We start from the raw sequence: 57,435 nt of genomic DNA, 5'->3' as shown, positions 1-57,435 counted from the left end.
CGCGGCTCGAGTGGCGCGATCTTTGGAGTCTGGTGGGCTATGCGGTGGTGACCGGGATGCTGTATCTCACCGTGCCGCTGGCGGCGGATGCCCTGGTGAGCAACATCAGTTTCGGCGGACAGCAGCGGGTGTACGTCCAGGCGCTGGTGGTCCTGACCATCGTTCTCGCCGTGTTTCTCGCGTTGCACGCCTTCGTGCGGGCCCTCGCGTTCACCCTGATTGAGCGCCTCCAGCGCCGGATCTTCGTCCGCTTCACCGCTGATTTCGCCATGCGGCTGCCCCGGGTCCGGCAGTCCGAATTTGACCGGCATCACGGTCCGGAACTGACGAACCGCTTCTTTGACATCATGACCCTGCAGAAGGCCGCCGCCCAACTGCTGCTCGATGGACTGGACGTGGCGCTGACCTTCCTCGTCGGATCCATCCTGCTGGCGTTCTACTCCTGGTCGCTGTTCTGGTTTGACGCGGGGCTGCTGGTCCTGGTCATCGCCGTGATCTGGGGGCTGGGCCGCCGGGGCGTGTGGACGAGCATCGAGGAGTCCCGCATCAAGTATGCGACCGCGGGCTGGCTGCAGCAGGTCGCCATGTTCTCGACCGTGTTCAAGGCCCCGGGGGGGACCCAGCTGGCCTGCGACCGCACCGATGAGCTGGCCCGATTGTACCTTCAGGCACGGCAGGCCCATTTTCGGGTGCTGTTCCGTCAGGTGATCGGTCTGCTCGGACTGGAGGTCACCGCGGCCGTGGTGTTGCTGGGCTGGGGTGGGTTGCTGGTGCTCAACGGGCAGCTGTCCCTGGGTCAGCTGGTCGCCAGCCAGTTGATCCTCACGGCGACCCTCCGGGCCGTTTCCAAGTTCTGGAAGCAGTTGGAGACGGCCTATGACTGCCTGACCGCCGTGGACAAGGTCGGGCACCTGGTGGACCTGAAGGTGGAATCCAATGCCGGAACCTCGGCCCCTCCACGCTCTCCACGGGGCGCCGAGCTGGTGGTCCGCGACCTGCATTTCGAGTACCTCCCGCACCGCCCGGTGCTGCGGGGAGTCCATCTGCACCTCACCCCGGGCGCCCGGGTCGCCATCGTGGCCCCGTCGTCCAGTGGCAGCACCACGCTCATTGACCTGATCTATGGCCTCCGGGAACCCGCCTCGGGGCATCTGGACCTCGATGGACTCGATCTGCGGCACTGGAACCGCAGGGAGTTGCGGCGCCAGGTGGCCCGGGTGCATGGGGACGACGAGATCTTCGATGGCACGCTCTACGAGAACATCCGGCTTGGGAACGATGAGGTCGGTCTGGCGGAGGTTCGCGAGGCGCTGGAGGCCGTGGATCTGCTCCGGAAGGTTCAGCGCCTGCCCCAGGGAATTCACGAGCCGATTTCCCTCCTGGGCCACTCGATGTCCGGTACCGAGCGACGCCAGGTGCTGCTGGCCCGCGCCATCGTGGCGCGCCCCAGGTTGCTGATGCTCGACACCACCCTCGACGGGTTCGAACTGGAGGAAATTGACTTGATCCTGGACTACCTGTGCGACCCGCGGCGTCCGTGGACCCTGCTGGTCGTGACCCGCGATCCGGATGTCATCCGCCGGTTCGACAACCGCATCACCTTGGAGCCGCCTGCGGGAAATGAGGGGAAAACTCCGCGTGGATCCCATGACCACTAAACTCCAACCCGAAGCCGTCGCGGTCCGGGCGCCGGAAGCGGTCCGGGACCGCATCCACTCGGCGCTTCCGTTGCACGAGTCGGTCGAGCGCGTGCCGGCAATGCTGCTGGTGGACCCGACGCGCAATCTGGACTGGATCCACCGGACCCTTCCGCTGGCCATTGTGACGGCGCTTGTGCTGGTGGCGTTCATGCCGTGGCAGCAGTCGGTCACGGGGACCGGGAAAGTGATCGCCTACGATCCGCTGGAGCGACGCATCAATGTCGAGGCGCGGGTGCCGGGGGTGGTGCGCAAGTCGCACATCGTGGAAGGCCAGCGGGTGAAGGCCGGGGACGTCCTGATCGAGCTGGAGGACAACGATCCCAACCTGGTGGCCAACCTGGAGCGGCAGCTGGCGGACGCCGAGCGCCGGCGGCGTTCCCTGGCCAGCCGCACGAACGAATTGTCCGCGCAGATCCTTCAACAGGAGGCTTCGCTTCAAGCCGCGGTGGCGGCAGCCAACGAGCGGATCAACGCGGCTGCCATCGCCGCCGAGACGGCCGAGCTGAGGTTCCAGCGGATCCGGGAGCTGTTTCGCGACAAGCGGGGCCTGGCATCGGAGCAGGACTACGAGCTGGCCGTGCTGTCTCAAAAGAGCACCGCGGCCGACCTGGCGGCAGCACGGGCCAACCTGACGCTGCAGGAGGCCTCCATCGGCGGCACGATCGCCAACACCAAATCGCTCCGCGACAGCGCCGAGGCGGAGCTGGCGGCCGCCGACCTGCAGGTTGGACAGTTGCAGATCCAGCTCGCCCAGGCGCGGCGACAGGTGGTCGAGGCGCCGCGCGACGGCATCGTGCTCGCGCTTCAGGCCACTCCGGGCACCTACCTGCGTCCCGGGTCGCCCATTTGTGTCATCATCCCCGAAACGGAAAGCCGGATGATCGAAATCTGGCTGGATGGAAATGACATGCCCCTGGCCCACGCCCGGGACGTGCTTCCCGACGGTACGGTGATGCCCGGAAGCGACGTCCGCGTGCAGTTTGAGGGCTGGCCGGCCGTGGCGGTGCTTGGGCCGTTCCGGGCCCCGCGCGGCACCTTCGGCGGTGAAGTGGTCTTTGTGGACCCGACGGACGACGGCAAGGGCAAGTTCCGCGTCGTGGTCGCCCCGAATCCCGACAAGGTGGTGGTGGACGGCGTCGAGCAACTGGAGTCGTGGCCGGACGGCCGTGTGCTTCGACAGGGGGTCCGGGCGCAGGGGTGGGTGCTCGCGGCCCGCGTGCCGTTCTGGTATGAAGTCTGGCGGCGTCTGAACGGCTTTCCCGCCAGTCCGGCGCAGGAGAGTCCGAACGCGGGCACCCTGCGACTGCGGTGAGATCGTTCCCCGTCATGGTTGCCGCCGCCGATTCCAAATTCCCGTGCGTCCCTTGCGTCCCGTCCGTCCCGCAGCGACGGGCGGGTGCGGCCCGCGGGCCCCGGGGTGTGCTGGCGCTGCTGGGGTTGCTGGTGGGCTTGCTTCAGGCCGGGGTGGCGCCGGTGGAGCCCCTGCAGGCGGTGGGTCCCTGTCCGTTGCACCTCGAGCATGTGCTGGCCTCGGTCACGAACCAGTATCCGCCGCTGCTCGGGGCGCTCATTGAGCGGGACATTGCGGCCGGGCGGCTGAAGAGCGCCAGCGGGCCCTTTGACTTCAACGCGTTCGCGAAGCTCTTCGGGACGCCAATCGGCTACTATGAAACAGGGACGGGCGACGTGGGGTTCGAGCAGTTCACCGGCATCTGGGGCAGCACGATCTTCGGGGGCTATCGCTACACCTGGGGCGACCGGCTGCCCGATTACTACTACACCCGCACCGAGGGCGCGGGCGAAATGCGCCTGGGCCTGGAGGTGCCGCTGTTGCGCGACGGATCCATTGACCGGCGGCGCGCGGCCGTACTGAAGGCCCGCCTGGACCAGAAACTGGCCGACCCGCTGATCGCCCGCCAGCAGCTCGATTTCGTCCGGGCGGGTTCCGTCGCCTACTTCAACTGGGTGGCCAACGGCCAGCGCTACCTGATCGCCTCGAACCTGCTTTCCGTCGCCCGCGCCCGCGCCTTCGCCCTTACCAACCAGTTCGACGCCGGCCTCATCCCCCGCATCGTGCTGACCGACAACGAGCGCCTGATCGTCGCCCGCGAGCTGACCCTGCTGCAGTCCCGGCGCCGGTTTGAGGCGGCGGCCCTGACCCTGTCCCTGTTTTACCGGGATCCCAACGACAGCCCGATCGTGGCACCGCTCGACTGCCTGCCCCCCGGGTTTCCCGAGATGCCGGAATTGTCGGCCACCCAGGTGGGGCCGGCCGTCGCCGCCGCCTTCCAGGTCCGCCCCGAACTGCGACGCTTCCAGCTCAACCGTGAAAAACTGGAGGTGGACCGCCGCCTGGCCCGCAATCAGCTCCAGCCCAACCTCAACGCCGGAGTGAGCGTGATCCAGAACTTTGGGGAGGAGCTCTACAAGGACCTCAGCGTGCCCCAGTTGCGCGCCGGGCTTGAATTCCGGGTGCCGCTCCAACGCAGTGAGGCGCGCGGAAGGATCGTCGAGGTGGACGGATTGCTGGAGCAGTTGTCCAACGAGGAGCGGTTCGCCCGGGACCGGATCCAGACCGAGATCCAGGACGCCTTCTCCGCGTATCTGGCCGCCCATGACCAGACCCGCCAGACCCGGCTGAATGTGGACCTTGCGCAGGAATTGCTGGCGGCCGAGGAGGACCGTTTCCGCCTGGGAGCGACCGATCTTCTGGCCCTCCAGTTGCGTGAGCAGGCGGCCATGGACGCCAGGAATCTGGATGTGGATGCCTCCGCCGAGGTGTTTCGGGCCCTGGCGGACTACCGGGCGGCGACGGCGCAGGATCTCACGGCTCCCTGACCCGGAGGTGCTTCTTCGGGAAGCGAACGTCCGCCGGGCCACGTTCCACCCTGTCAGCGCGGACGCTGGGTGCCGTTGGTCCAGTTCTTGTGCCAGGTCAGGTCCCAGAGGCGCTCATTGAGCGAAGGGGCTGCGTGGCCGTCGGCAAACACCAGATTGATGGATCCGGGCAGGCGCGCGCCGCGGGGCAGGGTGCGCGGCACGCCCGACGGCCCGGAACCGTGCCGGGCGAGCACGAGGCGCGACATCCCGGCATTCAGGCCGGAGTCCCCTTCCAGCAGGTTGGGGGCGGGACGGTCCTGCTCCTGCGGCCAGGCATCCACCCACATCGCGTCGCAGAAGACGGGAGTCGTGGAGGGCGACACGATGTCGGCCTCCGCTCGGAAGGCGTTCCGCACCCTCGGAAAGAGCCCCGCGCCGTCCGGCCAGTCCCCCGAATACATCCACCCGTTGAGCGCGTAGCTGCCCGTCCACCGGGGCTCGCGCGTCCCCGGGCGGAGCTCGCTGCCCCAGACCCACGCGGTGGTCGCGGAACCGGTCGGCCGTCTGGGATTGAACGGGGCGGTCGGGCAGATGCGGACGGCATCCACAGAGGAATACAATCCGACGAGCGCCCGCATCCAGAGGTCGCCGCTGAGCGTGTACGGCAGGACCCTTCCGGAGTCGTTGACGTACATGAAATTCGCGAGCCCGATCTGCTTCAGGTTGCTCACGCACTTCATCGCGGCGGCCTTGGTTTTTGCCCGGGCGAGAGCCGGCAGCAGCATGCCGGCGAGGATCGCGATGATCGCAATGACCACCAGGAGTTCGATGAGTGTGAAGCCGCGACGCGCGGGGCGGGGGACCGTGGGGGAGCGCATGCCTCCCTTGGGTTAGTTCCCCGGTCGGGAGACGACAAGGCCGGAGTGGGTGCCTCTCAGAGTTTCGGTGGGGTGAGGCTCCCGCCGAACCGTACGTGTCGCCGCGAGCCGGGCCTTTGGCGACCCCACACGCGGACGGCTCCGCGGAGCGTCCCCACCGGGTTGGGGAACTGATGTGCGGTCTGATGGGGTGCCGAGCCACCAATGACCTGTCCCCCTACGTTGAGGTTCCGGGGGGCGATCGGTGACCCGTGGGGACCGCATATGCGGACGGCTCGCGAGGACTCCCCACCGGGTTGGGAACTGATGTGCGGTCTGATGGGCTGCCGAGCCACCAATGAGCTGTCCCCCTACGTTCATGATGGGGTGAGGCCGTTACCCGGTGGGGTGAGGCTCCCGCCGAACCGTACGGGTGACCTGGTGCCTGACCCGTGGGGACTTCATACGCGGACGGCTCGCGAGGACTCCCGTATTGCCCCGCCAAGTCTGGGTCGTGGCTGTCTTGAAACGGGAGTTGCTGGACCGGGAGACTTTTCCGCCTCATCCAAGGAATTGCGGGACCATTGACCTCTCCCTCTGTTTGCGAGCCACCAATGACCTGTCCCCCTACGTTCAGGTTCCGGGGGGGCGATGGGTGAGCTGGCGGGGTGAGGCTCCCGCCGAACCGTACGTGTCGCCGCGAGCCGGACCTTTGGCGACCCCACACGCGGACGGCTCTGCGGAGCGTCCCCCCCGGGTTGGGGAACTGATGTGCGGTCTGATGGGCTGCGGGTCTAGCCTGATGGGGTGAGGCCGTTACCCGGTGGGGTGAGGCTCCCGCCGAACCGTACGGGTGACCTGGTGCCTGACCCGTGGGGACTGCATACGCGGACGGCTCGCGAGGACTCCCGTGTTGCCCCGCCAAGTCTGGGTCGTGGCTGTCTTGAAACGGGAGTTGCTGGACCGGGAGACTTTTCCGCCTCATCCAAGGAATTGAGATGCGCCCGGGCGGCAGGCGTCGTCCCGCCGGAACATCCGGTCGTGCCCGCGGACGGTTCCCGTGGCTTGATCGTCGCAGTGACGCTTTACGATCAGCTGGTGCGGTTGTCCTCGACCGGGGCGGATGCCCTCCTCGGGGCCTTCCTGGAACACGTCGCCGCGCGTGACCTCGAGCTGTATCCGGCCCAGGAGGAGGCGATCCTGGAGTTGTTCGAGGATCGCAATGTCATCCTCAACACCCCGACCGGTTCCGGGAAATCCCTGGTGGCCGCGGCGCTGCACTTCCAGTCGCTCGCGAGGGGGCGCCGGTCGGTCTATACCTGCCCCATCAAGGCATTGGTGAACGAGAAGTGGATGGCCCTCTGCCGCGAGTTTGGGGCGGACAACGTGGGGTTGTCCACGGGCGACGCCACGGTGAATCCCGGGGCGCCGGTGCTGTGCTGCACCGCCGAGATCCTGGCAAACATCGCCCTGCGGGACGGTCCGGAGGCGCGGGTCCAGGATGTGGTGATGGACGAATTTCACTACTACTCCGACCGGGAGCGCGGGGTCGCCTGGCAGGTGCCGCTGCTCACGTTGCCCCAGGCCCGGTTTCTCCTGATGTCGGCCACCCTGGGGGACACCGCATCCTTCGCCGGTGCGTTGACGCGGTTGAACGGGCATCCCACGGCGACCGTGGCGTCGGCGGTCCGGCCGGTGCCCCTGGAATTCTCGTACGCGGAGACGCCCCTGGCCCAGACACTGGAGGGCCTGGTCGCCGCGGGGCGTGCCCCGGTGTACGTGGTGCACTTCACCCAGGCCGAGGCGGCCGAGAACGTGCAGAACTTCACCAGCCTCAACGTGGCGGGCCGTGAGGAGAAGGCCGCCGTGACCGCCGCCATCGAGGGGTTCCGGTTCAACAGCCCTCATGGTCCCGACCTGCGCAAATGGCTGCGCCACGGACTCGGCCTGCACCATGCCGGTCTCCTGCCCAAGTACCGGGTGCTGGTCGAGCAGCTGGCCCAGAAGGGACTGCTCAAGGTCATCTGCGGCACCGACACCCTCGGCGTCGGCATCAACGTGCCGATCCGCACCGTGCTCTTCACGCGGCTCAGCAAGTACGACGGGGAGAAGGTGGCGATTCTCACCGCACGAGATTTCCACCAGATTGCCGGGCGCGCCGGACGGAAGGGTTTCGACGCCGTGGGCTGGGTGGTCGCCCAGGCGCCCGAACACGTGATCGAGAACCTGAGGCTGGAGGAGAAGGCGCGATCCTCCGGACGCAAGATCAGCCGGCGGGCGCCACCGGAAGGCTTTGTGGCCTGGGACCGCAAGACGTTCGAGCGCCTCCAGGCCGCGCCGCCCGAGCGGCTCTCGTCCCGCTTCCAGGTGACCCACGCCATGCTGCTCCAGGTGCTGGGGCGTCCGGGCAACGGCTGCCGGGCGATGCGGGACCTCCTGCGGGACTGTCACGAATCGGACCGGCAGAAGAAGGTCCACCGCCGACGGGCCTGGCAGTTGTTCCGATCGCTGGTGGACCGGCAGATCATCGAGTTCGTGCCCGCAGGCGATGCGTCACCGGGTCGCGCCCGTCGTGCCGCGCTTCGCGTGAACGTCGCCCTGCCCGAGGACTTCTCGCTTAACCATGAACTGTCCCTCTACCTGCTCGACTCCCTGCCGCTCCTCAATCGCGAGGCCCCCGGGTACGCCCTCGACGTGCTGACGCTGGTGGAGGCGATCCTCGAGGACCCCGAGGTGATCCTGCGCGCCCAGTTGTACCGGCTCCGGGGACAAAAGATGGCCGAGTGGAAGGCGCAGGGGATGGACTACGATCAGCGCCTTGAGGAACTCGAAAAGCTCGAACATCCGAAACCCCTGCGCGAATTCGTTTACGACACGTTCAATGCCTGGGCCGGGAGACATCCATGGGTGGGGCAGGAGAACATCCGGCCCAAGTCCATCGTCCGGGAAATGTTTGAGGAGTACCGGTCCTTCGCCGATTACATCCGGCGCTATGATCTGCAGCGGGCCGAAGGGGTCCTGCTGCGCCACGTCCACGGCGTGTACAAGGTGCTGGCGCAGACCGTGCCGGACGCGGCCAAGGACGACACCGTGCGGGAAATGGAGGCGTACCTTGCCACCATGCTGCGGCAGGTGGACTCCAGCCTCCTGGACGAGTGGGAAAAGATGCGGAATCCAGACCACGTGCCGGCCGCAGCCCCGGAAGTCCGGCCGCCGGGCGCCGAGGCGGCGGCGCAGGATGTCACCCGGGACGCTGAGGCATTCACCGCTGCGGTGCGCGTCCGGCTGTTCGCCTTCCTGAGGGCCGTCGCCGACGGGGAACCGGGTGCGGCGATTGCAGCCCTGGAGCCGCTGCCCGGCGACAAGGCGGCGTTCGGGCCGGTGCCTCCGTCCGAAGCCGGGCCGGCCCCCGATCCGGCGATGACGCTGTCCGCCGCGTGCGCCGCCTACCTGCAGGGGCACGAGCGGATGCTGCTCGATCCCGAGGCGCGCAACCGGCGGCACACCCATGTCATGCCGGTGCGGGACCGGCGTCTCTGGCAGGTGGACCAGGTGCTGGTGGACCCGCAGGGGCTGAATGACTGGGTGGCGCGGTTCGAGGTGGACCTCGACGCCTCACGGGACCGCGGGGAGCCGGTGGTGCGCTGGTGTTCGCTGGGGCCGGTCGGGGCATTCTCCGCGGAAGCCTGACTCCGGGGAGCGACGTCCGGATTGCACGGCGACGGCGATGCCGGGCGGGTTACTCCACAATTTTGGGCACGATGAAGAGGCCGCCGGAAGCGGCCGGTGCGTTGCGCAGGGCGTCCTCCCGGGACAGGGGATCGCAGGGCACGTCGGGGCGGGTCACGTTTTCGAGGGGAAACGCGTGCGCGGTCGGCTCGATGCCGTTCACATCCACCTCCCGGAGCTTGGCCACATAGTCGAGGATGTGGCCCAGTTGCGCCCCCAGGTGGCGCTCCTCCTCCGGGGTCAGTTCGATGCGCGCGAGGCGCGCCACGTAGTGGATGTTAAAATCGGACACCGGATCCCCTTCGGTTAAAGCTCGCCAAACTTGCCTTCGACCAGATCCACCAGCTCGCGCAGGGCCTCCTCGCACCCCGGACCGCTGCAGATGATGCGCAGGACGGAGCCGGGCCCCGCCGCCAGCATGAGCAATCCCATGATGCTTTTGCCGTTGATCGTCTCGTCATCCTTTTCAATCCACACATCGCAAACGTGCCGGCTGGCCAGCTTGACGAATTGCGCGGACGGACGCGCGTGAATGCCCAGCTGGTTGGACACGGTTACTTCCCGGGAGACGGACGGAGATTTGTGGACGATGGAGGGGCTCACTCGCGCCGCCAAGGCTGGGGTGGGAATGTCCAATTGCCAATCCTGGAACGATGGCGGTGAATGAAAAATTGGTGTGATGCCCGAGGGCCGGCCGGGCAGGCTGACCCCATGATTTCCCGCCGACACTTTCTTGCCGGCGCAGCGGGGGTGGGCGGGATCCTCGCCGCTGCCGAACCCGGCGCGCCGCGAATTCGCCTCGCGTTTCTTGGAGCCGGACATTCCCACTTCCAGGGCAAGCTCGAGGCGGCCTTGGAGTCCGGTGCGTTTGAAGTGATCGGGGTTCATGAAGGGGAGGCCGCTGTGCGGGCGCGGCATCGTCCGGCGGTGCCCTGGATCCCGTTTGAGGAACTCGTGGCCCGGGCGGAGGTGGTGGTCGTGGAGTCTGAAGTGGCCCGGCATGCCGAGGACGCCCGGCGTGCCCTGGAGGCCGGGAAGCATGTGCACGTGGAGAAACCCCCGGCGGACACCCTGGCGGCCCTCGACACGCTGGTGGCGCTCGCGGCCGAGCGCCGGAGGGTGTTCCAGGTGGGCTACATGTGGCGGCATCATCCCGGGTTGGCCGCGATGGAGGAGGCGGTACGGGACGGGCGCCTGGGCGAGGTCTTCCTGGTCCGGGCCACCATGAACACGCTGGCCGGCGCGGAGTCCCGACGCGAGTGGGCGGCCTTCGCGGGCGGGGCGATGTTCGAACAGGGATGTCATCTCGTGGATTTTGTGGTGCGCCTGCTGGGGCGTCCGGATCGCGTGACGCCGTTCCTGCAGCGCCTTGGAATGCCGGGGGACGACCTCGCCGACAATACGCTGGCCGTGCTGGAGTACCCGCGGGCGCTGGCGCTCATCACGAGTGCGCCGCGTCAGCCGGGGGCGGGAGCCCACCGGTGCGTCGAGGTGACGGGCACCCGCGGCCTCGCGCGATTACAACCGGTCGAGCCCCCCGTTCTTGGGTTCGATCTGGCCCCCGGGGACCGGATCCCTCCGGTCGGGATGGTGGGCGTGGACCTGCCCCCGTACCGCCGCTATGTGGGCGAACTGCAGGCCCTGGCCGCGGCCGTTCGCGGCGAAGCGCCGCTGCCGGTGACCGCCGGGGTCGAGCGCATCGTCCAGGAAACCGTGCTGCGCGCCTCCGGCATGGCGTGAATGCCGGCCCGGCCCCCGGCAGAACCTCCATTTGCCGCGGACCGCCCCGACGGGCTAGGCTCCCGGGGTTGCGAACTCCGAATCTGAATCACCATGAATGACTCCAAAGTGTCCACGATCACCGCCGACAAGGTGGTGGATGATCTTCGAATCCTTGCCCGCGATGCCGAGGCGCTGCTGGCGGCCACCGCCGGCCAGGCCGATACCCGCATTGAGGAACTGAGGACCCGGCTCAACGCCGCCCTGCGGTCCGCACGCGGCACCTGCGAGGAACTGCAGGGCCGGACCCTCGATCAGGTGCGTCGCGGATTGCGGGAGACTGACGAGGCGGTGCGGTCGCATCCCTGGGAATCGGTGGGGGTCGCCTTCGGATTTGGGTTGGTGCTCGGGGTGCTGTTGAGCCGTCGTTGAGCCGGCCGCTCCATGAGCGACACCGCACCATCGCCGGGACTGCTGGCCTCCTTGCGCCGCGCCGCCGGCACGCTGGGCGCGCTGGCGGCCAACCGCCTCGAACTGTTCCTCCTGGAACTCCAGGAGGAGCGCGACCGCGTGCTCGAGGTGGTCGTGCTGTGTCTCCTGGCGGTGCTGGGCGCCGGGTTTGCGCTCGCGTTGCTCACCGGGACGGTGCTGTACCTGTTCTGGGACACCCATCCGCTGGCCGCCCTGCTCGGGCTGACCCTGTTCTACGGCGGTGGCGCCGCGGCGGCGGTCTGGCGGGTGTGGCAACGGCTGCAGGAATCCCGTCCGTTCGCCTCCAGTCTCGCCGAATTCAAGAAGGACCAGGCATGTTTTCAGGCCGCTCCCGCGACACCCTCCGCCTCCGCAAGCAGCTCCTCCTCCTCGAAGGCGAACTGAACCGGGCGGCGCTGCGCGACGACCTGCGGCGGTTGCGCGAGGTCGCGACCTGGGCGTCCCCGGTTTCCGCGTGGTTCCGGTCGGGCAGTGCGCCGGGCGGTGGTTCGTGGGTGGCCCGGGTGGCGCCCGTGGCCGGGCTGCTGGCCTCCGCGGCGCTGCGCCCGGGTCCGGTGTGGGTGCGCCGCGGCCTGAGGCTGGTCCAGTTGGCCGTGGCCGCCTACCCGCTGTGGAAGGCGCTGACCTCCCGCCCGGCGGCGGACACCGCCGCGTCCCCGGCCGGGCGTCCTCAAAGGCGGTAGGTCGCCTGCGGGCCGAGGGCGATCCCCAGTCCCCACCAGGCCAGCAGCAGCACGGTCCACAGCACCAGGAAGCACGCGCAATACGGCAGCATGCTCGCGATCAGGGTTCCCATGCCCGCGGTCCGCGAGTACCGCTGGCAGTACGCGACGATCAACGGGAAGTACGGGAACAGCGGGGTGATCACGTTGGTGCTCGAATCCCCGATCCGGAATGCCGCCTGGGTGAGCTCCGGGGACAGCTTCAATTGCATGAGCATCGGCACCAGCACCGGGGCCAGGAGGGCCCATTTCGCCGAGGCGGACCCGATCAGCAGGTTCACCGCCGCCGCCAGCAGGATGATGCCCACCACCGTCACCCCGCCCGGCAGCGACCAGCGCTGGAGCAGGTCGGCGCCGCGGATCGCCAGCAGGGCACCGAGGTTGGATTCGCGGAAGGCATACGTGAACTGCGCGGCGCAGAACGCCATCACCAGGTAGTAACCCATGGTGTTCATGGACCGGGCCATGCCCTGCACCACGTCGCGGTGGCTGCGGACCGTCCCCGCCCCGTAGCCGTAGGCCACTGCGGGAATGAAGAATCCGAGGGCGATCAACGGGACGATGGAGTCCATGAGCGGGGCGCCGTGGCTGGTGAGTCCGCCGTCGGGCGCACGAAACGGGGACGCCGCCGGAAGACACGCCAGTGTCACCAGTCCCGCCACCGCCACCGCGCTGCCGCCACCCCAAAGCAACCCCTTGCGCTCCGGGTCGGTGAGTTTCCCGAGTCCTTCGGTGACCGCGGGTTCCGTGGTGTCCACGGGCAGACCGGCGCGCAGCCGGGGCTCGATCAGCCGGTCGGTAAGCCACCAGCCGACGCCCAGGATGAGCAGGCTCGATCCGCTCATGAAATACCAGTTGCAGAGCGGGTTCACCTGACGCCCGGGATCGAGGATCCGGGCTGCGGACTGGGTGAAACCCTGCAGCAGCGGATCGAGCGTGGACGGCAGAAACGAGGCGCTGAACCCGGCGGCCACACCGGCAAAGGCGCAGGCGATGCCGGCCACCGGATGCCTCCCGACCGCCGCAAACAGCAGGCCACCCAGCGGCACCACCAGCACGTAACCGGTGTCTCCGGCCGAATGGCTCAACAGCGCCACCAGCAGGAGCATCGGGGACAGCAGGGCCCGTGGGGTGATCCGCAGCAGGGACTTGATGGCCGCGTGCACGAATCCGGTCTGCTCGGCGACCCCCACGCCGAGCATTGCCACCAGCACCACTCCCAGGGGCGGGAATTCGGTGAAGGTGCGCACCATGCGCGACAGAAAGGTCGTGAGGGCCGCGGGGGCCAGCAGGTTGCGGATGGTGATCGGCGAGGAGGCCACGACCTGGCCGGCGGCATCGCGGACAAACGTCCGGGGATCGGGATCGGTGAACGCCACCTGCGACAGGACCGTAGAGGCGATCCAGGCGGCCGCCAGCGCCCAGACGAAGATCAGCACCGGGTCGGGCAGGCGGTTGCCGGCACGTTCCAGACGGTTGAGGACGCGGGCCAGCCGCGACGGGGTGCGGACGGCAGGGGAGGCGTCCGCCGGGTTCATGGCGGGTTGCCGGAGGTGCCGGGCGCCGCGTCGGGCCGGGACAGCGTGTCGGTGTCCCCCGGCAGCGGCGTGGGCAGCAGGATCAGGAAGATGGCGCCGCGTCCGGGTTCGCTGCGGACCGTGATGCGGCCGCCGTGGTCCTGCACGATGCGTTCGCAGATTGCGAGTCCGAGTCCGGTGCCATGGTCCTTGCCGTGGGTGAAGAACGGCTCGAAGACGTGCGGGAGGTGCCGGGGGTCAATGCCGGGTCCGTTGTCGGTGAATTCGGTGACGACATGGGTGGGGGTCACCTCGAAGCGGAGCGTGAGCAGCGGCTCCGCCCCGCCGGCCATCGCCTCGAAGGCATTCTGCGCCAGGTTGTGAAACACGCGGGAGAACCGGGCGCCATCGAGCCGCACGCGCACGGGCGGCAGCCCTCCGACCACGCGGATGCGGATCCCGCGCTGCGCCGCCTGCGCCTCGAGCTCGAGCAGGGTGTCCCGAAGGAAGTCCGCATAGGAGATCTTGGGCATCACCGTCGGTCCCTGTGAGCCGCGGGTGTAGTCCACAAGTTCCTGCATCATCCGGTTGAGGATGCCGATCTGCTTGAGGATGCGGTCCTGGGCCTGGCGGCGTGCGACCGGGGAGGCGCTTTCGGCGGCGGCCATCTCGGCGGCGATGCCGATCACGTTGAGCGGGTTCCGGAAGTCGTGGACGATGCTGCGGACGAGACGTTCGACGAGCGACAGCCGTTCGCTGCGGAGGGATTCCTGGAGGAAGCGATGGTTGAAGTCCCGGAGGCGCAGGCTCGCGTCGCGGACCAGCATGGCGCCGGCCAGCGGTGTGCGCTCGACGATCCGTTGCACCAGGTCCAGGGAGACGAAGACCGCCTCCATCGGTTCGTCCACCTGCGCCGTGGCCGAGCGGGGTTCGCCGTCAAACACCGCCATTTCCCCGAAATAATCGCCGGTCTCCATGCGCGACAACTGGCAGGCGTGGCCGGTGGGCAGCCGGGTGACGATGGACACCGATCCTTCGAGAATGATGTACAGGCCATCCCCCGGATCCCCCTCATGGAACACCTCGGTGCCCGCCTCGAAGCGGCGTCGGGCGCCCTGGGACCGGATGAGCGCGACATCCTCCGGCGACAGGCTGCGACAGAACCGGGTTTCGGGGAGCTCGATGCGCATCGGGACCGTTGGGGGGTGGAGAGAGAGGGGTGCGAAACGGGGTGGGCAGGCGATGTTACGGCCGACCGCGGCGGGATGTCATCGGCGCGATGAGTCTGGGGCAACCGCTGGCCTCGCGCGAGCCCTCTTTCACCCGGTCACCGCCGCTCCAGCGCGTATGCATGAAGCTCTCAGCGCAGTTTTGGGCTGTGGGAGGTGACGAAGGTGATGGCTTTGGCAAGATTGTCCTCGCCCATGACGGACTGGAAGTCAGTGAGCGACTTTTGGTGGGGCTTGGGCTGTTGGAGGCGCCAGTGCATGAAGAGGCTGATGACCAGGCGCCGGAACATGCCCAAGACCAGCAGGCCATTGCCGCTGCGGACGCGGCACCGGTCATCGTTGAGCGTCACGTCGAGCCGTTGGTGGCTGCCGTTTTCGATCCCCCAGCCCTGACGGTTGGCCGCCAGCCATTGCGATGCCGACAGCTCGTCGGACCCCAGGTCGGTGATCAGCCCGACCTCCTCGTTCTTTCTGCCCGCATGTTGGCGGATCACCCGGGCGACTTGGGCTGCGAACGGAAAGCCGATGTCCTCGGCCGATACGGCACAACTTCTCAGGGTGCGGATTTCACGGGCTCCGCGGTTGTTCTCGATCGTCCGAGCCTGGGTGCGGCTCGGGGGCAGAGGGGGAAAAACCCGCCGAGGGGGCGGGGACGGTGGTGTCGATGGACTTTCGCAGCGTGGGCTGGTTGTTCTTCACGGTCATCAGGTAGTGAGCGCCGTGCTCCAGAACCAGCTCCCGGGCGGTCTGGTCCTGGGTATGCAGGGCATCCATCGACACCGTCCGCCCGCTCAGATCCATCGTGCCGAAGAGTTGGCGCGCCACGGGCACCTCGTTGGTCTTGGTATCGACCCGGGCGCAGCCCAGATAGAACTGCCCCGGCACGCTGACCGCCCCCAGGATCGCCTCTCCGGGTCCATGCCGGGGTTCCTTGCCATCCACCACGATCAACTCCTCGGCCGGAGGTTGGCCCCGCACCTTGGCCTGGATCTGCAGCAGGCGCTGATGGAGGGCTTGGGCATCGATCTGGCCCAGGAAGCGGGAGAAGGTTGACTGACTAGGGGCCGGAAAGGAACCGTCCGGACTGGGGCGGATTCCCAAGGCACGACGCTGGTTCTGGGTCAGGCGCCGCGCCAACTTGGCGAGGTCCTTCTGGCCGCGTGGGGCGTCACAGAGCATCGCCACCAGCAGCAGGGTGGCCAGGGACTTTGCCGGGTAGGATTCCGTACGCGTCCGGTAGTCGGGCAGGTCGCGAAAATGCTCGGTCAGGGCGCGCAGTTCGGCCTCCTTGGCGTAGCAGCGGGCTCCGGCCTTCTTCTCGACCCCAGCCAACGCCGGCTTCAGGTGCTGGGACTGCAGGCTTCGGCGAGCGTTTCGGACCAGTTCCCGGGCGAAGAGCCGCTTGGGCTTGTGGTGCGCCACGTAGAAGTCCCGGCGATGGCGTCCGAAGCCATCGGTGAAGCCCAGTTCCTGCCATCCTTGGACCGTATAGACAGTGCCCTGGAACTGCTCGGGATCCACAAAGGTCTCAACCAACAGGATGGGATGGCCATAGCGGGCCTGCCAGTCCGAGCCGAGGCGATCAAGCGTCAGCCGCAGGACACGCGAGCCGAGATTGGGCTGATGGATCCCGGGCAGGATGAGAAAGCGGCTGTTGTTGGCGACCAGGCTCAGACGACGATCACGTTGGGAGCGGGTCCAACCGATCCATTGGTCGCGGGCCTTGAGGTGCTTGGCTGCCGCGCTGAAGACCAGCACCGCCAGCCAGCGCCCGGAGGTGTCGAGCGCCGCGTAGAACATCCGCTCGCCGACGGGTTTGATCCGGCCCAGGTAGTGGTGCTCCTGGAGCAGAAGCTGGAGCCGCTTCTGGTCCGAAGGATCGGTCAGGGGGAGGATCCGGATGTCATCCAACGAGATCGGCTCGTGAACTCGGGGCTCTTTGCGGGGCGAGGTGCAGCGCGTCACGCAGGGGACCCTAAAAAGTTGGAAGGGCGGTGTCCCGCACAATCAACCCAACCCCCGTCATTCCTCACTCATTCCGCCTTCATGCATGCGCGCTGCCGCCGCTCCGCGTGGCGCAGTTTCATTCCAACGCTCCTGCCCCCCGACCCTTTCCGGCGGCTTCAGACCGTCCGCGGACACGCGCCGGCGCGCCAACCGGCGGGGTTGGACGGGCGGGTTGCTGCTGAAGCCGAACGCGTGTGAACTAACCGGGCGCAGCGCGGGACAATAACCTCCGCGCGAGGAGTCCTGCGGCAATCAGCGCCAGGCCGGCGCCCCAGATCAGCGGCTCGACCCAGAAGGCAAGGCCCAGGCAGGACGCGAGGCCGAGCGCCGGGATCCAGGCCGGATAGAGGCGATCCCCGGGAGGGAGGCGCAGTGCGGCCAGGTTGGTGATCGCGTAGTAGACCAGCACGGTGAAGGCGCTGAAGGACCAGGTCGTCCCCACACTGCCGAGGGTCGTCAGCAAGGCGATGATGGCCCCCACCAGCAGCACCGCAGCCCTGGGGGAACCGTGGGCATCCACGGCGGAAAACCGGGATGGCGCGTCACCGCGGCGTGCCATGGCGAGGACCACCCGCGACAGTCCCAACAACAGGTTGAGGAGCACGCCGAGCATGGCGGTGATCGCGCCGACGGCCACCAGGCGTGCCACGAAGGGCACGCTGAAGCTGGAGGCAACGGTGACGAGAGGCGCCGCGGCCTTCTGGGTCGCCGCCGCCAGCGCGTCGGCCCCGATCGCGGCGACGGCCACGCCGCCAACCGCCCCGTAGATGAGTGCGGTGAGGGCCAGGGTGAGCACAATGGCGCGCGGAATGAGCCGGCGTGGTTCCCGAATCTCCTCGCCCAAGGTCGCGATGCGGCCATAGCCCGTGTAGGCGACAAACATGAGGGCTGTGGCCTGCAGAAATCCCCGGGCGCCCTGGCTCCGGCCGCTGCCGGAGACCAGCGACGAGAAGTCGGCACCGCTCCCGTTCCAGGCGGATGGAAGGCCGAAGAGGACGAAGGCGGCAAGTGCGAGCAGCGTGATGCTGACAATGATTGCGTTGGCCTGGTTCGAACGGCGGATCCCTCCGGCCACCACCAGCGTCAGGACGACCACGGCGGCAAGAGCGAGCGGCACGCGATGCGCACCCGGCACGTCGAGCGAGGCCTGGACGTAGCCTGCAAAGCCGAGGGCTGCGGTCGCGGCGGAGGCCGACTTGGCGCAAAGAAACATCCAGCCCGCGGTGAACCCCAACGCCGGGTTCAGGTAGCGGTAGCCGTACTCGTAGGTGCCGCCGCTGACCGGATGGCTTGCCGCGAGCGCTGCGCTCGAGAGCCCATTGAAGGTGGCCACCACTGCGGCGAGCCCGATCGCCAGGAGCACCGAGGGGCCTGTGACCCCCGCGGCGACGCCCAGGCCGACGAAGATTCCCGTGCCGAGGATCGAACCGAGACCCATGAGCACGGCGCCGGGAACGCCGACCGCGCGCACGAGGGCGGGCCCCTGGCGGCTTGCTCCGGATTCTGTGCTCATCGGTGTTCCTGAATGGCGAGGACGCGGACCGGGGGCCTGGCCCCTGCCCCTGCGACTACCTGACAATAACGCGCCCGTCGAGACGCCATCCCGCCGGGCGTCGTCGCGCCCGGTTCCACCGTGCATGCCGTCGGCGCGGAGAGCGATCCCATGGTAGGGACGCGCTCCTGCGTGTCCGATACTTCCCCCGTCGGGTGAGTAGAGTGGCATCGGGGATCGAGGGAAGGCCTTGGCGTCGAGTGCTTCCGCGCCGTTGGCCCACGAGCGCAGCGGAGCTGTTCGGGGTCGCGGTGGAACACGCCCCCGATTGGTAGGGACGCGCTCCTGCGTGTCCGATTCTTCCCCCGTCGGGTGAGTGGAGTGGCATCGGGGATCGAGGGAAGGCCATGGCTTCGGGTGCTTCCCTGCGTTCCCCGCCGTTGGCCCACGGGCGCAGCGGAATTGATCAGGGTCGCGGTGGAACACGCCCCTACCAATTGGTAGGGACGCGCTCGTGCGTGTCCGATACTTCCCCCGTCGGGTGAGTAGAGTGGCATCGGGGATCGAGGGAAGGCCTTGGCGTCGAGTGCTTCCGTGCGTTCTCCGCCGTTGGCCCACGAGCGCAGCGGAGCTGTTCAGGGTCGCGGTGGAACACGCCTCTACCGATTGGAGGGTGGGCCGCGCCCAATCGGGCGCGGAGAGTTCCATGGTTCCGTCCAAGGACACGGTTCCAAACAAGGACGCTTCAACGGGGCCGCGCCCAATCGGGCGCGGAGAGGTCACTGGGGGAAGGTATCCTGGTTAACGGCGGCGCTGCTTCAACGGGGCCGCGCCCAATCGGGCGCGGAGAGCAGACGTGCCAGTCGAAGCGGTTGTGCCGCCAGCATCAAGCTTCAACGGGGCCGCGCCCAATCGGGCGCGGAGAGTCACTCTGGACAACGTGGACGGTCAGATTGACGCCGGCGCTTCAACGGGGCCGCGCCCAATCGGGCGCGGAGAGCCAGTTCCCGACCGTCGAGGCGGCCATTGCTGCGATGGGCTTCAACGGGGCCGCGCCCAATCGGGCGCGGAGAGATGATCTTCGCAATGCAGTCGGCTATCGGCCACGAAACGCTTCAACGGGGCCGCGCCCAATCGGGCGCGGAGAGCGGACGATCCTTCGTGGATTGTGGGACAAGTGGATTGCTTCAACGGGGCCGCGCCCAATCGGGCGCGGAGAGAGCACGGCGCTATCAACCGTGAGGCCATGAGCTTGCTCCGCTTCAACGGGGCCGCGCCCAATCGGGCGCGGAGAGAATGCCAGATAGAAGCCGCGAATTAAACGCAGCCGCCAGAGCTTCAACGGGGCCGCGCCCAATCGGGCGCGGAGAGAATACCGTCAACGAATCCCTCGCATCCTGCGCGAAGGGCTTCAACGGGGCCGCGCCCAATCGGGCGCGGAGAGCACGTCCAGTTGTCACAACTCTACAAGCAGTCCTAGACGCTTCAACGGGGCCGCGCCCAATCGGGCGCGGAGAGGAGGGGAACATTCGCATTGTGAATTCGCGAATGGGCAGCTTCAACGGGGCCGCGCCCAATCGGGCGCGGAGAGCAGGGCCCCTACCTCAAAGATTGGGCCGGCAGGTGAGCTTCAACGGGGCCGCGCCCAATCGGGCGCGGAGAGAGCGAACGCGGAAGATCCTACGTCCCAAGGGATGCAGAACTCAACTGCGAGAGGTGGCCAGACTCAGATTGCTGTCGCGGGCCCTTGGTGGACTTCGGATCGTCGGACGCGCTGCGTTTCAACAGGTTGTGGCGTGCGAGCCGCCTCGGGGCTTTCCGCAGCACCCAGCCGCTCGCAAGGATGGCGTCTGTCAAGGAACACGACCCGGCGTCCTGCACCGGTGCGCCAGCCCGGATCGTTCCCACCCTTTCTGCTGCGGCTGGCTTCAAGCCTGTCTGGCGGCGTTGGCCTCGCGTTCCTCACCGGGCAGTATGTTCCCATACAGTCCGGCTCGGAACCGCTTCGGCCGCCTTGCCAGCCAAGCTTTCGCTCCGCCTCGCGACGAAAGGGTGCGCACGACCCGGGCTAGAATACATAGCAGGGGGCGTCCATCGTCACGTACGGAATGCCCAATGCGGTGATCACCCGGTCCCCGCGACCCTCGGACGGCCCGAGCCGGACGAACAATACCTGATCCCCGCCCGGCTCGATGACCTCCTTGAGCGCCGACTCAAACCGGGTCTTCTCGACGGCGTTGAGGTCGCACTCGAATACGGAGAACTGGAGGTGGTCGCCGTGATTCTTGCAGATCCGGAACACGCGCCTCAGACGCTTGTCGTCGGCAATGTCGTAGCAGACCAGGTAGGTGGTGCGCATGACCGGAGTTATCGCGTCAGCAGCGGCACGTACTCGGGAATCTCGCCGGTCAACGTTCTGGCGAGGATGCGGGCCTGAAGTTCCAGGGCGCGCCGGTAGCTGACCCTGTAGTCGAAGAGCGGATGCGTCAGCAGCCCCGTCATGCGCTGCTCATAGGCCAGGAAGAACTTCTTCCGTCCGGCGGGCGTGAGGTTCACCGCCCGTCCGGCGGACACAAAATCCTCCGCCGTCACCATGCGGTTGTTGATCGCGGTGAGCACCGCGCTTTCCGCGACCAGGGGACGGAACTCCTCCATCAGATCCAGTGCGAGCGCGGGGCGCCAGAAACGGGGTTGGTGGTAGAAGCCCACGTAGGGATCGAACCCGACCGCCGCCGCGGCGATGGCGCAGTCCTTCGACAGGACGCTGTATTCCGTGAACCAGGCAACGGGCGATGCGCAGGGCGAACCCGGGGTCGCGCGCGAGGCGGAACTGTTCGATGCGCAGGAAGACGTTCTTGAGACCGTGCCCGTGGGTGATGCCATAAAACCAGCCGCCGCCGGAGAAGTAGGTCACCGGAATCTCGGCGTCGCACAGACCCTGCAGGGCCTGCGTGGTCAACTGGATGTTGCCAAACAGGGCGACGTGCGAGACGTCCGCCAGTCGCACCTCCTCGATCAGCGAATCCTCCAGCCTGACCGTCAGCGTCTCGTCCTTGCGTCCGACCCGCAGCCCGGGCGTGTTGAGGTAGAGGGCGCGTTGGTCATCGCGGGCGGCGATCAGCCGGCGGGGGCGCTCCGGGGGAGGGGAGGCGATCGGGGTTCCGTCGTTGCCCGGAGCCGCCGGTGCCGCCGCGGATGCCGTTGAGGAAAGAAGCCGCGTCTCGTCGGGCAGACAGACCGGTGCGAGCGAGCAGCGCCGGCATTTGGGGGAGGCGACCAGCGGGGGCGGGATCGGGCCGGTCATGGTCCGGCGCGCCGCGTCCATTTGGGCGCGCACCCACGCTTCGCGCTCCGCGGTCAACTCGAACCGCACCCGCTGTTTCGTGGCCCGGTAGTAGATGACGCCTTCGTTGCAGACGTAACCGTTGTCCCGAAGCAACAGGATCTGCAGTCCGAGCTGCATCTGGTCTGTTGGCCAGAGTTCGTTGGCCTCGGCGCCCTCGCGGGGCGCCCCGGCTTTGTAATCCACAGGGATGACCTCGCGCGCGACAAAGAGATCGCCCTGACCGCCCGGGGACAAACAGCCGCGGACCTCCACCAGGTCGAGTTTGGCGACGACACCGAGGCGGTCGGATCCCAGGCTGACGCTACGGGAGTGGATGACGTCGGTTTCACCCTCCGCCGCCGGTGCCGGTTCACCGGCTTCCGCGCCTCGGCTTTTTCGTGCGGTTTGGGAGCCGGGCGCGGGTGGCATGCTGCCCCTGCCGGCATCCACACGTTTGTGAATGGCGGCACCGCGGACCGTGTCCGCATTCTCCACAAACACGCCCTCGACGTGCTCATAGTAAAAAAGGCGCGGGCAATAAACGAACTCATTGAGCATCCGGGCCGGGATGGGCTCGGGCGATGTTGGCGAAGGGGAGGGAAGGTCCGAATCCGGGGCGCGGCAATCCGACATGAAGTCTGGGGCCGGGATCCGGGATCTGCGGGGCGACGTTCGTCTCGTTTCTCAGGATCTCGAGGGCGGCCTGAAATGCGGGATGGGGGGAGTGCAACACCTCCGGAACCGTGTTGCGGTCCGCTTTGGCGGTTGAGTGGTCCGCGTCGCGCGGCGGGCGGGATGGGATCGAAGGCGGGGCGATCTCAATGGGAAGGGACGGCGGGTTGGGATCCATGAGGGGGCTCCTTGAATGCTGGCCAAGGAGGAATCTACTCCAGTCCAGCGCCTTGCGGGAAGCGTCAACTCACAGATCGGGAGGCCTGCGGCGGGATTCAACTCCTTGCAGGGGCAAGGGTCTGAGTCGGCTCTCCGGGCGGTTGAAAATCCCCCCGGAACCGACACAATGCCCTCAATAGGAAGCCGCACGAACTGCTCTTCTCACGCCTCCCGGAGGTCGCCGCCAAGGAGACCTTCATCGTCCAGGTCACCGGCCATCGCGTCATCCCGGACGGAATCTACTCGTTCCCGGAGATGTACTGCGACGAGGACGATTGCGATTGCCGCCGGGCACTGTTCCAGGTTTGGGACAACGACCGTCCCGGCCACAGCCTGGCCTTGATTGGGTATGGATGGGAGCCGGCGGCCTTCTATCGGAAATGGTTCGATGGAGAGGAAGGATGGGAGGATCTGGTCGGGGCCCATCTGGCTGTTGCGGCGCCCCAGGGACGGCACGCCGAAGAATTTCTCACCATCTTCCGCCACCTGGTGTCCCATCCGGACAACGTGGAGCGCATTCGGCGCCATTACACCCAGTTCCGCGCCGCTTCGCCCGCCCGCAAGGGGTCCGCGAGGTCACACCGGAAGTAGCTCCGCCGTTCCGCCCGAAACGGCGAACCCACAGACGGGTCCTGTTTACGACAAGTCCTCCAGTTTCGCGTCAGGAGGCAGGCAACCCAACTCCCGGGCCATTCTCCAGGGAACGACCATGCCACTGGACAAACGGACCATGGTGAAGGACTCGAGGAATTCCCTGCGACAAAGACCCGGTTCACTATGCTGCCGGAGCCGGAGGTTGCGCTCAATCTCGGACGCCTTGCCGCCGATCGTGGTCTTGTTGGTCTGGAAGAACTTGCAGATCGTATCGAACTTCAGGTGGACCGGTTGCCCGCGGTCGAAGAGGAAGTTCATGCGGGCAATGACGTGGACGACGGAGGCCGCCCACACGGCCGGCTTGCCGCGCAGGCAATCCGGCGCCTTGCGCCGGCAGATGCGGCTCCAGAGTTCCATCACGAATCCGGTCAGTTCCGCGTCCAGGTGCTGCCGGGCGAAGGCGTCCATCAACGCGACGACTTCGTTGAAGCGTTCATGACGTTCGGGAGGGATTTTCTGCGCTGCCGGGCTGGGTGGGGTCGGGCGATCCCGGACATCGTCGTCGTCGGCAGACCCGCCAGAGCCGGGTGACGCGGCGGACGTCTGGCGGCGGAGTTCGTCCCGGAACAACTCCCAATGCCGTCGCAACCGCTGGCGATAGGATTCGTCGAGGACCTGCATTTGAAACCATCGGAGCAACTCCTCCGAATGCCTGGATTGCGGGTTGATCGGGTCGAGCGAGCCTTCAACGACCTGGCGTGGCGCCTCGGGGTCCCAGGGCATGTGTTCCCGGTAGAAGGCCTCGTTCTCCCAGCCGTAATTGATGCTGGCCAGCACCCGGTCCGTCTGGTTCCGCTCGATCACCTTGAGAAAAACCCGGCGGCAATCGCAATTCAGGTCCTCGCAATAGTGTTCGACAAAGGCGTACTCGCCGGCGGGCAGGCCGGGGCCGGGGTCCGCGCCGGGCCCGACGCCCACATGCAGCCAGCGCACTTCGCGCTGGGCCAGTTCGGGCAACAATGAATGCAACGGGATCATGGGATGAGGGATTCTGGTTCAGTGCCAAACCCCGCCGGGACGAAGCGTCCCGGCGACCAGGCCGGGTCCGCCGGACGCAAACGATGTTCGGACAGTGCCGACGGGTCTGTCAGCGGCGGGATTATGGTCGGGGAAAGCGTGCGGTTTGAAATTCCGTATTCTTCCGGGGTGTCATCGTCGAACGTTTCGCCTTAAATGGCTTCTTCCTTCATTCCGCTGGGCCCTCGATCCGGCGGTCACGCGATGTGCAAACTCCCGACGTGAGCGCCGGCAAACGTTCCACGAAAGACGTCCGGTAACCGAGGGAACACTGCCCACAGACTCGGATTCAGGCGGGTACAAACAAGCCGAGGCCGAAGTGAGCACCGTAGCCCAACGCGAGCGGGCCGGTGACGGGTTCGGGGAACGTGATGGCAAAGGCACCGCCGGCGCCGTTGCCACGGCTGCCTCCGCCACCGTGACGGCGGGTCTGGAACTGGAGTGAGCGCAGACCCTGGCTGCCGAAGCGGAACGGACCGCCCCGTTCGTCGAGTTGCTTGATGATGGCATTCGCGCCATGCGGATGCTGGGCAAGCTGGCGCAGCAGGGAACAGCATTGGCCTCGATGCCGGTGATGCCGTCCAGCACACGCGCCACGGCGAGGCTCTCGGAGCGGCCAAAGTAGCCGAGCCGCTCGGCGAGGGTTGTGAGCGCGGCGTGCTCGTCGTCATCAAGGGACACCTCCCACGCAACGAAGATTGTGGATCCTTCCTCAAGCTGGATGAAGGTGTCGAAGACCTTGGTGGGTTTCTTGTTTCCGAGCGGCATATAGTGCCGCGTGTGGCCGGCGCTGGCGCGGGGGAGACGGAAAGCCGGCGGCTGGCTGAGCGCATTCATCAGCGAACGCACCGATTCCTCCGGAATTTCCCGCGCCTTGAGGTGCCACGTCGCGATCAGCGCGCGGATGATGCGCCACGGCGAGGGCGGCCATTCGACCGCGCCCTCGTTGACGCGGCGTCCCCACGGCGTGGCGTGGTAGCGCCCGGCGGGGAAGCTGAGTTCGAGGACGGTCATGGCATTACTCCTCGAAGGTGAGGTCGGTGCTCGCTGGAGTCGCGAAGCCCTTCGCCGCCGCGGTGATCAAGCCGGGCAGGTCCCTTTCGAGATCGGCAAGCGAAGGCATGACGAAGCCCGTCGGGCGCTGCACGGTGAGCGCACCGGAGAGTTCCAAATCGCACGCCGTTCGCAGCCGCAGGCCGTCGCGGAGGAACTTTTGGATTCCTCCAAATCTGGGCTCTGTGGGGACAATCGCTGGGCGCGAATTGGCTTTCAGCGCACGAATGGACATGATTCCACTCTCTCCCGGACTCCGCGGCGCAGAGCGTGGCGGCGGACAGACAGTTGAAAGTCCCGGACCTGACGATCCGATGCGAACTCGACGAAAAAGACCGGCTGCCTTCAGGCGCGACTATCCGGCGGTGCCCAGCAAGACCCTCTCGGTGCCGGCTTTCATACCCTGCGGCAGGGTCACCTCCCAAGTGCGTTGGCAGCCGTCCACCTGCATTTCGATGGTGGCACGGGCGGGCGGATGGTCGCCCGGAGACTCGACGAAGAGAAAGTCCGGCCCCATCTGCGAGATGCGAAAGCTGCTGCCGTTCAGGACCAGCCGCATCCGCACCAAGGCGGAGTGTCCGCCGTAGGAGCTGGAGACTTCCATGACGCGTGATTTTGAGGCCATTGCCCGTTGGTATGCCAGTCTGAATCGGCTGGCGATTGAGCTGCCGAGTCTGGGCGGGGGCATTCACGGGCTGGTTTTCTTTGTCCGGGGAGCCGGAGTACCGGGAGGCGCAGCGATCAAGGTGTTCTACGATGAGGAATTCTTCCGCCGGGAGCTGCTGGTTTATGAGCGACTGCGGGAGGCGGGTGTGCGGGCCGTCCGTGGCCTGTCTGTGCCGCAATTGATCCGGGCGGACGGCGAGCTGTGGGTGCTGGAAATGACCGTGGTGGAGCGTCCCTACGTGCTGGATTTTGCCGGAGCCTATCTCGACGAGGCCAAGCCCGAGTTTGAGGACGAGGTGTGGGAAACCTGGGAGTTGGACAAGCGGGAGAAGTTTGGCGAGCGCTGGCCGGAGGTAAGGGCAGTGCTGGCCGCGCTGGAGGATCACGGGATACACATGCTGGACGTGAATCCTGGCAACTTGGCCCTGGCGGATTGAGGCTTTCATGGGGCTTGGTTCGCGTTCTCCGAGGCGCGAGCATCGGCGGCGCGCAGGAGGGTCTCCAGAAAGGCGAGGCGGAACGGGCCGATTCGATCGCGCAGGCCGAGGGCTCGGGCGAGCCAAGAAGGACCGTGCGGGCCTTCACCCATCCTCATGAAACCCAGGTCGAGCGTGGTTTCAGGGATGGCGAGGTCGTCGAGTCGGATGGCGGGGAGCCTGTCGCCCTGCCAGATGCCACGCGCGAAGAGGCGTTCAGGATCCTGTGGGTCGCCCTTTTCGTCCGGCAGTGAACGGATGGAGAGGCGCACTTTACCATGGTGGGCGGCAATCAGGTAGGCGACGAGGTTGCGCTCCAATGCATCGTGTGGGCCAGCAAGCAGCCACGCGAGGGCGGAGGCGAGTTCGTGGCGGAAGCCACGACGGGCGCACCGGCCACCCTTGTTCTCCGACTTCGCCCAGAACGTTCCTTCGCGGGATCCATCCCACAGCCGAGTGCCGAGCCATTTCTGTGCTTCGTCGCGCGTCTGCTCCACCAGCGTCCGCATGGGCAGGCAATACACGACTCGTCGGGGCCACTTCTCTGAACCCAGATGGACACGGTTCCACAACCAGGCCAGCACGACGGCGGCGGTTTTGCCCAATCCGGTCGGGATGTTGATCACTTGCGAGCGACAGTCCGTGCCGTGCGTGAATCCGCCCAGCGGATCGGCAGCTTCTCCGCCGGCCAGTCGGCATTGGTAGGCGTAGGGGGCCTGCGGGTCGCCGCGGGTGGCCTTGAAGAATTCGTCGTAGGTCATGGAGAGGTTGGCGGTGGTGGAAGTTGCTCGAATCGACGTTGCCAGACTGCGCTGAGGGGCTGCCAGTCCCGCCGGCCGGCCGCTTCCAGAGCGGCGAAGTATTCGTTCCGGTTCGTCTCCCCGGTGGCCGCCAGCTCAACCTGCGGCAGCAGGGCACGATGAAGGATCTCCCGCTGCCGGAGCCGGGTCCCCCGGCCGTTGAAATCCACAAACGGATGGAGCGTGAGGGGTCGCCCCTCCGCAAAGGCAAGGGTCTCCAAGGTCAGCGGGCTGGCGATCGGGAACACTTCGCCCCAGCGCGCCGAGAGGCCAGCCGCATAGTCCCAGAGCAAATGCGGCAGCCGGTACGGCGGCGGCGGCCGCAGATTGCCGACCTGCACCTCGATCGCGCGCCAGCGGTCGGCCCATTCGTGAACGAGGTCACCGGCAATGCGGCGGTGGAACTCCAGCAAGAGGTGTTCGTCCAGCGGACGATCGGCGAAGGCGCCCGTGACGATGGCTTCTTCGCAGGCGAGGACGCGCTCGCCCAGGAACGGCGCTAGTTCCGCGTCGCTGAGGATTCCGCGAGTGGTCTCGACGAAGCGGGTGTCGCGGTCCGGTGGAGTTCCTCCAGGCGTTTCCGGCTCACCGGTTCGCCCTCGAAGGCCATGCTCGCCGGCACCTGGGCCCATGCCTGCGCCAGGCGTTGCTCCGGCGGGAGCGCCTGCCACTGCTGCAAATTCGCGAACCAGTCCATGGGGCAAAGGTTGGTCGGGCATGGCGACTCTTCAAGGACGGAGGCGATGGCCGGCGAAGGGTTCGGGGCGGGCGGGCTTTGGCCGCGGCGGGTGATGGGAGCGCCCGCCGGGCCGGTCAGTTCGACACTTCACCCAGGCCCTCTCCCCGGGCGAAGCCAGGAGGGAGACGGCAAACCGGAGCGCCGGTTGGGTCGGCGTGGTGATGCCATCTTGATTGTCTCCTTCAAAGAACCCGCTGCCCCCATTCCACGGGGCGAGAATTGGCGTGGGTTGATATTCTTGACGAAAGAACTGCTCGAGACCGGCGCGGTCAACCGTGGTGTGCAGCACGAAGGTTTCACCCTGCCAAGAGCCGAGGGGTCGTGGCGCGTCCGATGGCAATTGCCCGGAAAGAAGCCGGAGCACCCCCAGCGCGTTGAGATAGTGGGCCAGCGGTGTGGGGGAACAGCCGGGCAGAGGCAGACTAGTCACCATAGGGGAGAGCGGTTGATGCACCAACTATCTGGGGACGAGGACTGGCAGTCGGAGGCTCGGTTCGTCCGTGCTCATCCGAGGCTTGCGAGCGCAGCGGTTTTCAAAGCAAGCTCAGCACATGGGTTCCGTCGCCGAAATCGAAGAGGCCATCTCCCGGTTGCCGCGCCAGGAGTTCCTGCGTCTGGAACGTTGGTTCGACGCCGAGCGGAACCGGAAGTGGGACGCGCAGATCGAGGAAGACTCCCAATCCGGCGCGCTCGACCTGCTTTTGCGGGAAGCAGAAGAGGACGCAAAACAAGGAAGATCCCTGCCAGCGGATGAAATCCTTGGTCAATCCTAGGTTTCTCAGGGCCTTCGGCCATCTCCCGCCAGAGACCCAGCGCAACGCCCGCAAAGCCTACCGACTGTGGAAAGAAGATCCCCGCCATCCTTCGCTCCACTTCAAGAAGACGGGCAAGGTCTGGAGCGTGCGCGTGGATGAGGCGTATCGCGCCCTGGGGCATCTGGTGGACGACACGATGCACTGGTTTTGGATCGGGGGTCATGACGACTACGAGCAGTTGATCAGGAACGCTCCCAAAGCACCAAAGTCCGGCCCGGGAGATTCGGAGAGGTAGCATGGTTGGGATGGCGGGTACGGTCATGAGATGGGCTGAGGAACGTTCGATTTTCCGCTCTCCTTGGAAGCCCGCATGTCCGCCGCGCGGAGAAGGGATTCCAGGTAGGCCAGCCGGAAGGGGCCAAGGTCCGACGAGTCCCGCAGTTCAAGGCAGGCTTCCAGCCAGGACGGCTGGTCGTCCTTACCACGTCCCATCTGCATTGCGGTAAGCGAGAGCCGAAGGGCGGGCCAACTCTGGCCATCAACCACGAGGGCTGGCAGTTCATCGCCGCCCATCAGGACGTGGACGCCCACTCTGCCGCTCCGGGTATCAAACCTTCCGTCCCATAGTGATTTCCCCAGCCACCTTCGGATTTCCTTTTCGGTTTGCTCCACCAGCGTCCGCATCGGAAGGCAGTACACCAGACGGCGGGGCCAACCGGGATCGGCCCGATTCACCCGGTTCCACAACCAGGCCAGCACGACGGCGGTCTTTCCAAGACCCGTGGGGATGTTGATGAGCAGGGATTGGCAGGTGGTGCCCGTTTGCAGGGTCGCCAGGTCGCCCGTCCGGGCTTCAGAACCGCAGGCCAGACGGCACTGGTAGTCGTACGGCGTCGTTTTTGTCGTCTCAGGGACGCGCTCCTGCGTGTCCGATACTTCCCCCTGTCGGGTGTGTGAAGTGGCATCGGGGATCGAGGGAAGGCCATGGCTTCGGGTGCTTCCATCGTTTCCAGCCGTTGGTCCACGGGCATAGCGGAATTGATCAGGGTCGCGGTGGAACACGCCCCTGCCAATTGGTAGGGACGCGCTCCTGCGTGTCCGATACTTCCCCCGTCGGGTGTGTGAAGTGGCATCGGAGATCGAGGGAAAGTCCTGGCGTTGGGTGCTTCCCTGCGTTCCCCGCCGTTGGCCCACGGGCGCAGCGGAGCTGATCAGGGTCGCGGTGGAACACGCCCCTACCAATTGGTAGGGACGCGCTCGTGCGTGTCCGATACCTCCCCCGTCGGGTGTGTGAAGTGGCATCGGAGATCGAGGGAAAGTTCTGGCGTTGGGTGCTTCCCTGCGTTCCCCGCCGTTGGCCCTCGGGCGCAGCGGAGCTGATCAGGGTCGCGGTGGAACACGCCCCTGCCAATTGGTAGGGACGCGCTCCTGCGTGTCCGATGCTTCCCGCGTCGGGCGTGTGGAACTCGATCCCTCGTCAACCGATCAGGGCAGTTGGGCGATGATGCGCAGGGGGGCACCGCTGCCGTTCTGGATCTTCATCGGGAGCGCCACGACGTAGGCCCCCTTCGGCGGCAGGCGATCCAGGTTGGCGACGTTCTCAAAAGCCGGGACGTTGTGCTCAAACAGCGCCCGATGCGCCTCAAACAGCCGCGACGGGCCGTGGTCAATGCTCGCGGTGTCGAGGCCCACGGCCTTGATGCGCCGCTCCTTCACCAGCCACCGGGCGGCATCGGGATGCAGCCCGGGGAAATGCAGCTCCTTCACCGCCTCCGGCCCCTTCGCCGCCGTGCCCAGGTAGCGCACGGCATCGGGCCAAAACGCGCCAAATCCGGTGTGGATCAACACGATCCTGCCCGGCCGGATCCGCCCATGCCGCCGCTCCCAGCGTCGGAAGTCGTCCACCGTGACCTCGTAGTCCCGGTCGGCCCGCACGGCGTCGGTGACGGACACCACCACGGCCTGCCCGGTGAGTTGATCCAGGGGGATCTGATCCACGGTCCTGCGGTCCTTGGCGAAGTGCAGCGGGGCATCCAGGTGCGTGCCCCCGTGCTCGGGCGCGCGGTAGGCCCGTGCGACATAGAAGTAGCCGGCCGGGGTGAAGCCCTGAAACCGGGTCTCCAGTTCGAAGGTTTCCTCGGTCGGCCAGTATAGCGTTTCGGGGCCAAAGGCGTGGGTGAGGTCCACCCAGGTTCCGGACGCGGACGGCCGGTCCGGTGCCGCGGTCAGGAGTCCGGCGGCCAGCAGGGCGAGAGGCAATGAGGCGTAGCGAAGGGCGATCACCCGGGGAGGATCACCCGACAGGTCCCGGAAAATCCAGTGCGCCGACGGTCCCCGTCGGCGGCGGTTTCCGACCCGGGTTTGTCCCGGGAATGCGAGGGAATCGTCCGGGGAATCGAAACGAGCCGGATTTTTCATTTTCCACCCGGCTCCGCGGGGGTAGTTGTCACCGGCTTGCGCTCGGGCCTGAGGCCGGTCCGGGCACGGCGCGCCCCACAAAATGAGCTCAAAACCGCTGACGACTGTTGAAGTCAAGGAACTCACCGACGGACTCCACCGGCTGGCCCGGAACCTGTGGTGGAGTTGGGACCAGAACGCCCAGGAGATCTTTCAGACGCTCTCCCCGCGCGGGTGGGAGAACCTGTACCACAACCCGGTGGCGATCCTGCATGAGGTGTCGGATTATGAGCTGCGGGTGCGCCTCCAGGATCCCGAACTGGCCCACCAGGTGCGGGCCACCCTCGCCGATTTCGAGGCCTACATGAAGGAGCGCGACACGTGGGCCGCACGCCATGCGCCGCAGCTGGCCCAGCGTCCGGTGGCCTACTTTTCGGCGGAGTTCGCCTTCCATGAGTGCCTCCCGATCGCGGCGGGCGGCCTCGGGGCGCTGGCCGGCGACCATACCAAGTCCGCCAGCGACCTCGGGCTGGGCTTTGTCGGGATCAGCCTCTTCTACCGCGAGGGCTATTTCCAGCAGTCCATCAACAACGACAACTGGCAGCAGGAAAACTACAGCGTCCTGAACCCGCGCAACCTGCCGCTGGACGCGGTGGTGGACGGCAGCGGCAAGCCCGTGGTGTGCAGCGTGCGGATCTTCGGGCAGCCCATCCATTTCCATGCCTGGCGGATCAATGTGGGGCGCGTGCCGGTGTACCTCCTGGATTCCAACCGTCCGGAAAACGAGGGGCAATACCGCGATCTGACCAACCGGGTGTACGGCGGCGACACCACCACCCGGATCATGCAGGAGATCCTCCTGGGCGTGGGCGGTGTGCGGCTTCTGCGGGCCCTGGGCGTCCAGCCCTCGACCTTCCACATGAACGAGGGACACGCGGCCTTCCTCACCCTCGAGCTGATCCGGGAAAAGATGGCCGCCGGAAAGACCTTCGAGGAGGCCGGTGAACTCACCCGGCAGGAGTGCATTTTCACCACCCACACCCCGGTCGAGGCGGGACACGACCGATTCTCCAACGACCTGGTGCGGCTCGCCGGGGGCAAGTTTGAGGTCAACCTCAAGCGGAGCCACGACGACCTCATGGAGCTCGGCAACGAGCATCCGGGACAACCGGGAAACCCCTTCTGCATGACGGCGCTCGCCCTGCGGTTTTCACGGTCCGCCAACGGCGTCAGCCAGCTCCATGGCCAGGTGAGCCGCGAAATGTGGAAGCACTACTTCGGCAAGTCGGATCCCGACGAGGTGCCGATCGGATCCATCACCAATGGCGTGCACCTGGTGGGCTGGGTCAAGGGCCCGATCCGGCGCCTCTGGATGCGCAAGTTCGTCGAGCAGGGGGGCGACCCGAGGCGCTTCGTGTACGAGGCCAACACCCCGGAGTTTTGGCAGCGGCTTGCGGACCCCGCAGTGACGTCGGACGAGGAGCTCTGGGCGATGCGCTACCGCCTCCGTCGGGAACTCATCGAGTTTGCACGCAGGCGCCTGCTGATCCAGGGGCGTTCCCTGAGCAGCGGCGACTTCATCACGTTTGACGCCATGCTGAACCCGGACGCGCTGACCATCGGGTTTGCACGGCGCTTCGCGACCTACAAGCGCGCGCCGCTCATCTTCGACCAGTTCGAGAACATCGTGAAGCTCGTCCGCGACACCAGCCGCCCGGTGCAGTTCGTCTTCGCGGGCAAGGCGCATCCGCGCGACGAGCACGGCAAGGCGTTCATCCAGAAGATCGTTCACCTCTCGAAGTTCAGCGAACTCAAGGGGCACGTGGTCTTCATCGAGAACTACGACATTCACGTCTGCCGCAAGATGGTCTCGGGCTGTGACGTATGGCTCAACAACCCGCGGCGCCCCCTGGAGGCCTCGGGCACCAGCGGCATGAAGACCACCCCGCACGGCTGTCTCAACCTGTCCATTCTCGACGGCTGGTGGCGCGAGGATTTTGATGGAACCAACGGCTTCGGCATCGGACCCGATGCGCACCCCGGCGACGTTCAGGAGCAGGACCGCGTGGACAGCGCCAATCTGTACCAGGTGCTCACCGAGGAGGTTGTGCCGACGTTCTTCAACCGCGACGCCGATGGCATCCCGCGCCAGTGGATCGTCAAGATCCGGCGCGCCCTGGTGACGCTGGCGGCCAAGTACAGCACGTGGCGCATGGTGCAGGAGTACACGGAGAAGTACTACACGAAGCCGCCGCCCCCTGCCGCTTAGGCGGCGGACCCTGGACTTTGGTGGGGGGAAGGCTCTGCCTTGGTGGGGCGAGGCTCCCCGCCGAGCCGTACGGCCAGCTTGTGGCCTGGCCTGTGGGGACTTCACCCGCGAACGGCTCGTGAGGACCCTCGCCCCACCGGTGGTGGTGGCGGGTGCCGCGGCAGGGTGCGGATCCTGTCTGGTGGGGTGAGGCTCCCGCCGAGCCGTACGGCCAACCGTGGCCTGGCCTATGGGGACTTCACCCGCGAACGGCTCGTGAGGACCCTCGCCCCACCGGTGGTGGCGGGTGCCGCGGCAGGGTGCGGATCCTGTCTGGTGGGGCGAGGCTCCTGCCGAGCCGTACGGCCAGCTCGTGGCCTGGCCTGTGGGGACTTCACCCGCGAACGGCTCGTGAGGACCCTCGTATTGCCCACCGGTGGTGGCGGCGGGTGCCGCGGCAGGGTGCGGATCCTGTCTGGTGGGGCGAGGCTCCCGCCGAGCCGTACGGCCAGTTCGTGGCCTGGCCTGTGGGGACTTCACCCGCGAACGGCTCGTGAGGACCCTCCACCGGTGGTGGTGGCGGCGGGTGCTGCTGGTTCGGGTCAGGCCAGCACGGTGCGGATCACTTCGCCGTGAACGTCGGTGAGGCGCCGGTCGGCGCCGTCGTGGCGCCAGGTCAGGCGGGTGTGGTCCAGCCCGAGCAGGTGCAGGACCGTGGCGTGCAGATCGTGGTGGGTCGTCTTGTCGTGCGCCGCCTTCCAGGACCATTCATCGCTGGCCCCATGGGCGACCCCCGGGCGCACGCCTCCGCCGGCCATCCAGCCGACATAGGTGCCGCCATTGTGGTCGCGGCCCTCACCGCTCTGTGAGAACGGCATCCGGCCGAACTCGGTGTTCCACAGGACGAGGGTGTCGTCCAGGAGCCCGCGTGCCTTGAGATCGCGCAGGAGGGCGGCGACCGGCTGGTCGGTTGCGGCACACATCGGCGGCAGTTCCTTGACGATGCTGGCGTGATTGTCCCAGTTGCCCGTGGGACCGCCGGCGCCGCTCCACACCTGCACGAAGCGGACCCCCCGCTCGACCAGGCGGCGGGCCAGCAGGCAGCGGCGCCCGAAGTCGGCGGTCACCTCGCGGTCGAGTCCGTACAGCCGGCGCGTGGCTGCGGACTCGCGGTCCAGGGAGAGGGCCTCCGGCGCGCTGAGCTGCATCCGGGCCGCCAGCTCGTAGGCGGCGATCCGTGCCTCCAGCCGGGCATCGCCTGGGTGCGCCTCCTGATGGCGGCGGTTGAGTCGCTGCAGGACTTCGAGGCCGTCGCGGCCGGCCTCGGGAGTGATGTAGGCGGCCGTGGCTGGTGCCTTCAGGGCGGCAAGCGGATGGGACGCCCCGGCGTCGAGGAGGGTGCCCTGGTGGCTCACCGGCAGGAACCCGGAGCTGAAATTGCCCCGCTGGTTGTAGGGCAGGCCGCGCCGGTCGGGCAGCACAACAAAGGTCGGCAGATTGTCGGCCTCATTACCCAGCGCATAGCTGACCCACGCACCGAGACACGGGAACCCCGGCAGCAGGAATCCGGTGTTCATCAGGTAGCTCGCCGGACCGTGGACGTTGGTGCGCGATTGCATCGCCATCAGGAAGGCGAGGTCGTCCACACACCCCGCCAGATGCGGGAGCAGGTCGCTGACCCACCGGCCGGAGGCGCCGTGCTGCCGGAGGGGAAAGGGCGGCGCGAGGATTTTTCCCGGCTCGCTGGTCGGTGCCTCCACCCGCTGGCCGTCCCCGGGATCAAAGGGCTCGCCTGCCCGCCGGGCCAGCAGCGGTTTGTGATCGAAGAGGTCCATCTGGCTCGCCCCTCCGTTCATGAACAACTGGATGACCCGGCGTGCGGCGGCCGGGTGGTGCGCGGGGCGGGCGGCGCCGCCTCCCGTGGCGTGGAGCAGGTGCGACAGCGCGATACCCCCGAAGCCGCCGCCCAGGCGCCCGAGGAAGTCGCGACGCGACCCGCGGATCCGCGGACGGCCGTCGCCAGGCTCAGTGCACGAACACAAATTCATTGCTGTTGAACAGCAGCCGGCAGGTGCTGGCGAATCCGTGGCGCGCCGCGTGGGCCTCCAGATCCTGCGCCTCCTCCGGTGCCGGCGGGCGGCCCCATGCCAGCAGGCAGGCCCGGGCGACCCGGGCGGGACCGGTGTCGGCCTCGGCCTCGATCCGGGCCGCCAGGTGCTCCGCCTGTCGCACGGCAAACCGGTCGTTCCACAGGGCAAGGGCCTGCTGCACCGTCACGGAGTTGGCACGTTCCGGGGTGAGTTGGTCCCCCGCCGGGCAGTCCAGGGCGTCCATGAACGGATCGGGCAGGGTGCGGAACAGGAAGCGGTACACGCTGCGGCGGCTGCCGGCCGGCGCATCCACGTCGAAAACGGCGTAGTCCACCTTCGGGGTCACGTGGATCCCCGGCTCGAGTCCGAACTGCCGGTCCGACGGGCCGCCCATCGTGGGGTCCAGCCGGCCGCTTGCGGACAGCATCGCGTCGCGGATGCATTCCGCGTCGAGGCGGGTCCGGTGCATCCGGGACAGCAGCCGGTTCTCAGGATCAAGGGCAGCGGCTCCCGGGTCTGGCGTGCAGGACTGCCGGTAGGTGGCGCTGGTGACGAGCAGTCGGTGGAGCTGTTTGAGGGATCCCTGAGCCTCGTCGCGGAACCACAGGGCCAGCCAGTCGAGCAGCTCCGGGTGTGTTGGCGGGGATCCCATGACGCCGAAATCGTTCAGCGAGGCGGCGAGGCCGCGTCCGAAATGGTGTCGCCACACCCGGTTGACCACCGAGCGCCAAGTCAGGACGTTGGCGTCGGCCGTCAGCCAGGTGGCCAGGGTCGCCCGGCGTGAGCCTTCGTCCGAGGGGTCCGTGAGTTCGAAGCGTGAGGGAAGTGGAGGCAGGCAGTGGAGTGCCCCGGGCTGCGCGGCCTCCAGGGGCTGGGTGATTTCGCCCCGGCGCAGCAGCGAGACCGGACGCGGACCCGGAGTGGGTTTCAGACCGCCGTCCGGCTCGAAATCCGCCGCCGCGGCATAGACCAGGGATGGCGGCGGAAGCGCCGCGAGGGCGTCCTCGATTTCGCGTCCAAGGACCCAGGCGGCCAGTTCCAGCCGGTCGGCCTGGGTGCGGTCGGATTCCGGACGGTCCAGCAGGGCCTCGATGGCCGCCGGAACTGCGACAATGGACACGGAGGCCTGGTCCGTGACCGACAGGCGCAGCCGGCCGATGACGTGTCCGCCGCCGTGGACCTGGCGGAGTTCGCAGACGAGCACCGACCCCTCGCGGAGGTGGACGGGAGTCGCAAACGGGAAGACCGCATGATGGGCCTCGCCGACCCGGGGATGGATGGCCCAGGCGGTGGCATCATCGCCGTCGAGCGCGTGCCCGATCGGCCATCCTTGCTGGCTGAAATCGGCGCCCGGGTTGGCCATCGCGATGTCCGCGCCCTGCGGGGTTTCGGGTTCGAAGACACGCAGCCGGACTTCGCTGAGATGCAGGTTCCCGTTGTCCGCGCGCCCCGGCCCCGCCTGCGGCAAACTCGGGTCGGTCAACACGTCCAGGCGGATGGCCGTCACGGTGGCCACCGGTGAAGCCGCGGTGATCAGGTAGGTGTCGCGTTCGGGCCGTTCACCGCCCGCCAGCAGCGACTGATCGGGTTGACGGACCAGTGGCACCCCGCTCGTGGCCACGAAGGTCCGGGGTTCCAGCACGGCCCACGCGATCCGGCGGGATCGTTGATCCTCCTCCCAGGCCCGGATGCGGTCACGGGTTTCCGGACTGTCGAGAAGGGCGGCATCCCGCCGGGTCACCTGACGCTGTTGCCGCCTCAACTCCTGCCGGCGGCGATGGTGCGCGGGGTCGGGGTCAAAGGCCCGATTGGCGCGGTCCACACCCGAGAAGACCGCCTGCAGCGCGTAGTAGTCCCGCTGGGAGATCGGGTCGAACTTGTGATCGTGGCACCGCGCGCAATGCACGGTCGAGCTGACCGCCACGCTCATCACCGTGGTGATCATGTCATCGCGGTCCAGGTATCGGGCAATCTGCCGGTCGAGGGTGTCCTCGCGGATGTCCCGCAGCGAGCTCTCGTCCCAGGGGCCCGCCGCGAGGAACCCCAGCGCCACGGTGGCCTGCGGATCCCCGGGAAACAGCACATCTCCGGCGACCTGTTCTTGAAGGAACCGCGCATAGGGTCTGTCCCCGTTGAAGGCCGCGATCAGGTAGTCGCGGTAGGGCCAGGCGTTGGTCCGGATCCGGTCCTGGTCGTGCCCGTGGGTTTCGGCGAAATGGACGGCATCCATCCACAACCGTGCCCAGCGCTCGCCGTGCTGGGGAGACGCCAGAAGGCGGTCCACGAGCCGTTCGTAGGCGTCGGGCGCCGGATCCAGGACAAACGCCTCAATCGCCTCGGGCGTGGGTGGGAGGCCCACGAGGTCGAAGGTGACCCGCCGGATCAGCGTCCGGCGGTCGGCCTCGGGTGCCGGACGTCCCCCCGCCGATGCGAGCGTGTGCCGAATGAAGGCATCCACGGGATGTCGCGCTCCGAAGCCGGCCGGGGGTGGCGGCTGGAGGGCGTCCAGCGTTTGGTAGGCCCAGTGGCCTCGGGATGCATCGGACGGCGTGCCGACGCCAGCCGCCCACGCCAGGACGGTGGCGCTTGCGATCGCGAGCGCGATCAGACGTTGCCGCGACCTGGGGAGCACGGGGTGACCTTAGGCCGACGGGAGGGATCCAGACAACCGCGGTCTCGCGGGCTCAAGGACGCGCCGGGGGAATGCGTCGCGGGGCTTCCTGACGACTCCTTCCGGGATTCGGGCGACAGGTGATTTTCGGGGAATTCCGGGGACTTCCCAAGCCGCGACCCGCCAGTTTACCGTTGCGGCGATGTCCCCCGCTTCCCGTCGTTGGACGCTCCGGGTGCGGCGCCCCTGGTTCCCGCTCACCCTGGGTCTCGGCCTGGTTCTTTGTGTCGCCGCCGAGGAACCCCAGCCGGGTGCCGAACGGCTCCAGTCCAGTCCGGTGCTCCGGTCGCTGCGTCCCAATCCCGTCGCCAGGACCCCGGTGTCGGCTGCGGAGGAGACCGTGGCGCGCATGCATGTGCCCGAAGGGTTCCGCGTAGATCTGGTGGCCGCGGAACCCGAGGTGCACCAGCCGATCGCGCTGGCCTGGGATGCCCGCGGGCGCCTCTGGGTCGCCGAGGCGCACAGTTACCCGACCCGGCGGCCCCCGGGCGAAGGTGAGGATCGGCTGGTGATTCTGGCGGATCGTGACGGGGACGGCCGGTTCGAGACCCGACGGGTGTTTGCCGAGGGGCTCAACCTCGTCAGCGGCTTCGCGGTGGGCCATGGCGGGGTCTGGGTGGGTGCCGCACCCGAGTTGCTGTTTCTGCCCGATGCGGATCAGGACGACGTGCCGGATTCCGCGCCGCGCGTGCTGCTGGACGGCTTTGGATTTCAGGACACCCATGAGTGCCTGAACAGTTTCCTGTGGGGGCCGGACGGCTGGCTGTACGGGATCCAGGGGGTCTTCAACTATGGTCGCATCGGCAGGCCCGGATCCCCGGATGCCGGGCGTCAGGAATTGCGGGCCGGGGTCTGGCGGTACCATCCGGTCCGCCACGAGTTTGAGGTCTTTGCCCACGGCGGGAGCAATCCTTGGGGACTCGACCACGATGCGCACGGTCAACTGTTCATGACCCACTGCCGGAGCTACTGGGGGGGCGGCGGCACCACCCACGTGATCCAGGGCGGCCAGTTTTGGAACCAGGCCAACGCCAATTACGCCCCATGGATCATCGCGAACCCCCCGCGCGAATTCCCGGAGTTCCGCAATTTCCTGCTGGCATCGGCGCGCTACGACCACGGCGCCGGCGGCGCGGGCGCTCCCGGCAGCGACGCCATCTACGGCGGCCACTCGCATGTGGGGACGCTCATCTACCAGGGAGACAACTGGCCCGACCGCTATCGGGGCCACCTCTTCACCCACAACCTCCACGGCCACCAGATCAATCATCAGGTGAACCACCGCGAGGGCTCCGGATTCCATACCGTCCACGGGGGAGACGACGTCCTGTTCTGCACCGACCCGCAATATGTTGCGGTCGCCCTGGTGTCGGGTCCGGACGGCGCGGTGTACTTCAGCGACTGGTGTGATCTGCAGCACTGCCACAATCCGCACACCGAGCGGTGGGACCGTTCCAACGGCCGCATTTACCGGATGGTGCACCTGGCCGGTTGGACGCCCCGAAACCCGGACCTGACGCAGCGCTCCGACGCCGACCTCGTCCGCTTGCTGACCCATCGCAATGCCTGGCACGCGCGCACCGCGCGCCGCCTGCTCGCCGAGCGGGCCGCCGCGGGTCGCCCGCTGGATCCCGCCGCTGCGGAGGCCATCCGGGAACTGGCCACCGCCGGTGCAACGGCGGCGGACCGGCTGCAGGGGCTTTGGACCGCCCATGCGGCCCTGCCCGGGGCGGACGCGCTCCGGACCGCGGCGCTGTCGGATCCCGACGAGTTTGTCCGGGCCTGGGGCGTCCAGCTCTCCGCGGAAGCGGGGGCACCGTTGCCGGAATCGGTCCGTTCGACCGTGCTCCGGATGGCATCGGACGATCCCTCCGCATTGGTGCGGCTCCACCTCGCCGCGGCGTCCCAACGGCTGCCCGCCGAGCTCGGCTGGCTTCTCGTGGAGGCCCTGGCCCGCCATACCGAGGATCGTGAGGACCGCAATTTACCCCCGCTGCTCTGGACGGCACTGGCACCGCGTTTGGTGGAGGATCCCGGCCGGGCCCTGGCCCTGGCGCGAACCACCGCCATTCCGCGCCTTGCCGACTGGATTCACTGGTATGCCGCCACGCTCGGTGGGGATCCGCTCGAACGCAGCGTGGCGGCGTGGTCGGAGACTCCGGACCAGTGGCCGCGCCGGCTTGCGGGTTTGTGGCTCGCGCTGGAGCCGCGGGGACCCCTGCCCATGCCGACCGCGTGGACCACGCTGGGGCCGCGGCTTGCGGCCCATCCCGATCCACGGCTCGCCCGCCTCTCCCAGCGGGTGGCCGCCGCGTTTGGCGACACCACGGCCTTTCCCGAACTTCGGGCCGTGCTGGCAGATCCCGGGCGGCCCGCCGACCAGCGGCGCCATGCGTTTGCCGTGCTGGGCCGTGCTGCGGATCCGGCGGCCTTCACCGTCTTTGTCGCGCTGCTGGATGAACCGGATTACCGCACGGATGCCCTCCGGTTGCTGGCCCGGTTCGACACGCTCGATGTACCCGCCGCGCTGCTGAAGCGTCAGGCGGACTGGGACGATGCGACCCGAAATGCGGCGTTTGAGGTGCTGACCCGCCGGCCCGCCCACGCCCTGGCGCTCCTGCAGGCGGTCGCCGACGGCCGCGTGCCGCGCAATCAGCTGACGGCCCTTCACATGCGACAGCTCGGCGAGCTCCGGGACGCCCGTGTGGACGCGCAAATCGCCCGATCCTGGGGGCGGATCCAGTCCAGTCCGGAGGACCTGCTCGCGCGGATGGCCGGTCTGCAGCACACGTTCGAGGAGGCGCCGCTCTGGGCCTACGATGGCCGGGCCGGACGCCGTCACTTCCAGCAGCTCTGCGCCCCGTGCCATGTCCTGGGTCCCGATGGCAGCCGCCTGGGTCCGGAGCTCACCGGCGCCGGACGCAACGGCATCCGGTATTATCTGGAAAACATCCTCGATCCCGACGCCGTGGTGGGCACCGACTACCAGATGACCTCCGTTGAGACCCGCGCGGGGGATGTCGTCTCCGGTCTGGTGCTGCAGGAGACGGACACGGCCATCACCCTGCGGACGCCCGCCGAGGAGCGGGTGATTGCGAAGGCCGATGTGGTCCGCCGCGAACGCAGCGAGCGCTCCCTGATGCCCGGCGGGTTGCTGGAATCCCTGAACGCCCGGGAGCAACTGGAACTGCTGAAGTACCTCACGGAAAACTGAGCGGGTGCCATGCTTCCGTTTGCGGGACGCCCCGGGTAGCCTGCGGGCGTGGACGCATATGTCGCTCCTCCGCGGGTCAACGTGCTGGGTGTGGGCATCTCGGTGTTGAATCTCGACACCGTGGTGCCGGTGTTGGACAGCGCCCTCCGCTCCGGACAGCGCGGGTACATCACGGTCACCGGGGTCCATGGGGTGATCGAGTCGCAGGACGACGAGGCACTGCGCCGCATCCACAATGCGTCCCTGCTGACCACGCCGGATGGCATGCCGATGGTGTGGATGGGCCGCTTTGCGGGGCACGGCATGATGGGACGGGTGTACGGACCGGATCTGATGGAGCGCGTGTTTGAATGGTCGCGGACCCGCGGGGTCACGCACTACTTCTACGGCGGCCAGGAGGGGGTTGTGGAGGTGCTCTCGCAACGGCTTGCGGCGCGGTTTCCCGGATTGCGGATTGTGGGCACCTTCACCCCGCCGTTTCGTCCGCTCACCGATGCGGAACGCGACGCCCTCGTGGCGGAGGTTGCGCGGGTGCGTCCTGATTTTTTCTGGGTCGGCCTCAGCACGCCGAAGCAGGAGCGATTCATGGCGGCGCACCGGGATTTGCTGGAGGCGCGATTTCTGGTGGGGGTGGGGGCGGCATTTGATTTCTTTGCCGGACGCGTCCGCCAGGCCCCGCGCTGGGTCCAGCGGAGCGGCTTCGAATGGTTGTATCGCCTGGCCATGGACTTCCGAAGGCTCTGGCCGCGCTATTCCCGCATTGTCCCGCGATTTCTTTGGAAGGCCGGCTGGCAACTGGCCGGGAGACGCCCGCCGCCGCTGGACACCCCCGTGGAATCCGTGCCGCCGGTCCCTGGCGCCTCGCGCAACGCTTGCCCGTGACCCGGCACGTTCCGTACGCTGGACCGCATGAAATCCCTGCTGCGTGCGGTCATGGCCGCCATCCTGTCGGTGCCGGCCTTTGCGGCGGACAAGCCGCTGACGATTGCGGTCATTCCCAAGGGCACCACCCATGAATTCTGGAAATCCATTCATGCCGGGGCGGTGAAGGCGGAGCAGGAACTGGCGGCGCAGGGGGTGCCGGTGCGGCTCTTTTGGAAGGGTCCGCTGCGGGAGGATGACCGCGACCAGCAGATCCAGGTGGTGGAGAATTTCACGGCGCGGAAAGTCAGCGGCATGGTGCTGGCCCCGCTGGACTCCCAGGCGCTGGTCGCCCCGGTGACCAGCGCCGCACAGGCCGGGGTGCCGACGGTGGTCATTGATTCGGACCTCAATTCCACCCGGCAGATCAGCTTTGTGGCGACCGACAATTTCAAGGGCGGCCAGATGGCGGGGGAGTTTCTCGCCGGGCGGCTTGGTGGTGCGGGGAACGTCATCCTCCTGCGCTACCAGGTCGGGAGTGCGAGCACCGAGGCGCGGGAGGCCGGGTTTCTGGATGCCCTCAAGAAGCATCCGGGCCTCAAACTGATCTCCTCCGACCAGCATGCGGGGGCCACGCGCGAACTGGCCTACCAGGCGGCCCAGAATCTCCTGAACCGTTTCGGGCGCGAGGTGAACGGGATCTTCTGTCCGAACGAAACCTCCACGATCGCCATGACCAAGGCACTGCGCGACATCGGGCGCGCCGCCGGCCAGGTGACCCTGGTCGGCTTTGACTCGGGCACCCAGTCGGTCCTGGATTTGAAAAACGGCGATGTGCAGGCGCTCGTGGTGCAGGACCCGCTGAAGATGGGCTACCTCGGCGTGATCACCCTGGTGGAGCATCTGCGCGGCCGGACTGTTGAGAAGCGGATTGACACCGGGGTGTCCCTGGTGACGCCGGAGAACATGGCCGAGCCTGAGATGGCCGCCCTGCTCGCGCCGCCCATCGCCCGCTACCTCAAGGAATGAAGCCGCCTCCGGGTACCGTGGGGCGGTTGTTGCAGGCGGGGGGGCCCTTTCTGGGACTCCTTCTGGTTTGCGGCCTCTTCGCCCTCACCGAGGAGCGCGCCTTCATCTTCACCGGAGGCAACCTCAAGAACATACTCACCCAGACGGTCATCGTGGCGATCGGTGCCCTGGGGATGACCCTCATCATCATTGGTGGCGGCATTGACCTCAGCGTCGGCTCCGCCGTGGCGTTCACGGGAGTGCTCGGGGCCCGCCTGCTCGTGGCCGGATGGTCACCGTGGGCCACCCTGCTGGCGATCGTCCTTACCGGGGGCGCGATCGGCCTGCTGAATGGCACGATCATCGCCTTCTGCCGGATGATGCCCTTCATCGTCACTTTGGGCATGATGGGCATCGTCCGCGGCTCCGCCAAATGGCTGGGCGGCAACCAGACGATCAACGCCCCCCCGGACTCTCCGGTGGGGCTCCTGATGGCCCGCGAGAATCCGTCCGGCTTCTGGCCGCTGCCTCCCGGGGTCTGGATCGCCCTCGGCCTCGCCGCCTTCATGGCTTTTCTGCTGCGCGAAACGGTGTTTGGGCGCCATGTGTTCGCGATCGGCGCCAACGAGACGGCCGCACGGTACAGCGGCGTCCGGGTCGCCCGCGTGAAGGCATCCACCTACGCCATTTCCGGTCTCCTGGTCGGCCTTGCCGGACTGCTGCAGATGTCCCGCCTGACCCAGGGCGATCCGACAGTGGCCATCGGGCTGGAACTGGATGTCATCGCCGCCGTGGTGATCGGGGGGGCCAGCCTGGGAGGCGGCACGGGCAGCATTCTCGGCTCCATGATTGGAGCCCTCATCATGGCGTTGTTGCGCAATGGCACCAACCAGCTGGGCTGGCAGACGTATTCGCAGGAGATCATCATCGGCAGCGTCATCGTGCTGGCGGTTGGCCTCGACCAATGGCGCCAGTCCCGCCGCCGGGCGTGAGGGCCGGTCCCGCGGACCGCTGCTCCGATCTTGCCTCCGGAATCCCCGCGCTCCAGTGTCCCGTCAATGGCTGTTCTGGAGGCGCATCGCTTCACTGCCGAGGACGTTCACCGCATGGGAGCGTCCGGGGTGTCGTCCCCTTGCGACCGGGTGGAACTCCTTGACGGCAAGGTTGCGGATACCCGCCGTCCGGAGCCCTCGGGATTCCTGGCGCGACAGGTGCTGTCCTCCGCGGACACCGCATCGCCGCCGGCCTTCCCCGAGCTGGCGCTGCCCGTCTCCCGTCTGCTGCGTCCCGCGCGGTGAACCTTTTCCCTGAAACTTCCCGGATTGTCACCCCCATGAGCCCCGTCACCCTTGCGACGAACCAACCCCTGCAAAGCCTCGATGAAGTCGAGGATTTCTACAAGGAACGCTACCCGGATCCCTCCGGGCCGGCCCCTGCCCGCAAGCCGCCTGTGGGCTTCGCACCGGACAAGCAGGAGACGGAGTTCCGCAATTACGAGGCCGACGCACGACCCACGGTGCGCGAGTTCTACCGGCTCAATCACCAGTTTCAGACCCGGGATTTCGTGCTCGCCAAGAAGCGGGAATTTCTCGGACTCAACCGCCGCGAGATGGGGATCTGGGAGGCGGCCGAATACCTCAACCAGCTCGTGGACGACAGCGATCCCGACACCGACATGTCGCAGTTGGAGCACCTCCTGCAGACCGCCGAGCAGATCCGCAGGGATGGCCAGCCCCGATGGATGATCCTCACCGGGTTCGTTCACGACCTGGGGAAGATCCTGTGCCTCTGGGGGGAACCGCAATGGGCCGTGGTCGGCGACACGTTTGTCACCGGGTGCGCGTACGATCCGCGGATCGTGTTTCCGCGGTTCTTCGAGGCGAACCCGGATTTCAACAATCCGGACTACCAGACCCGCCTCGGCATCTACGAGGAGGGGTGCGGACTCGACGCCGTGGACCTCTCCTGGGGGCACGACGAGTACATCTACCAGGTCTGCAAGGACCACCTGCCGGAGGAGGGACTCGCCATGCTGCGATACCACAGCTTCTATCCCTGGCATCGCGAGGGTGCCTACGACTTCCTCTGCAATGCCCGCGACCGGGAGTTGCTCACCTGGGTCCAGCGGTTCAATCCGTACGATCTCTACACCAAGAGCCACACCAAGCCCGACGTGAAGGCCCTTAAGCCGTTCTACGACGAGCTCATCCACGAGTATTTTCCGGACAAGCTCCGCTGGTGACCCGGGAGGGGAGCCGTTGAAGGGCCGTCAGGCCCGGACGGCGGCCGGCGCCGGCGTCAACGCCGCGGTTGGGGCCCCGGGGCCGGGGTCTCCGTCAACGCCGGTCCGTGCCACGAACCGGCCGATGCGCTCCACCGCGACCTCCAGTTGATCCATGGCGGTGGCAAAGCAGCAGCGCACAAACGACTCGCCCCCGGCGCCAAAGGCGCCACCGGGCACGCAGGCCACCTGCTCCTCGCGCAGCAGTCCGAGGGCGAACTCGCGTCCGCTCAGGCCCGTGCGTCCGACGTTGGGAAACGCGTAGAAGGAGCCCCGGGGCTGGTGACAGGAGAGCCCCAGATCGTTGAGGGCCCGGACCACGAAGTTCCGGCGCAGCCGGTACTGGTCGCGCATCATCGCCGTGGCCTCGCCGCCACGTTCCAGGGCCTCGATCGCCGCCTCCTGGGAGATGATGCTGGCGCACAGCATCGAGTACTGATGGATCTTCATCATGGCCTCGATCAACGGCGCCGGGCCGCAGGCGTAGCCGATGCGGAACCCGGTCATCGCGTAGGCCTTGGAGAACCCGTGGAGGAACAGCGTGCGCTCCGCCATCCCGGGCAGCGAGGCGATGGAGACATGCTCCCCCTCGAAGGTGAGCTCGGAATAGATCTCGTCGGAGATCACCAGCAGGTCATGGCGTCGCACCACCGACGCGATCGCCTCAAGTTGCGGACGCGACAGGGTGCCGCCGGTCGGGTTGGTGGGGAAGTTGAGCATGAGGACCTTGGACCGCGGCGTCACCGCGGCCTCGATGGCCTCGGGGCGCACCGCGAAGCCGTCCCCGGCATGGCAGACCACCGGCACCGGCCGCCCGTGCGCCAGCAGCACCCCCGGGGCATAACTCACATAGCACGGCTCATGGTAGATCACCTCGTCCCCGGCGTTCAGCACCGCGCGCAGGGCCAGGTCCAGCGCCTCGCTGACGCCGACCGTGACGAGGATCTGGTCCTTCGGTTCGTACGCGACGGCGAAGTTCGCCGCGACGTACCGGCTGATCGCCTCGCGGAGTCGGGGCAGTCCGAGATTGGACGTGTATTGGGTGCGTCCCCGCTCCAGGGCGTAAATCGCCGCCTCGCGGATGTTCCAAGGGGTGGCGAAATCCGGTTCGCCCACGCCGAGGGAGATCACCCCGGGGGTGTTCTGGACCACCTCGAAGAAGTCCCGGATTCCGGACCGGGGAATGCCCGAGACATGGTCGGCAACGAAGGATCGGGTGCTGGACATTGGCAATGGGTTTGGGACGCGGGCGTCAGACCGGCCGGAAGCATGGATCCCGGCCGGCCGTCACGCGCTGCGTCGTGTGGGGGATCAGACGCTTGCGGGACGGCCGGGGCGCGCCGGGGCCGCTCCGGCCGCGGGGGCGGGCGGAAAGGCGGCGGCCATGGCGGGCGGCGCGACAGTCATGACCCTCAGAGCAGGCCGGGAATCGGAAACCAAAGTCAAGCCCGGCCGGGACGCCGCCAGGGCGCCGCGGCCCCGTGGGTGGAATCGCCGGTTGGAAAATCCGTTGACGCCCCCCGCTCCCGCCCCGCCCATTGACGGGGTTCCGATGCTTCTGTTCCTCGAATCCAGAAAGTCATGGCGCTGACCGACCTCAAGGGGCCGGGCTTCGCGACCCTATTCAACCTGGGTGGACGGGTCGTGGGCCCGGCGGTCAACCGGTTCATCAATCTCGACCCCGGGGAGCTTGTGGAGGCCGCCCGTCGCCGGACCGGGCTGGATGATTTCGGTGGCGAGGATTTCATGCCGGCGCTCCGGGAGTTGATGGCGTCCTGCGATCGGGAGGCCGACCTGAACCTCGTGGGGCGGTTGGCGGCGCGGAGCGATGCATCGCGCATCCTCAGGAACCGGCTCAGGGTGCAGGCCGACCGCACGCGCCATCCGGCGATCGCCGCCCAGGAGATCCGACGTCCCCTGGTGGTGGTGGGGCTCCCGCGCTCCGGCACCACGCTGCTGCACCGGCTCCTTTCGCAGGATCCGGCGAACCGGGTGCCGCTCACATGGGAGTCCATGCTGCCATCGCCCCCCCCCGAACGGGCCACCTACCGGACCGACCGGCGCATCGAGTTCGCCGACCGTCAGGTGGGCTGGTTCCTGCGCATCGCGCCGCACTTCCAGCGCATCCACCCGGTGGGTGCGCGGCTGGCCGAGGAGTGCGTGATGCTGATGAGCCACTCGTTTGCCAGCTACCAGTTCGACACCATGTACCGCATCCCGTCGTATCAGGCCTGGCTGGAGCGCCAGGACCTGCACGGGGCGTACGCGATCCACCGCCGGCTGTTGCAACATCTCCAGTGGCGTTGTCCCGGCGAACGCTGGGTGCTCAAGGCGCCCAACCATCTCTTCGCCCTCCCCACGCTGGTGGAGACCTATCCGGACCTGAATCTCATCTGGACCCACCGGTCGCCGGCGGAGGTGATCCCCTCGCTGGCCAGCCTGTGCACGGAGCTGCGACGGGTGTTCAGCGATTCCGTGGTGGCCAGGAAGACCGGTCCCGAGGTGACCCGGGTGTGGGCCGACGGGCTGGCGCGGGGTCTGTCGGCCCTCGACCGCGGGGTGCTCCCTGCCGGACGGGTGTGTCACGTCTCCTACGAGAGCCTCGCCACGGACGCGGTCTCCGAGGTGCGCCGCCTGTACGCCCACTTCGACCTCCCATTCACCGCCGCCTTCGAGCACCGCCTTCGCATCTTCCTGCAGGAATTCCCCCGGGGCCGCTTTGGCCGGCACGAGTACTCCATGGCCGCGTTCGGACTCGATCCGGGGGAGGAACGCCGCCGCTACCAGGCCTACTGCGAACGCTTCGGCCTGAACTGGCCCGACGACGGCGCCGGGGGCGGCTGAGGGCCGCGACCGGGATGTCTCACATCACCGTCTGACCGCGGCCAGCCGCCGCCTGCCGGTGATGCGCCGGCTTGTTCTGAAGACGGCCGGGGGCCGCGCGCACTCCAGGGCGCTGCGCGTTGACCCTGTGGAGTCAGTTCCCCCCGCGCCGCTTGCGGGAACCTGCAGGCTTGGTCAACGTCGCCGTGGCGATGGAGCCGTTCCAAATCATCTTCAACCCCATCAGCGCCGGGGAGCTGGCCCGCATGCCGAGGGATCTCCAGCTTCAGGTGCTGGGCCAGTTCCGCGGTCTGCCCAAGGAGTTGCAGCGCGGCGAAGGCCAGTACGGTCACCTCACCCGCAATGGCCGCACGCTCACCCGGTACCGGCTCGGGGACTACCGGATCTATTTTGAGCGCCATCCGCTGGGCATCGTCGTTCACCGGGTGCTCAACAAGCACTCCTTGAAGGACTTCCTGTACCGCAGCAACCTGGCCTCGGAAGAGGATGCCACCCTGGCCGACGATCCGAGATTCTGGGAACTGATCGAGCAGACGCGCCAGCAGTCCCGCGGAGAACCCTGAGCCGCCGGGCCGCGGATCAGGCCCGGGGGTGAAATGCGTCGTGCACGTCGCGGAGACGGCGTCCGGCGACGTGGGTGTAGATTTCGGTGGTGCTGATCCGCGCATGGCCCAGCAGTTCCTGGATCACCCGGAGATCGGCGCCATGGTCCAGCAGGTGCGTCGCGAAGCTGTGCCGCAGGCTGTGCGGCGTGATGGCCTTCGACAGCCCGGCCCGGCGCACGCATTCCTTGATCCGCAGCCACAACGTCACGTGGGCAAAGGCGCCGCCGCGGCGGTTCAGGAAGACCGCCGCCGGGGATTTCGGACCCACCAGGCGGGGGCGTCCGGACGCCAGGTACCGTTGCAGCGCCTCGATCGCCCGCGAGCCCACCGGAACCACCCGCTCCTTGTTGCCCTTGCCGATCACCGTGACAAAGCCGGATTCCAGATGGAGCTGTTCCATCCGCAGCCCGCGCAGTTCCGCCAGCCGCAGGCCGCTGGCGTAGGCCAGTTCCAGAACGGCATGATCACACAGGGCCGAGGGCGTCGCGTCCGTCCCGGGTGCCTGCATCAACTGGCCGATTTCGGCGTCCGACAACGCCTTCGGCAATGTCTTCCAGCGTCGGGGCAGCGAGAGGTTCACCGCCGGGTTGGGGGTCACCAATCCCTCGGACTCGGCGAATCCGAAGAACGCACGCAATGCGGCCACATGGAGATACAGGCTGGAACTGCTCAGCCGTGCCGGGGGTTCGCCCGGCGCGCGGGTCGGACGCGTCCGCTGGTGCTCCAGGAACTCCATCAGTTCGGCGAACGTCACGTCACGCCACTGCAGGCGCCCGCGGGGTTCGGCCCAGGTGACGAACTGTCCGAGCAGGTGCGCATAGGTCCGTTGCGTGTGTGCGGCGGCCCCCCGTTCGTGACGGAGATGCACCAGGAACTCCTCGACGAGCGGCGCGAGCACCCCCGGAGCAAAGCCTTCGTTGCCGGCCCGGGAAATGGAAATCGGGGTTCCTGCCGCGTGCCGGATGCCGACGTGCGCGCCTTGCCCCGCGCCGGGCCGGGTGATACACCCGCTGTGGTTTCCGGGAACGCGGTTCCCCGGGAGGGCGAGTGGCGCAGTGGTTAGCGCAGCAGTCTTACACACTGTTGGTCGGGGGTTCGAATCCCTCCTCGCCCACCCGGACCCATTGAAGTCCGCGACCACGAGGTGCCGCGGTATCGTCCGGCAACCGCACCCGCTGCTCGCTTGGTTCCGCGCTGGCCCGCAACCGAAAACGGCGGAGGGCCGCACGTACTCCAAGACGCTGCACGCTGAACCTGTGGAGTCCGGCGCCCCCCGCGCCGTTTTGGAACGACGCGACACCCCAAAATGCGCCGCGATCAAGCCAAGGCGCGGCTCCACCCTTTGCGGGCGCGGACCTCGGACCTATTTGGGGACCGCGACACGCAGTCCCTCCCGCCTTCCGGCTCACACTTCGATCTGGACCATACCCCCGGGGACAAAGATCTCCTGGATCGCGACGCCCTCCGCGGTGAATTGGTGCACATCAATCACCGGCGGGCATTGGAGTTCCACGACCCGCTCGTCCACCGGCGACGGGTCCGGTGCACAGTCCAGGGACCACACCGGACGCTCCGGCCGGAAACGGACCGACTGCACCTGGGCAACCGCCTCCTGCTGGGCCCCGTTCACCATCTGGTACACCGCACACCGCGCGTTGCCACTCAGGACAATCCGGTCCGAGGGACGGAGCCGGACCTCATTCTGGTCGTCGAGGACCTCCACCCATTCAACAAATCCCAACCCGGTGATCCGTCGGAGTTGGATGCGGCCGTTTGTGGACCGGTGGACATCCCGGATGACGAGGGAGGCTGGCGAGGCGCCGTCCTGAGGGACCGATTCTTGAAGCTCTGTGCCGTCGTGCATGGTCTGAGGGGTTGGCGATTTCCGGGTGTGCCGGGTCGGGGAGGAATCCGGTCAGCCGCGAATGCCGATGGTCCCGTCGTTGCCGGTGACGATCCGGCGACGTGAGGAACTGGCGACGACATACACCGGGTAGTTTTGGGTGGAATAGGTGGTGATCGTGGAGGTGGCGGACGAGGCGAACTGGGCCGGCGTCAACCGGGCGGTCGAGGGGCCGATGATGCGCGCGTAGAGGTGATTTCCGTTGGCCTGGGACACCGCCCCGACCGCCCCGGGCAACACCTGATACTCCCGGGATTCGTCAACAATCCATGGCCCCGGCAGCGGCAATGGCGTCCCGGGCGGGTGGACCAGGATGGAGGCCGGGCTCTGGGGTTGCTCCTGGGAGATCTTGAGCGGCATGGGAAGGCGATTGGTTGAAATGCTTATGCATGAGTTCAGTTCGGCGAACTTCGGTCAACTCGAAACTCGTTCCCTCCGCTGGATGGAGGATTTCTGCAAGGCCGACCAGGGCCCCCGGGTATCCCGGACGGCGAACGTCCAGATTGGCGTCCTGAATCTCAAGGGCTCCATGGATCCTCCCGAGGCGGCAGTAGCCCTGGCGGGCGTCCTTCAGGGGAAACGGCGGCGCCGGATCGGCGGCCAGCGATTCGAGGGCGATCGGTTGATCCAGATGCCACCGCCTCAACGTCGCGCCGGATTCGGGGAACGACCGTTGCAGGTGACGGATCAGGTGATTCGAGTAGGCGACACGGGCGTCCCGGCACCGCGGGTAGAACTGCTTGGTGCCCCAGAGGTGGAGGCAGTGGGGGTTCAGGCTGAGGTGCTGACGCCGGACATCGTACCCCGCGAGGGCCGCGCCGCGCAGCCCCTGCCTGCGGAGCAGCATGGACACCAGCCGCTGCTCGGCAAACAGCATGGCATCGCCCCAGCGACCGTCCGAGGTGCCGCGACCGGGATCGCTGCGGTTCAGGAATGTGGAAAACGCCATCATGAACCGGATGGATTCCGCGGCGTAGCTGCGGGCAAAGGCCGGATCGGCAATCATCAAAACGCCCGCGTTCGCCGGGGCCGCCTCCCAGTCCCAGCCGGCGTCCTCAAACCCGAACGTGCCGTAACGGGCGCGCTGGTGACGATAGTCCTCGGAGTGGAGTTCCTCCGGATGCAGCACCACCACCGGTGCGCAGGCCGGCACCGGGGACCAGCAGATGGCGTCCGGATCCAGGCTGACCGCGGGCTCGGTCATGGAGGCCCAGGCAAACAGCTTTCCCGCCGACCAGAACACCGCGGGATCGAGTGCTTCGGGGATGGCCTCCAGTTCCGTGGAAATCCCGTCGGTGTACACCCACTCCAGGCCGATGTTGCGGATGAAGGCCAGTCCCCGCTGGTCGGTGTACAGGCGAAGGCGTCCGTGGCGGCGCGCCTCCAGGGCGCTGGTCAGCCAGGTCAACGCCTCAAACGCCGCAAGCTCGATCAGCCCGGAGCCGCGGGGGCCGGATTCGACAAACTGCGGTCGCGTCCAGAAGGTGTGGAAGTAGAGGCCGGGGGCCTGCGCGGCGGTCATCATTGCAGTGCGTTTCCTGAACGGGCGGGCGGCACTTCGACCGGGACATCCTCCGACCAGGGCACCTCGTAGATTTCGATGGATTCCTTGATCCCCTTGAGGACCGGGTGACCCAGCGGACGGCATTGGGAGGCCAGGATGGGCGCATCCCGGCTGAGATCGGTCCACGTCGCGTGGCTGATCACGATCTGCCCCCGTCCCGCGATGGCCTCCAGCCGGCTTGCGATGTTGGCGTCGCGTCCGAAGACCGTGTAGTTCGAGACGATCCGTCCGCCGCCGAGCGTGCCCACCGTGACCTCGCCGGTGTGGATGCCCACGCCGAAGGCGAGCAGGGGAAGGATGCGCTGCATCGGTTGTCCGGTGGCGGCGCGGCGGCCGTTCTCCGCCTCGCGCCGCCGGTTTTCGCGCAGACGCTCCTCGTTCAACTCGCGCACCCGCCGCTGCGCGGAGATGCTGGCCAGCACGCAGGAGAGCGCGTGGGAGCGGCAGGGAATCGGGGCCCCCCAAAAGGCCATGACGCAGTCGCCGATGTACTTGTCGAAGGTGCCGTCGTGTTCCTTGAAGATGCGGGCGATCTCGGACAGGTAGCGGTTGATCGTGGCCATGGATTCGTCGGCCTCGTGGCGCGCAAAGGCGCGTGTGGCTTCGGGATCCGCCTTGGAATCCTGGGTGTATTCCAGCACCAGCCGGTGACTTTCATCCACCATCTCGGTGAACCCCCGCAGATCGGCAAAGGCAATGGTCACCCGGCGATGGCTGCCGCCCGCCCGCTCCGTGAGCTGCTTTTCCCACGCGGCAAAGACGTTTTCAGACAACACCCGCCGCCAGAAGGACCGGGTTTCGGACCGGGTCAGCAGTTCGTTGATGCCACGCCAGGTCAGCAGCGCCACATGGGTCATCAGCAGCGCCCCGGCGACCGGCAGCACCACGGGCAGCATCCATCCGGTCCGCAGGAACAGCGCAAAAGCGACGACCACGTAGGCCGCAGCGAACAGGGCGACCGCGCCCGTCGCCCACCAGGCGCGCAGGCGCCAGCTCAGGACGGCCGGGACCAACGTCAACAGGGAGAGCAGCGCCAGGTCGGCGGCCAGCGACGGTTTGCGCACGAACTGCGCCGTGATCAGCGAGTTGGCGACATTCCAGAACACGCCGGACAGGGGGGTGTTGGCGGACAAAGGGGTCGCCCCGAGGTCGGAGACGTTGTTGCCGGCCACGACGGAGGCCACGATGGCCAGGCGTCCGCGCCAGGCGGGGTCCACAGGCTGTCCCTCCCGCCGCCGCCTGGCCGCGTGCAGCAGGTCGGCGTAGTTCTCGTAGAACAGCGCCTCGTTCTCGGCCGGCACCAGCCACGGGATGAAGAAATTGGTGCGGGAGTCCACCGGGACCTCGATTCGCTCCAGCCCGTTGGTGTCCACCAGGGTGATCCAGCCGCGCGTGATCCGGGATTGGCGGAGGTCCAGTCCCAGTTCTGTGGCCGCCAGTACGAATCCTCCATGCCAGATGCGGGCGGTGCCGCCCTCCGGCACGGCGGTGTCCACAAAGGGGCGGATGCGCCGCACCACGGGATCCAGGTCGAAGATCCGGCTTGCATGGGCCACGGCTGCGGCGGGGGCCCGGAACAGCGTTGCCGGCAGCTCCAGGCCGGATTCCACGGGTTTGGGAAACGCCGACAGGATGACATCCGGCCGTTGGCCAATGACGCGGGCAAAGTAGGCATCGGAACTGACCCGGGACCCATCGGGAAGCTGCCGGCGGGTTTCCTGATAATCGTAATGAGGATCTGCGAACAGGATGTCGAACAGGACCGCCTTGACCTCCTGCTGGCGCAGCTCCTCCAGGATTTGTGCGTGGAAGTACCGGGGCAACGGCCAGCTGAAACCGTCGTTGGTTGCCGTGTACCCGAGGCTTTCGACGTCCAGTCCGACCAGTCCGAGGTTGGTGGCGATCCGGGGGGCGCGCCGGCTCGCCAGGCGCATCCGGCTGTCGTAGGCGCCCAGTTCGAGCCGCTCGACAAGTCCCAGGCCCTCGATCAACACGGATCGAAATCCGAAGGCCTCCTGGCGGGGTGGCGCCCGTTCGGAGATCCACAAGGAGGAAAGACGGAGGCTCCAGACCACGCCCAGCACCGCACCGCAAATGAGGAGGGGCACCTTGCGGACCAACCGGGGGGTCATGATCCCGACGCTAGGCAGGCGCCTTGGAGGGGCAAGCGCGAACTCGAACGTTCCGGGATGGGCAGGGGCGTGTTTCACCGCGCCCCATTTCAATGCCGCTGCGCCCGGGAAGGACCCGTCCGAGAACGTGGGAAGCACCCGCCCGTTCAAGCTTCCCACGTTCCCCGCAGCGACCCCCCACGCCTGGCGGCAGAAGTTACGGATTCGGTGAAACGCGTCCCCACCAGTGGCGGCGACTCATGGCGTTGGTTCGCGGTTCCACGTACGGCGCGGCAGGAGCCTTGCCCCACCGATGCAAGAGTGGTGGCGACCATGGACCGGTCCCTTGATCACCCAGGTGGAATCAGACCGGGTCCGAATCGGGCACAGAGGGACAAATCGGGCACAGAGGGACAGGTCATATGGAGGGCACTGGGAGGACACTGGGGGACAGGTCATTTGTGGCTCGCTCTCCTGATTCCGGGCATCAGTCCGACATAGGGACAGGTCCTTGGGTCCCCTCACCCGTAAGCCCCCACGCCTCTGGGTGCCCTGGGGTGGGTAGGGGCGTGTTTCACCGCGCCCCATCTCAATGCCGCTGCGCCGAGGAGGAACCCTTCGGAGAACGTGGGAAGCGCCCGCCCGTTGGAACTCCCCCCGTTCCCCGCAGCGACCCCACACGCCCGACGGCAGAAGTTACGAACACGATGAAGCGCGTCCCTACCAGTGGCGGTGACCATTGACCTGTCCCTTTGTCCCATGCCGCGAGCATGGCGTGGCCGCGATCCTCATCGAGGATCGCGACTTCACGCGTTTCGGCGCGCCGCGACCGGTCGCGGGTGCGCGCCCTTTTTGCCTTTACGCCTGCCGGGTCATGTCCTAGCAACCGGCGCGTGCGCAGCGCCCCGGACTTCGACGACGTAGCCCGGCGACACCGCGCGCGGTCGGCGGCGATCGGACTGGTCCTGCTCCTGTGCGCGGTGGGGCTGAACGCCGCCGCCCCGGTGGCCGGCCAGGAAGGCGCGGCGAGTCCCCCGTTTTTGCTCGCGCCGCCGCCGCAAGACGGTCCGGTGGTGGTGCACGCCCGCTTCGACCTGCACGACATCAATGAGGTGAACGACGGCTCCGAGACGTTCGAGTTCACCGGCGCGCTGACCCTCGAATGGCAGGACCCTCGTCAGGCCTTCGATCCCGCCGTCGTTGGCGTCGAGGAGAAAATCTTCACGGGCGACTATCAGTTCAACGAGCTCGCGACCGGCTGGTATCCGCAGGTGGTGCTCGCCAACGTCTCCGGCCTGTATCAGAAGACCGGGGTGGTGCTGCGGGTGCGGCCCGATGGGCGCTCGACGTTGATCGAGACGATGAACGCCGCGGCCGAGTCGGAATTCGACATGCGGCGCTTCCCGTTCGACTCGCAGCGCCTGGAGGCGATCTTCGAAGTCTTGGGGTTCGATGCGGACCAGGTGCGGCTACAGGTGGACGCGGACGCGAGTCGGCTGGCTGGCAGGGGGAGCGTGCCGCAATGGACCATCACCTCGACCGCGGTATCGGCCCGCGACCTGTCGTCAGCGGATGCCGGGCGCAGCGGCGCGTCCTCAGCGCTGCTTCTGCACGTCGACGTGGAGCGCCAGTCGTGGTTCGTGCGACGCCTGGTGGTCGCACCGCTCGTCGTCATCGTCCTGCTCTCGTTCTCGGTGTTCTGGATGGATCGTGCCTCGCTCGGCGATCGCGTCAGCGTCTCGTTCATCGGCATCCTGACCGTCGTCGCCTACCAGTTGGTGACCAGCGAGCAGTTGCCCCGCATCGCCTACGTCACGGTGATACACGGGTTCCTGAACATCAGCTTCCTCACCATGTGCGCGACGGTGGTCGTCAACCTGGTGGTTGGCAAGATGGACCAGCGCGGCCAAAGCGCGCTCGGCGATCGCGTCGACCGCATCTGCCGCTGGGCGTTCCCGCTCGTCTATTTCACCCTGATCGGCGTGCTGATGTTGGTCGAGTTGGTGGTCTCCTGAGCGCGCAGCTCTTCGGGTAATTCATGGCGCACGCCCTCGCTCCCAGCCGCGTGCTCATTCGCCGTCCGGGCTTTACCGGCGCCGTGCGGCCGACGCCGTGCCGGTGCGTGCGGACCGTGTCTGCGGGTCGGCTGCAATCACCGGCGTGTAGCCGGCCGGCCTTGTGCCGGCCTGACGGCGCGCAGCTCCGCGGTGGGTGCCTCGTGCGGACCCAGACGGACCCGCGCCCGGGCGTGGTGCTCGGCTCGAACGGGAACAATGGGGTCGCGAAAATAACGCACTCCCTCCTGCGCCAGCGGCCGGACGAACAGCTCGATCAGATCAGGTTCCGGCATGCAGGAAAATGCGGCGCACCTGCTCGTCCACACGCTGCTCGGACCAGTCCGGATGCTGCACGCGGAGGAATGCCGTCTTGTGCCGGCGCATCGTCCAGTAAAGCCGGTGCGCCACCCGCCAGCGTTCCGCCGGCGACATCCGGCGGAGCGCCAGCGTCTGGTCCGGGCTGACGCGTTCATCCGCCATCATAGCGACCACGATGGCTCGCTCGGCCGCGCCCAGCAAGCCCGCAGGCCCGGCTTCCTCGTCACGCCTTCGGTCTTTTGCCTTGCAAGCTCCCGCCCGCCTGCCCGCCTTCCCGCGGCCCGAATCCCCGGCACATCGGCGAACGTCTTCGGCGATTCCGAGAACCATGAACCTGTCCCTCTGTCCGGACCCCCCCGGTGGGGCAACACCTCCCGGTGAGCCGTGCGTCTGTGGAGTCCCCACCAAGTCAACTCCCAGTCCCGCGCACGGCGCGGCAGGAGCCTTGCCCCACCAAAGCCGAGGCCGCGGCTTCCACCCCCCCGGAAGTGGTGGCGGACCAGCAGGGACACGACATCTATCCGCAGATCTGCGTCCGCCAGCCACCGAAGATGGGATGTGAAGAGAACCATTGACCTGTCCCTCTGCCCGGCCCCCCCGGTG

48 protein-coding genes, 1 tRNA gene, 3 pseudogenes and 1 CRISPR repeat array (1 of these 53 only partly in view) are annotated in these 57,435 nt (G+C 67.5%); of the genes and pseudogenes, 23 read left to right on the top strand and 29 right to left on the bottom strand.

Annotated features, from left to right (window positions below; translation table 11 throughout):
• From KF791_11085 to KF791_11075, 3 genes are all read left to right on the top strand, one after another.
• Window positions 1–1,658: the 3' portion of an ATP-binding cassette domain-containing protein gene (locus KF791_11085; GenBank protein MBX3733124.1), read on the top strand. Its footprint begins 634 nt before the window's first position; the window shows 1,658 of its 2,292 coding nt (coding positions 635–2,292); its start codon lies off the left edge, out of view; it ends in the stop codon at window positions 1,656–1,658.
• Entirely contained in the window at window positions 1,648–3,012 is a 1,365-nt protein-coding gene (locus KF791_11080) for an HlyD family efflux transporter periplasmic adaptor subunit (protein MBX3733123.1), read from the top strand. Before KF791_11085 ends, KF791_11080 begins: the two co-directional genes overlap by 11 nt.
• Before the next feature lie 107 nt (window positions 3,013–3,119).
• Window positions 3,120–4,538, top strand: a complete 1,419-nt coding sequence (locus tag KF791_11075; protein MBX3733122.1) for a TolC family protein — start codon at window positions 3,120–3,122, stop codon at window positions 4,536–4,538.
• A gap of 53 nt (window positions 4,539–4,591) precedes the next feature.
• Here KF791_11075 and KF791_11070 read toward each other — a convergent pair whose 3' ends face one another.
• A complete protein-coding gene (locus KF791_11070; GenBank protein ID MBX3733121.1) occupies window positions 4,592–5,398 on the bottom strand; it encodes a prepilin-type N-terminal cleavage/methylation domain-containing protein in 807 nt (268 codons plus the stop codon).
• 1,056 nt (window positions 5,399–6,454) lie between these two features.
• Between KF791_11070 and KF791_11065 the strand changes: the two genes are divergently transcribed.
• Window positions 6,455–9,067: a DUF3516 domain-containing protein gene (locus KF791_11065; protein ID MBX3733120.1), complete on the top strand. Its 2,613-nt coding sequence runs from the start codon at window positions 6,455–6,457 to the stop codon at window positions 9,065–9,067.
• Between the two features lie 49 nt (window positions 9,068–9,116).
• On the opposite strand, the gene gatC is transcribed toward KF791_11065, so the two are convergent.
• Window positions 9,117–9,398 (bottom strand): Asp-tRNA(Asn)/Glu-tRNA(Gln) amidotransferase subunit GatC, encoded by a 282-nt coding sequence (gene gatC / locus KF791_11060; GenBank protein MBX3733119.1) that lies wholly within the window; start codon window positions 9,396–9,398, stop codon window positions 9,117–9,119.
• Window positions 9,399–9,412: 14 nt separating this feature from the next.
• Window positions 9,413–9,928 carry an HPr family phosphocarrier protein gene (locus tag KF791_11055; GenBank protein ID MBX3733118.1) on the bottom strand — a complete coding sequence of 172 codons (516 nt, stop codon included), beginning with the start codon at window positions 9,926–9,928 and terminating at the stop codon, window positions 9,413–9,415.
• Here KF791_11055 and KF791_11050 point away from each other — a divergent pair.
• From KF791_11050 to KF791_11035, 4 genes are all read left to right on the top strand, one after another.
• Window positions 9,857–10,846 carry a Gfo/Idh/MocA family oxidoreductase gene (locus tag KF791_11050; protein ID MBX3733117.1) on the top strand — a complete coding sequence of 330 codons (990 nt, stop codon included), beginning with the start codon at window positions 9,857–9,859 and terminating at the stop codon, window positions 10,844–10,846. The two genes, KF791_11055 and KF791_11050, sit on opposite strands and share 72 nt — an antisense overlap.
• Before the next feature lie 93 nt (window positions 10,847–10,939).
• A complete protein-coding gene (locus KF791_11045; GenBank protein ID MBX3733116.1) occupies window positions 10,940–11,257 on the top strand; it encodes a DUF883 domain-containing protein in 318 nt (105 codons plus the stop codon).
• Window positions 11,258–11,269: 12 nt separating this feature from the next.
• Window positions 11,270–11,701 (top strand): phage holin family protein, encoded by a 432-nt coding sequence (locus KF791_11040; GenBank protein MBX3733115.1) that lies wholly within the window; start codon window positions 11,270–11,272, stop codon window positions 11,699–11,701.
• Window positions 11,632–12,000: a hypothetical protein gene (locus tag KF791_11035; GenBank protein ID MBX3733114.1), complete on the top strand. Its 369-nt coding sequence runs from the start codon at window positions 11,632–11,634 to the stop codon at window positions 11,998–12,000. The genes KF791_11040 and KF791_11035 overlap by 70 nt, the downstream gene beginning before the upstream one ends.
• Here the strand turns inward: KF791_11035 and KF791_11030 are convergent.
• The 7 genes and pseudogenes from KF791_11030 to cas1 form a co-directional block, all read right to left on the bottom strand.
• Entirely contained in the window at window positions 11,988–13,577 is a 1,590-nt protein-coding gene (locus KF791_11030; GenBank protein MBX3733113.1) for an AbgT family transporter, read from the bottom strand. The genes KF791_11035 and KF791_11030 overlap by 13 nt on opposite strands.
• Window positions 13,574–14,746, bottom strand: a complete 1,173-nt coding sequence (locus KF791_11025; GenBank protein ID MBX3733112.1) for a cyclic nucleotide-binding domain-containing protein — start codon at window positions 14,744–14,746, stop codon at window positions 13,574–13,576. The genes KF791_11030 and KF791_11025 overlap by 4 nt, the downstream gene beginning before the upstream one ends.
• 170 nt (window positions 14,747–14,916) lie before the next feature.
• Window positions 14,917–15,279, bottom strand: coding sequence for a hypothetical protein (locus tag KF791_11020; GenBank protein ID MBX3733111.1), 363 nt, complete (start codon window positions 15,277–15,279; stop codon window positions 14,917–14,919).
• A gap of 73 nt (window positions 15,280–15,352) precedes the next feature.
• Complete coding sequence (locus KF791_11015; GenBank protein ID MBX3733110.1) at window positions 15,353–16,750, bottom strand: ISAs1 family transposase; 1,398 nt, start codon at window positions 16,748–16,750, stop codon at window positions 15,353–15,355.
• A gap of 241 nt (window positions 16,751–16,991) precedes the next feature.
• On the bottom strand, window positions 16,992–18,305 hold the full coding sequence (locus KF791_11010; protein MBX3733109.1) for an amino acid permease: 1,314 nt from the start codon (window positions 18,303–18,305) through the stop codon (window positions 16,992–16,994).
• 645 nt (window positions 18,306–18,950) lie between these two features.
• Window positions 18,951–19,947: a CRISPR direct-repeat array (repeat unit 36 nt; unit sequence GCTTCAACGGGGCCGCGCCCAATCGGGCGCGGAGAG).
• 405 nt (window positions 19,948–20,352) lie between these two features.
• The gene (gene cas2, locus KF791_11005; protein MBX3733108.1) at window positions 20,353–20,643 is read right to left on the bottom strand and encodes a CRISPR-associated endonuclease Cas2; all 291 of its coding nucleotides are present in this window, start codon (window positions 20,641–20,643) and stop codon (window positions 20,353–20,355) included.
• An 8-nt stretch (window positions 20,644–20,651) separates the two neighbouring features.
• Window positions 20,652–22,167, bottom strand: a pseudogene (gene cas1, locus KF791_11000) (CRISPR-associated endonuclease Cas1).
• A gap of 588 nt (window positions 22,168–22,755) precedes the next feature.
• Here cas1 and KF791_10995 point away from each other — a divergent pair.
• On the top strand, window positions 22,756–23,091 hold the full coding sequence (locus KF791_10995; GenBank protein MBX3733107.1) for a hypothetical protein: 336 nt from the start codon (window positions 22,756–22,758) through the stop codon (window positions 23,089–23,091).
• 45 nt (window positions 23,092–23,136) lie between these two features.
• Here the strand turns inward: KF791_10995 and KF791_10990 are convergent, their stop codons facing one another.
• The 4 genes from KF791_10990 to KF791_10975 all read right to left on the bottom strand — a co-directional run bounded on the left by KF791_10990 (window position 23,137) and on the right by KF791_10975 (window position 25,828).
• Window positions 23,137–24,132, bottom strand: coding sequence for a hypothetical protein (locus tag KF791_10990; protein MBX3733106.1), 996 nt, complete (start codon window positions 24,130–24,132; stop codon window positions 23,137–23,139).
• Between the two features lie 171 nt (window positions 24,133–24,303).
• Window positions 24,304–25,185, bottom strand: coding sequence for a type I-U CRISPR-associated protein Cas5/Cas6 (gene cas5u6u, locus KF791_10985; GenBank protein MBX3733105.1), 882 nt, complete (start codon window positions 25,183–25,185; stop codon window positions 24,304–24,306).
• Window positions 25,186–25,189: 4 nt separating this feature from the next.
• Window positions 25,190–25,459 (bottom strand): hypothetical protein, encoded by a 270-nt coding sequence (locus KF791_10980; protein ID MBX3733104.1) that lies wholly within the window; start codon window positions 25,457–25,459, stop codon window positions 25,190–25,192.
• 120 nt (window positions 25,460–25,579) lie between these two features.
• On the bottom strand, window positions 25,580–25,828 hold the full coding sequence (locus tag KF791_10975; GenBank protein MBX3733103.1) for a hypothetical protein: 249 nt from the start codon (window positions 25,826–25,828) through the stop codon (window positions 25,580–25,582).
• Between KF791_10975 and KF791_10970 the strand changes: the two genes are divergently transcribed.
• Complete coding sequence (locus KF791_10970) at window positions 25,827–26,327, top strand: hypothetical protein (GenBank protein MBX3733102.1); 501 nt, start codon at window positions 25,827–25,829, stop codon at window positions 26,325–26,327. The two genes, KF791_10975 and KF791_10970, sit on opposite strands and share 2 nt — an antisense overlap.
• Window positions 26,328–26,863: 536 nt before the next feature.
• Here KF791_10970 and KF791_10965 read toward each other — a convergent pair.
• The 3 genes and pseudogenes from KF791_10965 to KF791_10955 all read right to left on the bottom strand — a co-directional run bounded on the left by KF791_10965 (window position 26,864) and on the right by KF791_10955 (window position 28,335).
• A pseudogene (locus tag KF791_10965) lies at window positions 26,864–27,127 on the bottom strand (hypothetical protein).
• Entirely contained in the window at window positions 27,124–27,798 is a 675-nt protein-coding gene (locus KF791_10960; GenBank protein MBX3733101.1) for a Fic family protein, read from the bottom strand. The pseudogene KF791_10965 and the gene KF791_10960 overlap by 4 nt, the downstream one beginning before the upstream one ends.
• Window positions 27,799–27,894: 96 nt before the next feature.
• Window positions 27,895–28,335, bottom strand: coding sequence for a hypothetical protein (locus KF791_10955; GenBank protein MBX3733100.1), 441 nt, complete (start codon window positions 28,333–28,335; stop codon window positions 27,895–27,897).
• A gap of 121 nt (window positions 28,336–28,456) precedes the next feature.
• Here KF791_10955 and KF791_10950 point away from each other — a divergent pair, with 121 nt between their 5' ends.
• Window positions 28,457–28,678, top strand: coding sequence for a hypothetical protein (locus KF791_10950; protein MBX3733099.1), 222 nt, complete (start codon window positions 28,457–28,459; stop codon window positions 28,676–28,678).
• Window positions 28,656–28,955: a hypothetical protein gene (locus tag KF791_10945; GenBank protein ID MBX3733098.1), complete on the top strand. Its 300-nt coding sequence runs from the start codon at window positions 28,656–28,658 to the stop codon at window positions 28,953–28,955. The genes KF791_10950 and KF791_10945 overlap by 23 nt, the downstream gene beginning before the upstream one ends.
• A 341-nt stretch (window positions 28,956–29,296) precedes the next feature.
• On the opposite strand, the pseudogene KF791_10940 reads toward KF791_10945, so the two are convergent.
• Both KF791_10940 and KF791_10935 read right to left on the bottom strand, forming a co-directional pair.
• Window positions 29,297–29,962, bottom strand: a pseudogene (locus KF791_10940) (DEAD/DEAH box helicase).
• Window positions 29,963–30,145: 183 nt separating this feature from the next.
• Window positions 30,146–31,078 carry a cyclase family protein gene (locus KF791_10935; GenBank protein ID MBX3733097.1) on the bottom strand — a complete coding sequence of 311 codons (933 nt, stop codon included), beginning with the start codon at window positions 31,076–31,078 and terminating at the stop codon, window positions 30,146–30,148.
• A gap of 82 nt (window positions 31,079–31,160) precedes the next feature.
• Here KF791_10935 and glgP point away from each other — a divergent pair, with 82 nt between their 5' ends.
• Window positions 31,161–33,326 (top strand): alpha-glucan family phosphorylase, encoded by a 2,166-nt coding sequence (glgP, locus tag KF791_10930; protein ID MBX3733096.1) that lies wholly within the window; start codon window positions 31,161–31,163, stop codon window positions 33,324–33,326.
• 581 nt (window positions 33,327–33,907) lie between these two features.
• Here glgP and KF791_10925 read toward each other — a convergent pair.
• Window positions 33,908–35,353, bottom strand: a complete 1,446-nt coding sequence (locus KF791_10925; GenBank protein MBX3733095.1) for a DUF1501 domain-containing protein — start codon at window positions 35,351–35,353, stop codon at window positions 33,908–33,910.
• Window positions 35,331–38,027, bottom strand: a complete 2,697-nt coding sequence (locus tag KF791_10920) for a DUF1549 domain-containing protein (protein ID MBX3733094.1) — start codon at window positions 38,025–38,027, stop codon at window positions 35,331–35,333. The genes KF791_10925 and KF791_10920 overlap by 23 nt, the downstream gene beginning before the upstream one ends.
• A 181-nt stretch (window positions 38,028–38,208) precedes the next feature.
• Here KF791_10920 and KF791_10915 point away from each other — a divergent pair, with 181 nt between their 5' ends.
• From KF791_10915 to KF791_10890, 6 genes are all read left to right on the top strand, one after another.
• Entirely contained in the window at window positions 38,209–41,280 is a 3,072-nt protein-coding gene (locus KF791_10915; protein ID MBX3733093.1) for a hypothetical protein, read from the top strand.
• 48 nt (window positions 41,281–41,328) lie between these two features.
• Window positions 41,329–42,162, top strand: coding sequence for a WecB/TagA/CpsF family glycosyltransferase (locus KF791_10910; protein MBX3733092.1), 834 nt, complete (start codon window positions 41,329–41,331; stop codon window positions 42,160–42,162).
• A 27-nt stretch (window positions 42,163–42,189) separates the two neighbouring features.
• Complete coding sequence (locus KF791_10905) at window positions 42,190–43,170, top strand: substrate-binding domain-containing protein (protein ID MBX3733091.1); 981 nt, start codon at window positions 42,190–42,192, stop codon at window positions 43,168–43,170.
• Window positions 43,167–44,141: an ABC transporter permease gene (locus tag KF791_10900; GenBank protein ID MBX3733090.1), complete on the top strand. Its 975-nt coding sequence runs from the start codon at window positions 43,167–43,169 to the stop codon at window positions 44,139–44,141. The genes KF791_10905 and KF791_10900 overlap by 4 nt, the downstream gene beginning before the upstream one ends.
• A 66-nt stretch (window positions 44,142–44,207) precedes the next feature.
• A complete protein-coding gene (locus KF791_10895; GenBank protein ID MBX3733089.1) occupies window positions 44,208–44,447 on the top strand; it encodes a hypothetical protein in 240 nt (79 codons plus the stop codon).
• 35 nt (window positions 44,448–44,482) lie between these two features.
• Window positions 44,483–45,391, top strand: coding sequence for an inositol oxygenase (locus KF791_10890; protein MBX3733088.1), 909 nt, complete (start codon window positions 44,483–44,485; stop codon window positions 45,389–45,391).
• 27 nt (window positions 45,392–45,418) lie between these two features.
• Here KF791_10890 and KF791_10885 read toward each other — a convergent pair whose 3' ends face one another.
• Window positions 45,419–46,657, bottom strand: a complete 1,239-nt coding sequence (locus KF791_10885) for an aminotransferase class I/II-fold pyridoxal phosphate-dependent enzyme (GenBank protein MBX3733087.1) — start codon at window positions 46,655–46,657, stop codon at window positions 45,419–45,421.
• A 354-nt stretch (window positions 46,658–47,011) separates the two neighbouring features.
• Here KF791_10885 and KF791_10880 point away from each other — a divergent pair, with 354 nt between their 5' ends.
• Together KF791_10880 and KF791_10875 are read left to right on the top strand one after the other, a co-directional pair.
• Window positions 47,012–48,274, top strand: coding sequence for a sulfotransferase (locus tag KF791_10880; protein MBX3733086.1), 1,263 nt, complete (start codon window positions 47,012–47,014; stop codon window positions 48,272–48,274).
• A 191-nt stretch (window positions 48,275–48,465) separates the two neighbouring features.
• A complete protein-coding gene (locus KF791_10875) occupies window positions 48,466–48,837 on the top strand; it encodes a hypothetical protein (protein ID MBX3733085.1) in 372 nt (123 codons plus the stop codon).
• A 16-nt stretch (window positions 48,838–48,853) separates the two neighbouring features.
• Here KF791_10875 and KF791_10870 read toward each other — a convergent pair whose 3' ends face one another.
• Window positions 48,854–49,777, bottom strand: a complete 924-nt coding sequence (locus KF791_10870; GenBank protein ID MBX3733084.1) for a tyrosine recombinase — start codon at window positions 49,775–49,777, stop codon at window positions 48,854–48,856.
• A gap of 143 nt (window positions 49,778–49,920) precedes the next feature.
• On the opposite strand from KF791_10870, the gene KF791_10865 reads away from it, so the two are divergent.
• A tRNA-Val gene (locus KF791_10865) sits at window positions 49,921–49,993 on the top strand.
• Window positions 49,994–50,284: 291 nt separating this feature from the next.
• Here KF791_10865 and KF791_10860 read toward each other — a convergent pair.
• From KF791_10860 to KF791_10845, 4 genes are read right to left on the bottom strand one after another with little or no spacing between them, the layout of a single operon-like run.
• A complete protein-coding gene (locus KF791_10860; protein MBX3733083.1) occupies window positions 50,285–50,743 on the bottom strand; it encodes a hypothetical protein in 459 nt (152 codons plus the stop codon).
• A gap of 51 nt (window positions 50,744–50,794) precedes the next feature.
• On the bottom strand, window positions 50,795–51,022 hold the full coding sequence (locus KF791_10855) for a hypothetical protein (protein ID MBX3733082.1): 228 nt from the start codon (window positions 51,020–51,022) through the stop codon (window positions 50,795–50,797).
• A gap of 19 nt (window positions 51,023–51,041) precedes the next feature.
• A complete protein-coding gene (locus KF791_10850; protein MBX3733081.1) occupies window positions 51,042–52,307 on the bottom strand; it encodes a hypothetical protein in 1,266 nt (421 codons plus the stop codon).
• Window positions 52,304–54,478: an adenylate/guanylate cyclase domain-containing protein gene (locus KF791_10845; protein MBX3733080.1), complete on the bottom strand. Its 2,175-nt coding sequence runs from the start codon at window positions 54,476–54,478 to the stop codon at window positions 52,304–52,306. The genes KF791_10850 and KF791_10845 overlap by 4 nt, the downstream gene beginning before the upstream one ends.
• Window positions 54,479–55,350: 872 nt before the next feature.
• Here KF791_10845 and KF791_10840 point away from each other — a divergent pair.
• Window positions 55,351–56,472, top strand: coding sequence for a hypothetical protein (locus tag KF791_10840; protein ID MBX3733079.1), 1,122 nt, complete (start codon window positions 55,351–55,353; stop codon window positions 56,470–56,472).
• Between the two features lie 137 nt (window positions 56,473–56,609).
• Here the strand turns inward: KF791_10840 and KF791_10835 are convergent, their stop codons facing one another.
• Window positions 56,610–56,807, bottom strand: coding sequence for a hypothetical protein (locus KF791_10835; protein ID MBX3733078.1), 198 nt, complete (start codon window positions 56,805–56,807; stop codon window positions 56,610–56,612).
• Window positions 56,794–56,994 (bottom strand): hypothetical protein, encoded by a 201-nt coding sequence (locus KF791_10830; GenBank protein MBX3733077.1) that lies wholly within the window; start codon window positions 56,992–56,994, stop codon window positions 56,794–56,796. The genes KF791_10835 and KF791_10830 overlap by 14 nt, the downstream gene beginning before the upstream one ends.
• Window positions 56,995–57,435: the final 441 nt, after the last annotated feature.

The organism is Verrucomicrobiia bacterium, assembly GCA_019634635.1.
GTDB lineage: Bacteria > Verrucomicrobiota > Verrucomicrobiia > Limisphaerales > UBA9464 > UBA9464.
The sequence above is the reverse complement of the archived record's forward strand: the minus strand, read 5'-3'. Positions and strand labels throughout refer to the sequence as shown.

Bases quoted from the DNA above. Each gene is read 5' to 3' on its own strand.
- KF791_11080 (MBX3733123.1), top strand. From the start codon at position 1,648: ATGACCACTAAACTCCAACCCGAAGCCGTCGCGGTCCGGGCGCCGGAA.
- KF791_11070 (MBX3733121.1), bottom strand. From the start codon at position 5,398: ATGCGCTCCCCCACGGTCCCCCGCCCCGCGCGTCGCGGCTTCACACTC.
- KF791_11055 (MBX3733118.1), bottom strand. From the start codon at position 9,928: ATGTCCGGCTCCAAGAAACGCGAGGCGAATTCGCGGCGCGCCGGGTTC.
- KF791_11045 (MBX3733116.1), top strand. From the start codon at position 10,940: ATGAATGACTCCAAAGTGTCCACGATCACCGCCGACAAGGTGGTGGAT.
- KF791_11040 (MBX3733115.1), top strand. From the start codon at position 11,270: ATGAGCGACACCGCACCATCGCCGGGACTGCTGGCCTCCTTGCGCCGC.
- KF791_11035 (MBX3733114.1), top strand. From the start codon at position 11,632: ATGTTTTCAGGCCGCTCCCGCGACACCCTCCGCCTCCGCAAGCAGCTC.
- KF791_11030 (MBX3733113.1), bottom strand. From the start codon at position 13,577: ATGAACCCGGCGGACGCCTCCCCTGCCGTCCGCACCCCGTCGCGGCTG.
- KF791_11025 (MBX3733112.1), bottom strand. From the start codon at position 14,746: ATGCGCATCGAGCTCCCCGAAACCCGGTTCTGTCGCAGCCTGTCGCCG.
- KF791_11010 (MBX3733109.1), bottom strand. From the start codon at position 18,305: ATGAGCACAGAATCCGGAGCAAGCCGCCAGGGGCCCGCCCTCGTGCGC.
- cas2 (MBX3733108.1), bottom strand. From the start codon at position 20,643: ATGCGCACCACCTACCTGGTCTGCTACGACATTGCCGACGACAAGCGT.
- KF791_10995 (MBX3733107.1), top strand. From the start codon at position 22,756: ATGTACTGCGACGAGGACGATTGCGATTGCCGCCGGGCACTGTTCCAG.
- KF791_10990 (MBX3733106.1), bottom strand. From the start codon at position 24,132: ATGATCCCGTTGCATTCATTGTTGCCCGAACTGGCCCAGCGCGAAGTG.
- cas5u6u (MBX3733105.1), bottom strand. From the start codon at position 25,185: ATGACCGTCCTCGAACTCAGCTTCCCCGCCGGGCGCTACCACGCCACG.
- KF791_10980 (MBX3733104.1), bottom strand. From the start codon at position 25,459: ATGTCCATTCGTGCGCTGAAAGCCAATTCGCGCCCAGCGATTGTCCCC.
- KF791_10970 (MBX3733102.1), top strand. From the start codon at position 25,827: ATGACGCGTGATTTTGAGGCCATTGCCCGTTGGTATGCCAGTCTGAAT.
- KF791_10975 (MBX3733103.1), bottom strand. From the start codon at position 25,828: ATGGAAGTCTCCAGCTCCTACGGCGGACACTCCGCCTTGGTGCGGATG.
- KF791_10960 (MBX3733101.1), bottom strand. From the start codon at position 27,798: ATGGGCCCAGGTGCCGGCGAGCATGGCCTTCGAGGGCGAACCGGTGAG.
- KF791_10950 (MBX3733099.1), top strand. From the start codon at position 28,457: ATGGGTTCCGTCGCCGAAATCGAAGAGGCCATCTCCCGGTTGCCGCGC.
- KF791_10945 (MBX3733098.1), top strand. From the start codon at position 28,656: ATGAAATCCTTGGTCAATCCTAGGTTTCTCAGGGCCTTCGGCCATCTC.
- KF791_10935 (MBX3733097.1), bottom strand. From the start codon at position 31,078: ATGAAAAATCCGGCTCGTTTCGATTCCCCGGACGATTCCCTCGCATTC.
- glgP (MBX3733096.1), top strand. From the start codon at position 31,161: ATGAGCTCAAAACCGCTGACGACTGTTGAAGTCAAGGAACTCACCGAC.
- KF791_10925 (MBX3733095.1), bottom strand. From the start codon at position 35,353: ATGAATTTGTGTTCGTGCACTGAGCCTGGCGACGGCCGTCCGCGGATC.
- KF791_10915 (MBX3733093.1), top strand. From the start codon at position 38,209: ATGTCCCCCGCTTCCCGTCGTTGGACGCTCCGGGTGCGGCGCCCCTGG.
- KF791_10905 (MBX3733091.1), top strand. From the start codon at position 42,190: ATGAAATCCCTGCTGCGTGCGGTCATGGCCGCCATCCTGTCGGTGCCG.
- KF791_10900 (MBX3733090.1), top strand. From the start codon at position 43,167: ATGAAGCCGCCTCCGGGTACCGTGGGGCGGTTGTTGCAGGCGGGGGGG.
- KF791_10895 (MBX3733089.1), top strand. From the start codon at position 44,208: ATGGCTGTTCTGGAGGCGCATCGCTTCACTGCCGAGGACGTTCACCGC.
- KF791_10890 (MBX3733088.1), top strand. From the start codon at position 44,483: ATGAGCCCCGTCACCCTTGCGACGAACCAACCCCTGCAAAGCCTCGAT.
- KF791_10885 (MBX3733087.1), bottom strand. From the start codon at position 46,657: ATGTCCAGCACCCGATCCTTCGTTGCCGACCATGTCTCGGGCATTCCC.
- KF791_10880 (MBX3733086.1), top strand. From the start codon at position 47,012: ATGGCGCTGACCGACCTCAAGGGGCCGGGCTTCGCGACCCTATTCAAC.
- KF791_10875 (MBX3733085.1), top strand. From the start codon at position 48,466: ATGGAGCCGTTCCAAATCATCTTCAACCCCATCAGCGCCGGGGAGCTG.
- KF791_10860 (MBX3733083.1), bottom strand. From the start codon at position 50,743: ATGCACGACGGCACAGAGCTTCAAGAATCGGTCCCTCAGGACGGCGCC.
- KF791_10850 (MBX3733081.1), bottom strand. From the start codon at position 52,307: ATGATGACCGCCGCGCAGGCCCCCGGCCTCTACTTCCACACCTTCTGG.
- KF791_10845 (MBX3733080.1), bottom strand. From the start codon at position 54,478: ATGACCCCCCGGTTGGTCCGCAAGGTGCCCCTCCTCATTTGCGGTGCG.
- KF791_10835 (MBX3733078.1), bottom strand. From the start codon at position 56,807: ATGCCGGAACCTGATCTGATCGAGCTGTTCGTCCGGCCGCTGGCGCAG.
- KF791_10830 (MBX3733077.1), bottom strand. From the start codon at position 56,994: ATGGCGGATGAACGCGTCAGCCCGGACCAGACGCTGGCGCTCCGCCGG.